Source organism: Dethiosulfatibacter aminovorans DSM 17477 (genome assembly GCF_900142005.1).
In the GTDB taxonomy this organism is placed as follows: Bacteria; Bacillota; Clostridia; order Tissierellales; family Dethiosulfatibacteraceae; genus Dethiosulfatibacter; species Dethiosulfatibacter aminovorans.
Genome location: NZ_FQZL01000033.1, coordinates 1 through 44,886, shown reverse-complemented (window position 1 = coordinate 44,886; position 44,886 = coordinate 1). Strand labels below are relative to the sequence as shown.

Here is a 44,886-nt window from a genome sequence, read left to right as displayed (position 1 = left end):
ATTCTCTCCGTTGTCTGGGTTGTTCCATTGTGGATTATCATGTCGGGAGTGTGTACCAGCGCATAACCTGCTCCCTTTATTACTGGAAAGTTCATAAAATCTCCTTGTTTTTTCAGTATAGTTTAATGCAATTCAACCAGGATTTGCATTCGTTTCTGTAATAATCCGAATGAGCGGAGGGAGCCGCTCATTCAGACTGCCTAGTATTAGTTTTGTTAAATGTTGTTTTATAAATATTTACAGAATTCGTCTCTTATAGCTGTCATCTCGGATATGATATCATCAGTATCAAGCACCATTTCCATCATTCCCACCTGGTCTTCATATACATCTGCATCCACTGCTTCCTTGAATTCAGGTTCTACTACATGGTATACCTTGAGTCCTAACTGGACCCCCGTCAATGGACCTGCGAAAGTCGGATCTCCTGCCGTTACGGTTTCTGCAGCAAGACCTGCTGCTTCACCTTCTGCTGCACCTACTACTACTACAAGGTTCTCAGCACCGTATTTTTCGGCAAAATCCTTAACTCTCTTCTGGTTCTCCAGATCCATTGCTCCTGCGGCAGTTCAGACGAAACACTCCGTGGAAGAAAATACCACTTCGCAGCCTGTTCCCTTAAGGCATTCTTCTATTGCCGGTCCGGGAATTCCGTCTCTGTCGCCGATAACAACAACTTTTTTGTCATTGAATAAGCTCATTCCTATTCCTCCTTGATTTTATTTGTGAAAGTTGAAATATGAATCGTTCCACAATCATGCCTAACAGCTCCCTACTCCCTCCTTCCATGAATCTTTAATTTATAATGTTGATTCAAGGTCGTCGAAGTCGAGACCTCGCTGTTATTCATAATTGCTTCACTACTATACGTATTATGATAAACTTTCATATATTAACACGAAACTTTTTAAGTTCATGTTAATACCATTAATCCAAAACCGTACGTCGTCTTAAATATTTGTTGCAATCATCTCCCTGATACCTTCCTTCGTCGCATCGTCCTTTGTAACTTCGGCAATTTTTTCTCCGCCCTTGTAGAGTGCTATTGTTGGAAGTCCAAGAACTCTTTGTGATATTGCAAGCCTTCTTGCCTTGCCTGTGTCAAGCTTAGTAAACTTGACCTTCCCGTCGAATTCACTTGCCAACTCCTCTACATCAGGCATCAACGCCTTGCATGGCTCGCATCCTTCGCTCCAGAAGTCTACAAGTGTATATCCTTGAGCTCCTAATACTTCTTCTTCAAATGTTTTCTTGTCTACTGCTAACATATTGATCTCCTTTTTACTTTAATGTTGTTTAATGCAATACGCAATAATGTGTCTTATAAAGATTCTATATAGCGTTCTGCCTGTACTGCAGCTATGGCTCCGTCTGCAGCTGCAGTTATTACCTGTCTTAAAGACTTGACCCTTATGTCTCCTGCCGCAAAGACTCCTTCAACATCTGTCTTCATGTTGTCGTCGGTCTTGATGTATCCGCCTTCGTCCATTGCAACCTTGCCCTTGAAGAGGCGGCTTGTAGGAGTGAAGCCTATGAAGGGGAATACTCCAAAGGTACCGTCATCCTCATGGGCATTATATTCAGACAGTTCGCCTGTCTTGGTGTTCTTGAAAACTATGGATTCAACCATTCCGTCTCCCTTGATTTCCTCAACTGTGGAGTCCCAGAGAAATTCAAGCTTGTCGTTTGCAAATGCCTTGTCCTGGATAGATTTTGCAGCCCTCAGCTGATCTCTTCTGTGAACCACTGTCACCTTTCTAGCGAACTTTGTAAGATACATGGCCTCTTCAACTGCCGAGTCTCCACCACCTATTACGAATACTTCAAAATCAGTGAAAAAGTCGGCATCACATGTTGCACAGTAAGACACTCCCTTTCCTGTCAGTTCTATTTCGCCAGGACATCCAATCTTTCTTGGATTTGCTCCTGTTGCCAGGATTACAGCCTTTGCCTTGTATTGACCATTCTGACATTTCACCGTCTTCACCTTGCCTTCAAGGTCAATGTCAAGTACGGCATCTTTTTTTCTTACAGCTCCGAATTCCTCGGCCTGCTTTGCCATCCTTGCTATTATGGATGGTCCTGTTGCATCTTCAATGGAGCCTGGATAGTTTGCCACCTCATCGGTTGTCACTATCTGTCCCCCTGTCTTGCCTTTTTCAAGGATAAGGGTATTGAGTTTTGCCCTCGAAGCATATAGTCCTGAAGACAGGCCCGCAGGGCCTGCTCCTATTATTATTACATCATATGTATTTTCCATGTTATTCTCCTGTGTTGCTTTTATATGCTTTGTCTTTATTTAATGTTGTTTTAATACAAAGCAAGTTTCGTTCTTATTCATTCTATTTTTCGTGTACAGTTGATGCATCTATACTCTTCAAATTTCATGAATAAACTCAACTTTGCTTTGTCTTAAAACTACTCGAAAACAGTTTGGCCGTCTATTTCTGTCTGGAGTGCCTTGAATGCTCTTCCTACCAGTTCCCGTCTTATTTCCTTGCTGTCTTCGTCTGACAATGCAGGGTTTCCGAGAGGATGAGGTATGCTGACTGCAGGTACTATCCTGTTTGCTCCTATTGTCAGTGAAATCGGTATAATTGTTGCCATATGAACTACAGGGATTCCTGCCCTTTCTATTTCCTTAACCATTGTTGCACCGCAACGTGTACAGGTACCTCAGGTGGATGTCAAGAGAACTGCGCCTATTCCGTCTTCTACAAGCTTCTTGCTGAATGACTCTCCGAATCCTTTTGCATTTCCTACAGAGGTTCCGGTTCCTGTTGTTGCTACATAGTAGTCTGCAAGTTCTCCAATTACGCCTTCCTTCTCATATTCGCGAAGAACATCAAGGGGTATGCACAGGTTTGGATCTTCAGTTATGAATGCCCTGTCATATCCGCCGTGGATAGTCATGAAATCCTTCTTGTCCATTGAATCCATTCCTGCAATACTGTATATTCCATATTTTGTAGCACTTGAAGACTCTATCCTGTCAGGATTTCCCTGAGGAACTAGTCCACCTGAAGTCACTACCGCAACCTTGACTTTTGAAAGATCCTTGATTGCCGGCATGGGATCCACCCTGTCGAATACAGGCATTGGATATTCAGTAGTAAATGCTTCCTTCTTCATCTTCTTGACCAGCATTTCAACGGCTCTTTTGGATCCTCTTTCCTCGTTGAAGTAGTTGACCCTTATTCCTCTTTCAATATATCCTTCTTCAACTGGTGAAAGGATTTCTTCCTTGTTCACCAGTTTCTTTGCAATGTTGGCTATTTTGCCCATTGCCTTTCTCATTCCTGCTGCAGAAATGGAAGTCTCGATTATATGAAGGTCCAGCTTGTACATGTCCACACCTGGATTCTCGGGATACATACCCGTAACAACCGGAATTTCAAGTTTCTCTTCTATTTCCTTTGCTATGCTTCCGCAGGCAGTTCCGTATCTTCCGGCATTAAAAGCAGGTCCTGCAACGAAAAGGTCTGGTTCATACCCTGATATCATATCAACAAGAGTTGCCTTGGCATCTTCCATATTTTCTCCAAAATAGGAATCTCCACAGATTGCAGTTGCAACTATCTCATACCCTTCTCCAAGTGCAGCTTCAAGAGCAAGTCCCGGACCCACTTTTCCTTCTCTTATTTCCGGTGGAACATCCGCCTTTTCTTCTCCGCCTATGTTTGCAAAGAAGTTGTTTATATAATGTACTACCTTGATTTTACTCATGTTATTCCTCCTTAATAGCCTCTTGCAGCCAGGGTGTTGTATCCGTTGGCAATAGTAGATGCAATTATTATTTGTATTTCCGCCTCGATGCTTCCGTCTTCCTTCAAGCTTCCTTCGTATCCGCCTATCATGGTCTCCACATAGTCAAGGGTTCCTATAACCTTGTCCATTGGAGGGAAGTATTCGATTACATTACCGTTTCCGCATGATACAAGGGCATCAGCTTCAGGCACGGTATCTGCAACAGACTGGGATTTTCCATCTCTTCCGGGGAACTCGTCAGTAATCATTACTACGTCGATTCCTTCCTGGGAAACCTTCTGTGTATTCATCATAATGTCCGTATCCGGATTTCCATATCCTTCCTCGGTTATTATTACTCCGTCAAGACAAAGGTGTCTGCAAAGCTTGGCAGTCATGTCAGAAGATCTTTCCTTGTCCATAAGCCATACATTCTCATTTGTAAGAATAACGCCTATGAAGTTGATATCCTTTCCATGTCTTTCGTAAAGGTCTTCTATTACAGGATTGTTGAAGTGGTGGAAGGTTGTAACCTTGTCGCAGGGTGCAACACAGTTTCCGCTTACAATGGCTCCGTCCATCATTTCAGTGGGATACATGAATGTTGGAACCATAACCTTTGCATCAACACCGTAATAGTAAGTATCGTGAAGCAGTCCCTGTGACTGGAGCATGTGCACATATCCAACCTTTGGAAGATCAGGATACTGCTGCACCTGTTCAAGGAGAGGCTTTGTCTCGTATGTCACTATTTCATCAGGCTCCACGTTTCTCCCTGCCTCTCCGATATATGCAGCAACCTTTAGTCCTGCAAGCCTTCCAGCCTCCTCATAGTCATGAGTCTCTATTCCTTCGTATCCTTCAATTACCACGCATACATTGTTTGTCTTCGAGAATGGAGTGTACTTTGCAGTAGGTCCGGACATGTCAATGAGCCCTTCCTGGAATCCTACAATCTTACCGCAGGTAATTACATTGGAACCTACCAGTGCATGGGTTCTTCCCTCGCCTACAGTCTTTACCTTGTTGATTATCCCCGGAAAAATCTGTCCCTTGCCTTCCACCTTCACCCTTGGCTCGATTACATCCTTGACAGGAGCAATTCTTACTGACTCGCCAGGTCTTGCGAGTTCAACTTCTGCTTTTATAAGCCTTTTGTCTTCAAGGACCATGGCACTGATTTCTTCCTTGTTCACATACAATGTCCCGTTTTCAACCTTGGTTTCAGAACCAAATTGAACATCGTTAATCATTATTTTTCCTAATTCCAGCTTCAAAATTCTACCTCCGTTTAATTAGTTTTAATATAATAAGAGTTCCTGCTCTTATTAAGCAATGCACCTTCAATAAAGGACAAGTCCAGAGTCTTGAAATCTCGAAGGCATTTCTCGGTCCAGTTGGGAAGCTTCCTGAATTTCATGAACTTCTCAGCCGAAGCAATGGCACTTTCAATCATTTCCAAGCTCTTGAAATCAATTGTTTCATCCTTGATCAAAAGAACGGACTTGTAAGGTGTCTGGTTGGGCTTAAGACTTCCTGCCATGGGATGAGTCAAAATCCTGTAATTCGAATGAACCCTGTTCCTTACAGAATTAAGTACATCCATGTATGAACAATCCTCATACATAAGTGTATAATTCCCGTCTTCACGACTCAGGAATCTGTCGTTGTTTGTAACAAGCACTATTTCTTCCGACTTAGACATCTGTACCTCCTGTATTCAATATTACTTTTGTCTCTTAAACTTATTCTTGTAATACTACTAAGCAAGTACTGTGCCAAAAATTTAACATAGTTTCATGGCTGTTGATTTCCCAATGTATTTTTTTTAACAAACTCTGAAAACGTTGTCTTTTCCGCGCCCGAACTCACTTTATATCTCCATTTTTCTGAAATTTTTTTCATAAATACTGAAATTTATTTCAGTTATTTATAGAAAAATGTTATAATGAAATCAACAACATAAGAATGTGGTATGCCGAATCGACCTTACGAGCAATTACAAAAACGCTTCGATACTCTCTTAATCTTGTGATACCAGGGTTTAAAGGAATTGCATTCTTTTAACTTTTTAATCCATAAAAATAAACTATAAAAAACAAAATACTATTGAATTAAACAATCTGGAGATTGATATGGGATATAAAGAGGATTTCTTCAAGAAATACATAATCAATTCAAAAAGCAAGACATATCAGAAAATGCTTAAGCTCTGCAACCAGGCAGCGAGGAGCAATGTAAATATAATGCTCGTAGGAGAGTCAGGTTCCGGAAAGGATGTCACCGCCAGGTATATCCATTATATGGGCCGCCGCAACGAAATGCCCCTGGTAACCATAAACTGTTCCTCCTATACTGAAACCCTTCTTGAAAGTGAACTTTTCGGTCATGTCAAGGGAGCCTTCACGGGAGCAACCAATACAAAAATGGGAAAGATAGAGAATGCCAACCACGGCACCCTTTTTCTTGACGAGATAGGGGACTTGTCACTACAGACACAGATAAAGCTCCTCAGGACACTTGAAACCAAAAGGATAGCAAGAGTAGGCAGCAATGAGGAAAAGGAAATAGACTTCAGGCTCATAACGGCTACTAATATAAACATTGATGATGCAGTCATTGACCACAGGCTCCGTGAAGACTTTGTCTACAGGATCAGCACCATCGTAATAAGGGTACCCTCCCTCAGGGAGAGGATGGATGATTTTGAAGACCTGCTTAATTTCATGCTCAAGAAGTCACAGGAGGAAAATGACATAATTATCAGTGAAATATCGCCTGAAGCCATGAAATTCCTCTACGAATATGACTATCCCGGCAACCTGAGGGAATTGAAAAACATTACGGACAGGATGGTTGTACTCTCGGAAGACGGAGTAATCACCGAACAGGGAATACCCATAGTCCACTCTATTGGAAGAAAAAACAAGTCAAACTGTGAAAAGAAAATAATGCCCCTGCGGGATTTCAGGGACGAAAAGGAAAAGGAATACCTCATATACGTTCTTGACCATTTCGACAACAATGTGCCTGACGCATCAAGGGCCCTCGAAATAAGCGAAAGGCAACTGTTCAACAAGGTAAAGAAATACGATCTGAGGGGAAATCACCATTGATTGTACTTAAACAATAAAAAATATACGTTGACAAGGACAATCTTTGTTTAACCTTCCTAAGCTATAAAAAAAAGACTGCCCAATGATATTTGATACATATCACTGTGCAGTCTTTTAGGTTTTTTGTTATCCTATGATGTTTTCTGCAGGTATCTTGTCTTCGTCAACGGCTATTGTCGCGCTCATTTCAAGGGCAAGTCCTCCGTAGATTTCGCTGCTTATTGTAGCAACCCTCGCAGGTGGATTGTTGGGAAAATACTCCCTGTATACCTTGTCAAATTCGGGGAACACGGTATTGTCGGCGAAATAGAATGACGTCGTCAGGACATCCTCCATAGTTGATCCAAGTTCCTCTGCAATGACCTTTATGTTGTTCAATATATTTCTTGTCTGCTCTTCAACTGTACCGGGAATTATGCTTCCGTCAAGGGCCTGACTCAACTGACCGCAGGTAGATGCCACTCCGTTGTAAACCACAGCCTGGGAATAGCTTGGCGTAGGTGCTACAACCTTCTTTGAGAAAAATATCTTCTTTTTCATCTGCTTCTCCTCATGTATTTATTCTATGATCATATTTGTTTTTTACCCAAAACCATTCTATCAGGTAACCTCAAAGCTATCAATAATTCAAGAACAGAATCTTTACTATTGGGACAATCCATCTTAAAGATTTCATATTTTCCCTAAATAATAACTAAACATGAAAACTATAAAGCAAGTATAGCAATTTGTGAGGTCTCGAATTGAAGCATGATAATCATCATTATCAAATAAAGATTATCGTGCTGAATTGAGTAGGGAACAAATTGCTATACTTGCTTTACCTTAATATGTTTTTTGTCAAAAAAGGAAACTAGTTCTTTCAGATTTCTCCAATAGAACTAGTTCCTATACATCTGCTTTCATGTTACTCCTTTCGGGTTTTGCCCCTAGGCAGATTTCGTAATGTTCCATCCCTAGAACAATTACTACAGCAATGCATGTATTCATTTATTCTTTGAAGGTACTTTTAGAGTTATTGATAAATCTCTTTCTCTTGATTATTTTCAAGGTACTTTCTTGAATTCCTTCAAGATTTCTTTTTATCTTCATCAAGATATTTAGATTTTCGTTAACTTTTATTTTGTACTTTCAATTTTTATGAATACTGCTCTTGTTGTACTATTATTATAGCATGAAAATCCAAATTTGTAAACGTTTGCACAGAGTGAGTCATGATGTTTTTTTGTTCTGTATTGAAGCTTCCTTGATTTATTAAAACGTCCTCAATCTATTCCCTATCATCAAGATAATATGTCTTTCCGTTCCTCTTGCCGCCTCTCTTCTTTGTTGATGTTATCGACCTGTAGAAATAGAGCTTTGACATCTGAAAATACGGTATCAGCACTAAAAATCCTATTCCCATGGTTAGGAGACACAGGATAGCCCATCCGATGAATGATAGACAAAACTTGAAAAACTCCCACTTGTGTCCGTTCATAAGATCCGATGATTTTCTCAAGGCCTCCATGGCTTCCATGTCAGGATTTTCAGCCAGCAGATAATATGACATTGAATATCTTATGGCTGCAATTATTCCCGGAACTATTAGAAGCAATGACCAGAGAATTATGAATATTGAGGAAAGCACATGATAGAGAAAGGTTCTCTTGAAGTCTTTGAAGCTGTCGAAAATCATATAGAAGTTAAGGTCCTTCTTCTTCTTTTCTATGGCCATGTAAAACCTTGCCACCCCAAGGGACAATGGACCTGTAACGAGGAGACTCAATAGATTTGCAGTGTTGAATCTTTCAATCTGTCCGCCGTGCTGGGTGATATCCACAAAATTCTGCTGCGTGTATGCATCTGTCAACAGCCATACTACAAAGGTCACTATTACAGCCTGCACCCAGTATTCCTTCAGTATCTTGAAAGCATGTCTCTTCAATTCGTCTGTATACATGTCCATCTCTCCTTTCAATATTTTCCCTTATGTCAGTAAAAATATTGCACGTATTAATTGCCTACTCTAAGTTTATCAATATAAATTCATTTGTGCAACAAACAATCATCACTTAGGAAAAAAATCACAGTCACGAATGACAATGATCCTCATTCTCTATAAATTCAAGTTGCCGTATTCCTCAAGCTGTGCCTTGTATTCCTCTGAAACTTCCATCTTAACGTCAAGATAATGTTCCCTCAGCTCCCTTACCACTGCCACATCATACTCGCATTCCTCAAGGTCGTTCTGCATATCGTAGAGGGTCTTGTACACCTGGTTGTCGGATCTGGTTTCAACACGACCCAGCTCATCGAGGATATCATCGATCTCGGCATCCCTTTCTGCTTCATCTTCTATGTCAATTGCCGCCTTGAGCATGGTGTAGTAGCTCTCACAAGTCTCCATGTACTCTGCTTCAAGGTCTTCAAGATACGATACATAGCCTCCTACAAGGATCTCCTCATCTGACTTTTCAACGGTTTCACTGCCGGTTCCATATTCGTCTACATCAGCTGACTCGTCGCCCCTATTTTCATATCCCGAGACATTGTTGTCATCAATACTGTTGTTGTTGTCGTCGGCATTGGTATCCAGATATTCTGTATCCTTCATTCCTTCATCATTGACTTTCTCAGTTTCTGCGACATCTTTTTCTTCCACATCATCTACGGCTTCCACATATTTCACACTGTCCTCATCACCGGCAGCCACTTCAATATCCGGAACAGGAAGAATTCCTTTTGACATGAGAAGAGCTGCAACAACAATTCCAACTGCTGCAACGGCGGCAAGCTTCATTATTAAAGACCTGTAGGCCATTCCACCCTTCTTCCCTGTAGTGTCTACGGGGTTTGCAGCCAGGTCCTCACCCTTTATTATCCTCTCCGGATTCTCCAAAAACATTCTCTCAGCAGTCATTCTGCCGTATTTTCTACTGACAGCATCAAAGGTCTTCCTTAGGCCGGGAGCCCTGTCAACCGTATTGTGGCAGTCGCTTGCAACAAGGTCCACAAGGTTTCTTTTCATAAGTTCTTCAACCACCCTTGAATACCTGCTGTCTTTGCTGAAGTTCTCGGCATTGCACTGTATGACTGCACCGTCAGCCTTAAGCTGCCTTATATCGTCATATTTTTCCCTCACGGAATGATACTGCTCAAGATGGGCAATTATCACCTTGTATCCCATAATCTTTAATTCGTGGACTGCCATGTCCATTTCATGGAATCTCACATTTCTTGAAAACTCTACAAGCACATATTTTGTATTGTTGATGGACCTTATGTCTATCTTGTCCATTTCAGACAGCATCTTTCTTGAAATATACACTTCCGCTGCCGGATATATTTCAAGGTCCGGATAATGTCCCTTCACAAGTTTTTTGAAATCGCAAAAAATCCCATCATAATCATCCTCTCCCGGAAAACCAAGGGGATGATTGAGATGAGATGTCATTGCAATATGTCTTATTCCATCAATATATGAAGCCTCTATCATTTCGAGGGCTTCTTCTGTATCTGCGGGACCGTCATCCACTCCCGGCAACATGTGACAATGGATATCAAACACTTTTTGCTTTACGCTCCTCGTAATAATAATAATATGACTGGTAGGACTTGGAGTCGTTTACAGGAATCCTGTTCAACACAACTCCAAGAAGATTTGTGCCACCTGATACAAGAGCATCCTTGGCTCTCCTTCCCAGATCTATATCTACCTTTCCATGTTCTATGATCATGATAGCCCCTTCGACATAACTGGACATTACAACTGCATCCGTAACCGGAATAACAGGTGGTGTATCAAAAAGTATATAGTCGTAGTTCTCCTTTAGCTTTTCAACCGTATTCTTCATCACATTGGAATGGAGAAGTTCCGAAGGATTGCTCGGTATTCTCCCGGAAGTCATTACATCGATTCCGAGATCATCAATCCTCTTTATATATTCCCCAATATCTCCACCATCCATGAGATACTCTGCAAGTCCAAACATGTTTGATGTTTCGAGGGCCTTATGGACTCTGGGCTTTCTCATATCACAGTCAATTATCATTACCTTCTTTCCGATTTGAGCCATGGCAACTGCCAGATTGATAAGCGTCAATGTCTTTCCTTCACCTGACGTAGCGCTGGTAATAAGTATCGACTTCATGTTGTTGTCAAGATTTGCAAACTCAATATTTGTCCTAAGGCTCCTGTATGCTTCAGATATGGGCGATTTAGGCCTTCTTTTTACAATCAATTCATATAAGCCCTTCATTTATTTCTCCTTTATATTGCCGAAGTCAATTATGCTTCCAATGACAGTAAGTCCAAGATATTTTTCAACATCATCAACAGTTTTTATTGTTCTGTCAAGCATTTCCAGAATGAATATTATGAATACACCGGCCATGATTCCAAGTATGAATGCTATTGCAGCATTGAGCACAAGCTTGACATTTATTGGATTCCCAAGAGGTATGGCCTCGTCGATTATCTCCACATTGTCTACCTTCAGTATCCTCATGACTTCCTTTATGAATACATCCGATATCGTATTTGCAATCACTGCAGCCGCTTCAGGATCCGTATCCTTTACGGATATCTTAAGTATTTCCGTAGATCCAACGGGACTCGATGTAATTCTTGACAAAAGTCCGTTGTATGTCATATCAAGGTCCAGCCTGTCTATTACGGATTCAAGCACTATCCTCGACTTCACAATTTCGCTGTATGTTACTACAAGCTTCTGGCTAAGATTGATGCTTCCAAGATCAAAACCCGATGCAATGTCTCCCAGGCCGCTGCTCTTTGAGCTGTTAACCATCAAGGTGGTTTTAGACTCGTACATTGGTGTTATTGCAAACATTGTGACAAGTATTGAAACCACAGTGGCAAATATGGTAGTCGCCACAATTATCCATTTTCTTTTTAGTACTATTTGTACCAGTTCCAGTAAATCCAATTCTTCTTCCATTGTTTCCTCCATAATTCTCATATATCCCCAATTTAGTATGTTTTATTATACTTCAAAATTCCTTTGCTATAAAGAAATCCTGCAGCGTATAGAGATAGTCTGCCGCTACACAGGTCCTTATTGCCAGTTCGATATCCTTCTGGGTCTGTTCCGAAAGTTCACGGTATCTGCCCTTTACATCTTCCATCTCCGATTCGTAGTCAAACTCATAATCGTCAAGGTAGCTTTCCATTGCATCCTTAATATCCGATACAATGTACCTGGAAGTTTCATCCAGTTTGCTTGTATATGAGTTTTCCCCTACAATCACCTTTTCAAGGCCGGCTATAGTTTTTTCCATTGAATATATCACATCTTCATCGGGCCGGTCAACATCGTCGCCGCCACTTGGAAAACCTCCTGAAGATGTCCCGCCGCCGGGCAAGTCATCTTTTTCATGCAATTCAGCTTCCTCTTCCTTCAAATGAAGTGTCTTCAGAAGCGCCACTGCAACGGATTCCCTTGTATCCGCCTTTTCCCCATGGAAAAAACCCTCTTCAAGGACCATTATTTTCCTCTGTAGGAGGGCATTGACTGCATCCTCCGCCCAAATGGCAATTTCATCCTCCGTTTCCGCAAACACTTCAGCCGGATACTCCAGTATGCTGTTGAGGACATAGGCAACCTCCTGTCTGCTGATTTCCTTTTCAGGCCTGAATGTACCGTCGGGATATCCCTGTATGTATCCGTTCATCACTGCAGTCCTGAGCTCCCCTTCAAACCACTCGTCTCCTGTTATATCGGAAAATTCAAGACTTTCCACTCCTCCTTCGAAGCCGAAAGTTCTGTTGACAAAGGTAAGGAATTCAGCCCTTGTTATGGTGCCCTCAGGTCTGAAGGTACCGTCGGGATATCCCTTGGTGAGTCCCCTGTCGTAAAACTCCCTTATGAGAACCGTATTGGGATCATTTTCATCCAAATCAGTAAACGCAAATACTGCCTGACCGAAAAACAAGCCAAGCAACAGGGATAAAAATACTATCTTCAAATAATATTTAAAATTCATTGTTCAAGCTCCGTCCTTATATACAGAATTTAAAGAGGGAACATGAATATCCCTCTTTAAAAATACCATCACATATTTATTGATTATCCAGTTATAATGTTTCGAAAGTAGAAATTTTCGTTGTGTCGTTGCCGTCATCCAATATGATGATCATCTCATACTGGGCTGCACTGTCCGCATCAATATCCGTCAGCGGATCCATGACTGCAGATATGAAATTTGCCTTGTCCGAACCCTGTTCAAATTTGTCAAGGCTTGTTCCGTCCTTTATTATCTCAAGACTCTTGAAATTATGTCCGTCATATTTTATTAATGAAAAGTCCACCCTTTCTGCAACTGTAATCATGTCGCTCTTCACAACATCCCCATCTGTCAAATTGTCTGCAATCACAGTAAGAAGTTCCTTGAACATTGCCTTCTTCTCTTCAGGAGTAAATTCATCCCCTGCCTTGCCCGGCAACGAGTTGAATATCGTACCGGAAAGGTCTTCATCCTCTGCATATTCAAAGAATGTCAATGCATCTATCAGAAGCATTCCATCATTGCCCAGAATAGCATCTTCAATGTCTTCATAATGATTGTCGAAGTTCAATACAAAGAAGTCCAAAAATTCCTTGGCTATTTCATATCCGTCGGCATCGCTTGAAACTTCCAGTGTCAAAATCTCATCCAAACCGGAACTGCTCGTAAAGGCGACTGTAACATTCACTGTTGAAGGTGAAACTGTTCCTCCGCCGCCAAAACCTCCACCGGTTAAAGGCTTCTCCACTTCGACTTCCGCTGCATCGTCTCCGGTTCCTACTGTAATTGAATCGGCAGTTCCGCTAACTTCTTCAGGTTCCACGTCAAAGGTTACATCCTCTGCGTTTACAACAGCTTCTTCAACAACACCTTCACCCTGAACATCAACGGTTCCATCTATTGTAAGCGTTTCAACTACACAACCTGCCTGCAGGTCAACTGCCGCACCTTCAGCTTCAGCTGAAACAGTTATTCCGCCTATACTGCCGCCTTCAACGATTAATCCTGCAACAGGACCTTCTACGTTAACCTGGTCAACATCTCCGTTAACCGTTATATTTACAGCTTCCTTCACTTCCAAGGTTCCAAGGACGCCCGAATCGTCAACAGTGACCTTCACATCAGCTGCAGCATTGTCTATTACAAGGCTTCCTACGGTACCGTCGGTAACAGTTATATTCTCTACCGGAGCATCCACCGTTATCCGGTCAAAGTCTCCGTCAAGGACAATATCCTCGCCTTCACCTACCGTCAGCACTTCAACTTCTCCGAAGCCGCTGCCTGTCAATTCATATTCCTCGAGAATTCCTCCGGACATCATGTCTACATTGTCGATTGAAGTATCGCCGATGGCAACAATTCTTATGTCTCCACCCATCTTCACAACCAGTACGCTTCCTATGTCCGAATTGTTTATCTTAATGGAATTTTCTCCTCCACCGAGAACTACCAGCTCTCCTTCCACAATCACATTGTCAAGTGTCACATCTCCATCGCCGACACCTTCGGTGATGTAAAGATTTCCCTTTACATCCACATCTGCAAGGACAACATCGGCTTCGTTTATTACAAGGTTGCCAGGATAGTTTCCAGTCATGGTCAGCGGATCCTCCACTATCTTTCCGGCAATATTGCTTACTAATGTAAGAGCCTCAGCCCTTGTAAGGTTTGCAAGGGGAGCAAGCTCGTTGTTTCCTCTTCCCTTCATATAATCGGATTCAACAAGAGCATTGACCGATGCTATGGCCCAGTCAGCTACATTTTCCCTGTCATTGAACACCGAATATGCATACTCATTGTCTGCCTTCAGCAAAAAGGCTCTTGAAAGCACAACTGCAGCCTCCTGCCTTGTTATCATATCCTGAGGCCTGAACAGGTTGTTGGCACCTTTTATGATGCCTGCCGTTGCAGCCTTGTTTACATTGTGATAAAACCAGTCGTCCGAAGTCACATCTGCAAACATGTCCGTATTTTCATCCACAAACCCAAACAGGTTGTTTATCATGGTTACAAATTCCGCCCTTGTTACTACATTGTCAGGCTTGAAGGAACCGTCGGAATATCCCTTTACAATACCGTTGCTGAACCATTCTTCAATAGTGTCCTGAGCCCAATGGCCTTCATAATCAAGTTCAACAGCCGATGCAAGGCTTAATTGAGACAGTACTAAAACAATTATTAAAGTTAAAACTGCTATTCTTTTCTTAAAGCTTCCCATAGTCTACCTCTCCCTTATAAGTGTGATGTAGTAAATTCAAATATTCCAGGGCATAAAACCCGTATATTCCGGCTTTAAAGCAACAAAAAATACCTGCGGGGCAGATATAACTGTAATGCTAACAATCCCTATTTATACACCCTGCAATCATTTTAACAAATAACATTTTATTAATCAAGTTAAAAAAGTACGTTAAATGCATATTTTACATTGATTTTTCATTTATTTTCCAACTCCTATCTCTTCTTGAACTTAAGAAGCTCCCCGTAGTTTACATATTTCTTGCAGGACTCCGCCGTCTGTTCAAGCTTCAGCCTGTCACCGTTTTTCAGCACAACATAATCGCAGCCGTCCTCCCTTGCAAAACCGTCGAAATAGTCCACATCGAACCATCCGTTGGCGCCGTCCCTCTTGCATCTTGGAGTCCTCGCCTTGTAGTGCACCATTACATGCTTGTCGGAAAAAATATAGGGCACCTTGTTCTTAATGTTCAGCATCCTTCCGTAAACCTTTCTGTTAGCCCTGAGATTGGTACAATAGTAGTCTGCCATCCTGTCCACACACCACTTCACATTCTTCATCTCCACAAACTGCCCGCCGTCCTTCATATGGATTTCGGTACAATCACCTACACCCTTCTCATACTTGGGCACAAGGGCTACAATATCATCATAATCTATTCTTTTTCTGTTCCTTCCGTCTTTCCTTTCTCTTTCCATTATGCTCCCCTTTTACATTATATTCACCAGCGGCTCACAAACATTACATCGAACTTATGTTCTGTTTTCAAGTTTCTTTTTCATTTTTTACACATTCACCGTGGACTTTTCCAAATTCCAAAAGGGATTTTTTAAATGAACTTTCAGTATTGTCAAGCGTTCTGCTTTTTACAAATTTTCTCACAGGGAGTATTCTTTCCCCACCGGAATAAACAGAAGAGAGCGCTCTCCAAAATGGAGAAAATCTTGACAACAGAAAACAAAAGAATGGAATACTCACAGGAGGAATTCAACTGCCAGCTAGAAAGGGTCCTTGAAGGAAGCATGCAAGCCATGGAGCAGATAATGGAAATGACGACTCCTTTGATCAAATCATCAATAAAGAAATATTTCCTGGGAAATATGCCCTATGAAGACCTCCTTCAGGAAGGCTACCTGGTAATTGCCGAGTGCCTCGACGACTATGACCCTGATAAGCAGGTGCCCTTCCTGGGCTACGCTAAGACGAGACTCAAATTCTACTACATGGACCTAGGAAGAAGGTCAAACAAGGATGAATGCGACTCCCTCAACAGGCAAATAAATGGAAAGGAAGGCGCAGTTGAAGTCATGGAGCTTGTAGAGGATGAATCATCGTCAGCAGAGGGCAATTTGCTTAAATGCGAGGAGTACCTCTTCCTCCTTAAGTCCCTTAAGATTCTCACGGCAAGGGAGTCACAGATAATTCGCCTGTACTATTTCCAAAATAAGACAATGAAGGAGATAGCCAGCGGACTTGAACTGTCCTACAGAACCGTGGTCAACATAAAGACCGGAGCAATTAAAAAGCTGAGGGGTTGTATTTGACCTCTCAGCTCCGTTGTTATAGCTATTTTGAATTTTTTGCTTACGCACTCTCAACTTTCATGCTTTTTATGTCGTTCCCCGACGGATTCTGATATATCCTGAGGCCGAATTCCGGCACCGTGGCGATAATGTGGTCGAATATGTCTGCCTGGATCCCTTCATAGTTTACCCAGGCGGTGTCGTTTACGAAGCAGTATATTTCCAGGGGAAGACCGTGCTCGCCTGCAGGAAGCTGCCTCACCATTAGTGTGAAGTCTTCTGAGTAAATGTTGGGATTCTTCCTCAGATAATCCTCCACATATTTCCTGAAAAGTCCTACATTGGTATGCTTTCCTTCGCACTGCACCTCGTCTATGAAGCCTTCACCAGCAAGCTTTTTCATTTCTTCTTCCGTTACAAATCCTATCGTTCCAAGGTCTATGTTGAGGGACCTCTTGATTCGCCTTCCTCCAGCCTGGGTCATTCCCTTCCAGTTCTTGAATGAATCCTCAAGGAACCTGTAGGCTGGGATGTTTGTATACGTCTTGTCCCAGTTTCTTACTGTTATCTTGGTAAGGGAGATGTCGGTCACCTCTCCGTCTGCACCGTACTTTGGCATCTCGAGCCAGTCCCCTATGCTGAGAAGTTCCCCTGCGGAAAGCTGAAGACCTGCAACAAATCCCAGGATGGAATCCCGAAAGATCAATAGGACTACGGCGGAAAGACCGCCTATACTTCCAAGAAGGACAGTTGCAACAGTGCTGCCTATGAATATGACGAAGATCACGCCTATACCCAGTACAGCCACCACTATCTTCACAATCTGCATTACTCCCTTGATGGGCCTTCCTTTGGCTATGTCAAACCTGTTGTAAATGGCAACGATGGCGTCAATTGACCTGAAAATTGATACCAGCACGATAGCCACTATGTAAGAAAAGGCAAGCTTCTTAACTATGTCGTGAAGGTCTCCAAAGGAGTTCGAAAAGACATACACCACAAGCCCCGGAGCTATATGGCCGAGACTGTGGAATACCCTCTTCTCGTAGAAGACCTCATCCAGTGTATTTTTGCTCTTGTCCACTATCCTCTTTACATTCCTTATTATTATTCCCTTTGTTATCCTGTCCACAAAAATACAGAGTATGAATACAATTAGAGCCGACGATGCATATGATATTGCCGATATTGCAGCCCGGCTCATAGCAGAACCCCATATCTCTTCCAGAAAATGATTTATCAGTTCATACATAATTATCCCTTATACTTTTTCAGTATTCTCCTTTCAGTTTGTTTTAAAAAATATCATTTCTCATAACAATATATTCCATTTTCTCATTATCTACAGTAAACATCAACTCTTTTTTCTTAAAGGGCAACAATCATTAGCATTGCAACCATATTTAATGCTGTATCATAAAAACTTATACCCATTACAGGTATTTCAGGTATATACTATTATCATGAGTTTAATAAAATTTTAACAAAGTGGAGGTATATGATGATTAATACAGATGTATTGGTAATTGGAGGAAGCGCAACAGGTCTGGTAGCAGGAATGACTGCAAAGTCCAACAACCCTGAAAAAAGCGTAACCGTTATAAGAAAGGAAGAAAAGGTTATGATCCCCTGCGGAATACCTTATATCTTCGGTTCGGTTGATTCAAGCGACAACAACATCCTTCCCGATGCGGGACTTATCGGACTTGGAGTTGACATAGTAATCGACGAAGTGCTTTCAGTTGACACTGAAGCAAAGACATGCAAGACAAAAAGTGGAGAAGAGTATTCGTACGGAAAACTTATAATGGGTACCGGATCAATGCCTGCAATACCGAAATGGCTTAAGGGCACAGAACTTGACAATGTATTCACAATTCCAAAGAATAAAGTGTATCTTGACGACTTCCACAAGAAACTGGAAAACTTTAATAATATAGTAGTCGTAGGAGCCGGCTTCATAGGTGTCGAGGTCTCAGACGAAATCAACAAAACAGGCAAAAATGTAACTTTGGTGGAAATACTGCCAAATGTCCTTGGTGCCACTTTCGATGCTGAATTTGCTTCAAAGGCAGAAGACATGCTTGTTGAGAGAGGCGTGAACGTAAAGACAAACTGTGGAATCCAGGAAATACTGGGAGATGGAAAGGTTGAATCTGTAAAATTTGCTGACGACACAACCATGGAAGCAGATGCAGTTATACTTTCACTTGGATACATGCCAAACACAACTCTTGCAAAGGAAATGGGACTTGCACTTAACGAGTTCGGATTCATCAAGGCCGACCAGTACAGAAGAACAAGCGTAAAGGACGTATTTGCTGCAGGAGACTGTGCTGAAAAGGTATGCTTCTCAACCGGAAAATTGAGCAAAATAATGCTTGCATCCACTGCTTGTACAGAAGCAAGAATAGCAGGACTAAACCTCTACGACCTTAACACATTCAGCACCTTCAAGGGAACAATAGGCGTATACTCAACATGCATAGGCGACACAGGATTCGGAGTTGCAGGACTCATAGAGCAGACTGCCGTTGCTGAAGGATTCAAGGTCGTAACAGGAGAATTCACTGGAATGAACCGTCACCCGGGCAAACTTGCAGGAGCACACAGCGAGACAGTCAAGCTTATAGTTTCCGAACAGTCAGGCTTAATCCTCGGTGGAGAGGTAATGAGCGGATCAAGCGCTGGAGAACTCACAAACGTTATGGGATTTGCAATCCAGAACAACATGACAATTAATGATCTTCTTGTAACTCAGATAGGTACTCAGCCAATGCTTACTGCATCACCTGCCGGATACCCTCTGATAAAAGCTGCAGAAGTGGTTGCCAAGAAGCTTAAGGCGAAAAAAGCACCTGCAATGGCGTAAACTTACAACAAATTAACATCAGCTTAATATGCTCTTAACCCTAAAGAAGTATATTATAGGTGCCAATGCTATTACTGAATAGTAATATATGAAGAAAGCGAGACATGGATTTCTCCTCCCTGGTCTCGCTTTTTACATGCAAATTTACAAAACCATAACAACGTCTTAATAATCACCAAATATAAATGAACTATAATTTCCCCAACAAGAACGACTATACATAAACAACCAGGAGAGACATATGCTGTGTTACACAATGGGAAAAGAACAGTTTAAAAGGGGTTTGTTTATGGACATTATGGACAACGGGGATATAAATACGGTCTTTCAACCGATAATATCATTAAGGGACGGTTCAGTATTCGGATACGAAGCTCTTAGCCGCGGCCCTGAGAAGACTTGCATGGAAAATCCTGGAAGTCTGTTTGAATATGCAGAAAAGAACGAATATCTTTGGGAGCTGGAGCTCCTTTGCAGATCCAAGGCAATAGAAGCTGCCAAAAGCATAGGCAAGGAACATAAGCTTTTTCTCAATGTAAATCCCAACATAATCAACGATTCAAAGTTCAAGAAAGGCTTTACAAGAAAATATCTACATTCCCATTCGATGAATCCGGAGAGGATAATCTTTGAAATCACCGAAAGGGAGGCAGTTCTCGATTCAGCAGATTTCATGACCACTGTAAGAAACTACAAGGACCAGGATTTCCAGATAGCCATAGATGATGCAGGTGCAGGCTTTTCGGGACTGAAGATGATATCCGACGTCAAACCCCACTACATCAAGCTCGACATGGATCTCATAAGAAACATAGACAAGGACGTTACGAAACAGTCACTTGTGAAAAGCATGTCCGAATATGCCACACTGTCAAACACAAAGCTCATAGCAGAAGGCATAGAGACCCGGGAAGAGCTTGAAAAACTCATAAGCATAGGAATACACTATGGACAGGGTTACTTCATACAGAAGCCCCTTCCTGAAATAAGGGATATACGACATGAAGTGACAAACTTAATAAGACTGATAAACTCAAGAAAAAATCATCTCATAACGAAGAGCATAACAAGGATCAACATCTGCCACCTGACAGAATACCCCAAGACACTGTCTCCAAACATAAAAGTTAAGGATGTCTATCAGATGCTTGAGGATGACGATTCAATACCTGGATTCTGCGTAACCGAGAATGGCAGGCCCGTAGGAGTACTAACAAAGAACCACTTCTACAGGTCAGTCAGCGGCCATCACGGCTACTCCCTGTTTTCAAACAAGCCCATAAGCACAATAATGCAGAAGGATTTCATATCCGTGGAATACAATACATCCATCGCCACAGTATCAAAAAAGGCAATGCAGAGGGACAAGGACAGCATATATGATTTCATAACAGTTGTAAGGGACGGTTATTATTCGGGAATAGTGACCGTCAAGGACCTTCTCCTGCAATCCATAGAAATAGAGGTGTCAAATGCCAAGCACCTCAACCCTCTTTCGGAACTTCCGGGCAATGTCCTCATTGAGAAACAGCTTGAAAAATGTATAAGCATGAGAACCGACGACTACATACTCTATTACGATATAGACAATTTCAAGGCATACAACGATGTATACGGATTCGAAAACGGCGACAGGGTGATAAAGCACCTCTCCACTCTCCTTAAGGACAGCCTGGCAAAGGAAGCCTTCATAGGACATATAGGCGGAGATGATTTCATTTCGATCCAGCGGCCTGAGAACATTGAAAAAATTTGCAACACAATAGTTGATAGATTCAACTCATCAATTAAGGAATTCTACAACCAGGACGACTTGGACAAGGGATTCATAATAACTAAAAACAGACATGGAATAGAAGAAAGCTTCCCCCTTCTCACCATTACAGTGACCGGACTGTCATCCAACTGCTTCAAAAGCATTTACGAACTTGCAGAAAAGGCAGGAAAGCTTAAGAAGGAATGCAAGCAGAATCCGGGCATCAACTATATTTTGCAGTAAATTAATGCAGCATTAATATACAGTTAATACCAAAGATATATATTAAGGGCACCAATACTATTAACAAATTTGCGCCAAAAAAAGCAAGGCTGGTATTCTCATCCCCGGTCTTGCTTTTTTATTACTCAACTTCGTTCCGCATACCGCCAGCTTCCTTGATTCTCCTGATGTCATAAATGTTCTATATCCTGTAATTGTACCTGTTAAGCTTTCTCTGTTTCCTCCATCTGTCAAGATCAAGAATCGGATAAAGCATGCCTGTCCTGTACAGAATATCCTTCAAAAATGCCTTGTATCCACCATTCGATGTATTCAAATACTGATTCATGACGATATCATCCTTTTCCAGGTCATGGTCAAACTCAAACTCACCCTCCTTGACCCACAACTCCTGCTTGCTGTAATACTCTCTTGTATCCATGTGCAGACCACTGCCGTCATAACCTGTATTAACAGTCAAGGTCTTTCTTGGAAAAACACTGTACAAATCATTTTTCAACATATACAAACTCATTCTTGCATCAAAGACCTTGATTCTGCCATCCATATCCTCACGCATTCCCGAAAGCATGTTTCTGTTAATGGAACGAACCTGCTTGAGAAGTGCCCTGTTTTTCATATCCTCCCTTGATACGGGATTGAAGATGTGACGCTCAGCCTCTTCCCATCTATCCAGCCATGTTGCCATTCCCCAGGGACATAGCGAAGGCTTCAGCAATGCATCCTTCCCGTACGTCTCTGGGGCAGGCCTTTTGCTATAGGCCGAAATCGAAAATACATCCTTCCTATCCTTATAGGTTTCCAGAGCCTTGTTCATGAATTCCAGGAATCTATCAGAAACCACTATATCGTCTTCCATGCATATCAGCACACCATGCTTTTTAACTACCATATCCTTGCCCTTGTTAATTGATAAGAAAGCACCGTGATTCTTATCTCTGAAAATGAGCCTCACTTCCTTGAATCCATCTATTTTCCCAGCATATTCACGCACTGCTTCAACCGCTTCCCTGTGGTCTTCACAGCTGTACAAGTCTGAAAATACATACAATATGCTGTCACGAGCTTCCTTGTTTCTCTTCAAGGCTTCAATGCAATTCATAAAATGCTTCAGTCTGTCATAAACAAAAACTGCTATCGGTGCATACTCCATGCCGTCCTCCCATATTTATTGGATCGTTATTCAAACCAATTTTTCAACCGTCCTATCTTTTTATAAAAAGCTTATAGAAAATATTGCTGATCAGGCAGATGAGACTCTTCACAAAGCCCAGCCCTTCTATTTCCCTGAACAAACTCCAGTTGTATTTTACAAGTGCAAGCTTGTTGCTTGATACTGAATCCGTCCTTACCCTGTATTTCATAAGATACTCTTCAAGACAGTGCCCGCAGTCGGTTCTTTTCAGAATTTCAAGCCACATTCCGTAATCCTGCCTTTTCCTAATAGGCGGCATGAATACCTTCCCAAGCATTTCCTGGTTGAACATGACTGTAGAACAGCCTATGAAATTGGCCCTGAGCATCTTCTTATAGTCAACTGATTCTGGGGATTCCACCTTCTGGTTCAAATCGTCCCCTTCCTCGTCAACCTTGACATAATTGGTATATGTAAAGGCAAAGCCATTCTTTTCCATGAACTCCGCCTGTCTTTCCAGCTTGTCTTCATGCCATATGTCATCGCTGTCAAGGAATGCGATATACTTTCCTCTAGCTGCTTCTATACCTTTGTTTCTCGATGCTGCGGCACCGTCATTGCTGACCGATTCGATAATAGAAAACCTGTCATCCGAATCGATATGCTGTCTGATGAAATCTACGGTTCCGTCAGTAGACATGTCGTCCACCAATATTGCCTCGTATTCATTATATGTTTGATCAAGTATGGATTGGACAGTATCAAATATGAACTTTTTACAGTTGTACATGGGGATTACGATACTTACTAGGGGATTGCCCATCATATAACTCCTTTACATCATTCTCTGATTGTTGACTGAAAGATTTTTTTATGCTATGAATCTTTTTACATACTTCTCATTTGGAAACAGATGTAGATATTTCATATGGACCTCTCCATTTCAACCAAAGGAATCAACCTTCCCTCAACAATCCTTTTTTCAGAATAAAGTTCACTTGTTCTTTCAGCACCCTTACAGAGGCGGGCATATACTTCAGGCACCTCTACCATTGCTCTGATTCCATTTGCAATTGCTTCAGGATCCTTGATGGGAACAATAAAGCCATTGTCCCCATGCACAACAAATTCAGGGAAAGCTTTCCAATCCGTCACAATAACAGGCAGCCCTGCAGCAAAAGCTTCAAACACTACTGCAGCATAGCCCTCACCCTCGTGATAACTCGGCAAAATCAGAAGATCATAGACAGAAATTATTCTGCATACATTATCAGGTTCGACAGTATCTATATAGTTTATACCCTTGACCAAAGATTTTGCTTCTTCAAATTTTATTGAATCCCTGTCATATATGGGACCATAAAAATCGCATGTAAATCCATCATAAAGCATAGCGGCTTCAATTATGTCGAATACACCCTTTTCTTCCTTTATCTGCCCTAGGTATATGCACTTAAAAGAATCAATACTGTTTTTTACACCTTTCCTTTTGAATATTATACTGTCCGGCACAAAATTTGGATACTGTATAACTTGACTATCCCTGAAACCATAATTCTCGACCACGTATTTTCTAAGTTCTTTCGATTGCACGAGAAAATAATCCATTTTTTTCAATATAGACAGCGCAAACTTCCTGTACACAGCCGGTAGCCTGTCCATTTCAATATGGAAAGACCCACCAAAAACACGCACTATAACTTTTTTGCCCAGGATCTTTTCTATGAGCACTACACCAAGCCCAACCGTATAAAGAAATCTTCTATTCGAATAAAAAATCAAGGTGTCATGTTTAAATAGTTTAGTCAAAACCTTTGTCAATATTTTCAGCCCATTGGTTATGTCTCTGAAATCCACCTTCCTTCCTGTAATTCTGACACCTCCCTTTCTGGAAGTATCTATGACTGTCCTTGAATAATCTTCAAAACCTTTACATTTAATTATTCTTGAAAATGAAACAGTATCTCCTCCAATTGGCGGAGGAAGAGGTCCCATGAACAATAACCTTTGATTGTCCTTCCTTCTCATGACAGTATTGTAGATTTTTCTGTGTTCATCAATATTTTCTTCAGTAGCAACAACCTTTTCCGCACGTACAATGAGTTTGTCAATGGATTTCCTGGCAATCTTTCCATATTCTGCATACACTCTATAGTCAGTATATACAATTGAAAAACTCCCCTTAAGCAATCCGATACTTAACAGAGTATTCAGAAATACCGCTGCTGATGATGTCTGCACATGTACAATATCCGGTTCAATTTCATTTATCATTTTTCTCAGCATGTTCATTATTTTCAGTGATTTCAATACTCCGTTTTTCGAAAGCACCATAGTTGTATTTCCTGCAAGCACATGATGATTTTTAAAATGACTTGTTTCACCTGGACTTATTAAGTGTATATCAAATTCAGCCTTAAGCTCTTCGATCAATATTTTCATAGGTATCTGGGCTCCTCCCGGCTTTTCCATAGGAGCATCTGACATAAAGAGCACTCTAATTTTTCTCATATAATATCCCTTATCTTCATATTATTAATGCATCACTCTGAAACTCTTTTCATTCCCTACTGCATCCATCTCAACAACATCCATAGTCTCAACATACCCGAATCTTGGACCTTCCTTGATCTTCTTCATGAAGTCATCAAGATCCTCCATTTTTCCTTCGGCCTCTATCTCAACGGACCCGTCGTACAGATTCCTGACCCATCCGGTTATATGGAATCTCTCCGCCCATTGTGTTGTAAAATACCTGAATCCGACACCCTGGACTCTCCCCTTTACAATCATATGGTATCTTTGCTTCATGCCGGCCTCCCCTTTCATCCACAATGTTTTTATATTTTCACTAATTAATCCACAATTCCCTGTAGTTGTGTTTATATATATTCTACTACCTTGCCTTTTTATCATCAAGTGTTTCTGCACGACACCAACGGCTATTGCAGTCAGCATCAATATCCGAAATCAAGTCAAAAAAAGAAGGGCATCCGCCCTTCCTTTTCATTCAAACTATTCGATTGTTGTGTAGTAATGCAGAGGCGCCGATGAGTTGCTTGAAAGCAGTGCAATAGTCTCCACCTTAGCATCATCAAATATGATTTTGCTGCCAGCTTCACCCAAGCTTTCATCCACGACTTTAGCATAATCAATGCTTGCCAAATCCACACCAGTATAGCTGCCTAGCGGAGTAAAGCCATGACCTTTAGCTTCAAGACATTTGACAGGCTCGTAATCCACGACTTTGGCATAGTCGACGCTAACCATATCCACACCAGTGTAGATACCCAGTGGTGTCAAGCCAAAACTATTCGTTTCAATCCATTCGACAGGCTCACAACCCTTGCTGCAGGCAATCGCTATTATTGCAATCACCGCTGCAGTCATGTAGTACTTTATTCTTTTCATTTTATAATCTCCTGTATTGTTAAAAAATTGACAATTACTGTCTTTAAGGTCAGTATAGCACCAAAAAATCCCAAGTCAATAGATATTTAAATGATTCAACATTTGCTCAAAAACTACCAATAAATTTACAATTTTCCCGGCTATGTATCATCTTTTCCATATAAAAATTACAACACTGCAAATAAAAAAGAGTTGCCTCCAAACAGATTTATCTGTCCGGTGACAACTCCAAGTATATTCAGTTTGATTGACCCTACAATATCTTTTTAATGAAGTCAGCAGCCCTTTTGTTTTTAGTATTCTCAAAAAGCTCCTGGGGAGTGCCGTCTTCCACTATCTTGCCGTCGGCCATGAATATGACCCTGTCGGAAATCTCCCTGGCGAAATTCATCTCGTGGGTTACAATGACAAGTGTCATTCCCTCATCTTTGAGACCTCTTATGACCTCCAGAACCTCAGTCACCATTTCAGGATCAAGGGCGCTTGTGGGCTCGTCGAAGAGTATCATCTTGGGGCTTCTTGCAAGGGACCTCGCTATTGCCACCCTCTGAGACTCTCCTCCCGACAGCTGCGACGGATAAGCATCCTTCCTGTGGTACAGGTTGACCCTTTCAAGAAGCTTAACAGCCACTTCCACTGCATTCTCCCTGGTCTTTCCCTCCACCAGCATCTGTGGCCTAACTATATTGTCAAGAGCCGAATAGTGGGGAAAAAGATTGAATGACTGGAAAACCATGTTCATGTCGTTTGTAAGCTCCCTCTGCTTCTTGTGGCTCACATATTTCCCCTTGATAACCAGCGGGTGTCCGTAGATTTCAATGTCTCCCGCAGTGATCTTCTCAAGATTCGCTATGCATCTGAGCAGTGTGGACTTTCCGCTTCCGCTGGGCCCGATTATGCTCACTATCTTTCCATTTTCAACTTCAAGGGAAATATCCTTCAGCACAGTATTGTCATCGAATTTTTTTATTAGATTGTTGATCTTAATGGCTAACATGGACACACCTCTAATTGAAATAGGAGAATCTTCTTTCGACTCTTCTGAATATTCTTACTACCACCAAAGTCATGAGCAGATAAAGGACTGCTGCAACCAGGTAGGGATCCGTTACGAACTCCCTGGAAGCTATGAGCTTCGTCTGTCTCAGGATATCCCCCAGTGCAATTGCTGCAACAAGGGCAGTATCCTTAACAAGGGTTATTGTCTCGTTGGTCACTGAAGGAAGCACCCGCTTCACTCCCTGGGGAAGTATTATGTGCATGAACGTCTTGGTCCTGCTCATGCCAAGGGTCTCGGCAGCCTCGTACTGGCCCTTGTCTATTGACTCTATTCCTCCCCTGAAAATTTCAGTGAAGTAGGCTGCGTAGTTGATTGTAAAGCCTATATAGGCAACGGTCATCCTCTGGAAGGCTATGCCGTAGACAGGAAGGCCGAAATTGATGAAATAAAGTTGTAACAGCAGGGGCGTTCCCCTGATAATCCAAGTATAAGTATCTATTATGCCGCAAATTAGTTTATTGCCGTTAGTTCTAAGGACAGCAAGGGTCATTCCGATGGGTATGGAAAGGACCAGCGTCACAAAATAAATCTTGAGGGTGATACCTGCACCCTCAAGAATAAACTTCAGCATTGAAGAATAGTAATCCATTATCTAGAAAATACGTCCTCACCGAACCACTTCTCGGATATTGCAGCACCCGATCCGTCCTGAGCCATTTCATCGAGAATCTCGTCGATCTTGTCTCTCAATGCATCTTCGCCTTTTCTGAATCCGATTCCTATCTGCTCGTCTCCGTAAGTGTCTTCAAGGACTCTGAAGATTCCAGGATTCTTTCCAATAGCATATCTTCCTGAAAGCTCGTCAACAACCATTGCATCTAGTATTCCTGACTGAACTCCCATGTACACCTCGTTGAATGAAGAGTACTGTACAACTTCCTCAAGAGTCGCTGCGAATTCAGCATCTGCCTCAACAGCTGCAGCTGCAGTACTTTCTATCTGTACACCTACCTGTGTTCCTTCAAGGTCAGCCTTTGTGTTTACAGGCGACTCATTAAGAACGATTATAACCTGTCTGTCGTTGAAGTAAGGCTTGGAGAAGTTGATGTTCTCCTTTCTCTCTTCAGTGATTGTAAGACCGTTCCATATCATGTCTATGTTTCCTGACTGAAGCTCAAGAACCTTTGAGTCCCACTCGATTGGTTGAAGCCTAAGCTCTACACCAAGTCTCTCGGCAACTTCCTTTGCAAGGTCGATATCGAATCCAACGATTTCGTTGTTCTCGTCCCTGAATCCCATAGGTGCAAAGGTATCGTCAAGACCAAGGATAATGTATCCCTTGTCAAGTACCGCCTGAAGCGAAGCATCCTCTTCAGCAGGTGTTTCAGCATCAGCAGGCGCTTCCGCGTCTTCCTTTGGCGTACATCCAACACCAATTGACAGCATCATAACTACTGCCAGCAATAAAGCTAATATTTTTTTCATTTTGTAATTCTCCTCCCTGATATTTTTGACTCGATAAGTATATCATATGAAAGTATTACAGTAAATAGTGATTTATTGCTAATTGGGTTGATAGACAGCATCAAAAAACATGTCCGCAGATTGACTGTTGACATGCTTGATTTGATTATTGTTGTGGTTTGGATGTTGCTTTCCAGTAGGCGCGGAAGAAGGCTATACATACTCCAAGCATTAACCCAAGGATTCCTCCAATTGCCGTGTTTAATAATTTCCTAGGACCAATAGGATATTCAGGAACTATTGCATACGAGACTATATATATTGAAGATTCACCTATTTTAGTAGATTCAGCAATCAATGACTCTTCATACTTCTTTAAGAAAGCATCATAAGTTTCCTGTGCAATACTTATTTTATTATCTATAAGGGTTTTTTCATAGTTCTTACCCGCTAGTTCCTGCTGAATATTTTCAAGTTCCATCTGATAATCACTTATTTTCAAACTTAACTGTTCAATTTCCTTTTCAAGCTCAGCTTTCTGGATTTTAAGATTTGAGGCATTAATTGTCAAACTTAAATAATTCTTGTTAATTTCTTCACTTTCCATTACTATTTCTGAGGTATCAATAATAGAAATATCATTTAATTCAGATACAACTTGATTGAGCAAGGAATCACTATCTAGAGTCTTTCTTACAGTAATTATTTTAGGTGTTTTACTTATCTCTTCTTCTGTTGCATAAATCCCAGCTATAACCTTGCTAAGCTCTACATTCTTCTGAACTACTTGTGTCTTATAGTTAGTGAGCATTGAAAGAACTGAATTCACTTCTCCCTTGAGCTCATCAACACCTCTTGGCTGTGACAAAAACTGCTTGAGTCCCAAAAGAGCATCGTCAAGTTTTGTCTTTTCAGCTTCAAGTTGTTTTTCTAAAAATTTTGATGAATTTGATGCTCTTTCTTTTGACATATCAGTTATAAAGTCAGTAAATTTATCTGCAAGTGTATTTGCAATTTCTGATGAAAGTTTTGGATTATCACTAGCAACTTTAATAGCAATAAGATTAGTATTACTTATGGTCTCAAGACTTACCATTTTTATCAAACGTGCTACATTAATATTTTCTTTCGATAATCCTAATTCATCAATAGTTTCTTGAAGCACTGCTGGGCTGTTCAACTGCTCTTTATACGTTTGTAACGTCATATTAGGGTATACTGAAATCGAATCCAATATCCCCTCCAAGTCATCTGTATTTGCATTAACACTTGATATTTTTTCAGTAGCATAGGATGCCATCAATACCGTTTCTGCTTCATATACAGGATCCATTATAATATAACCCATTATAGCTGCTACAAACATGAATGCCGTCGTTATTATAGTTATCATTTTCCAATTTTTAAATAATGTCTCTATCAATTCTCTTAAGCTAATTTCTTCACCCATTGCTCATCTCCCGTTTATAATAAATTTCATTCATTTAGATCATATAAAAAAGTTTAAAGTTTATATTTCTAATATTTACGCTTGTGAATACATATGATTATAATACTTCATGTAATCACCAGATATTATATTCTCAATCCATTCAGGATTATCCAAATACCACTGAATCGTTTCTTTCATACCTTGCTCAAATGTATACGCTGGCTCCCATCCAAGTTGAGTTGTAATCTTAGTATTATCAATGGCATATCTTCTATCATGTCCGGGACGGTCCTTAACATACTTAATAAGATTATCCGATTTTCCAAGAATATCTATTATTAGTTTCACAATTTCAATATTAGCTTTTTCATTATTACCACCAATGTTATAGACCTCTCCATCTTTACCGTTATGAAGCACTGTATCAATTGCAGAACAGTGATCAGATACATGTAGCCAATCCCTTATCTGCATCCCATCACCATAAACCGGCAAATCTTTTTCTTTTAAACAATTATTGATTATCAATGGAATCAACTTTTCTGGGAACTGATAAGGTCCATAATTATTGCTACAACGAGTAATATTTACAGGAAATCCAAATGTCTCATTGTATGCTCTTACCATCATATCCGCACTAGCCTTTGAAGCAGAATATGGGCTGTTTGGCATTAGAGGCATAGTCTCAACAAACATACCGGTTTCTTCAAGAGTACCATATACTTCATCTGTTGATACTTGAAGAAATTTAACTCCATCTTTATACTCCCTACAATATTTGTCTTTAGGCCTTACTTTCCAATATTTTTTGGCAACATCTAATAATATTTGAGTACCCACAATATTTGTTGTCAAAAATATTTCTGGCTCCTCTATACTTCTATCAACATGAGATTCTGCCGCAAAATTAACAACAGCCATTATATCATTAACCTCGAAAACCTCTTCAATCTTTTCTCGGTCTCTAATATCAATCTTCATAAATGAATAATTACTTCTACCTCTAATTTCTTCTAAATTTTCAAGGTTCCCAGCATATGTCAGTGCATCAACATTAATTATTTTATTATCTGGATACTTCTTAAGGATTAACCTTATGAAATTACTTCCTATAAAACCTGCTCCACCTGTTACTAATATTGTCTTCATCTACCGCTCCATAAATTTATTCATTAACCAAACTTAACAAGTAATTGCCATATTCTGTCTTTTCGAATTGCTTCCCAATTTCTACAAGTTGCTCAGCAGTTATCCACTTCTTAATATAAGCAATCTCTTCAAGACAAGCGACATATAACCCGGTTCTCTTTTGAACGGTTTTGACAAAGTCTGCAGCATCTGCCAGTCCATCATACGAACCTGTATCAAGCCATGCAAATCCTCTTCCAAGCAATTCAACTTTCAATTTATTCTCATTCAAATATACTTTATTCAAGTCAGTTATTTCCAACTCTCCCCTTGCTGACGGTTCAAGTCTCTTTGCTTTTTCTATTACATTATTGCTATAAAAATAAAGTCCTGGAATTGCATAATTCGATTTTGGATTTGTTGGCTTTTCTTCCAAAGATAGAACATCATAATTCTGATTAAATTCTACAACACCAAATTCATTCGGATTGTTGACATAGTACCCAAAAATTATTGCACCATCCTTAACTCTTGATGCTTCCTCTAATTTAGGGGTAAAACCCTGACCATAAAATACATTATCACCAAGAATCAAGCAGACATCATCATCACCAATAAAGTCTTCTCCCACAATAAATGCGTCAGCCAATCCTCTGGGTGTATCCTGTACTTTATACTCAATACTCAGTCCCAGTTTTGACCCATCTCCAAGTAATCTTTCAAACAAATTCACATATTCAAGATTAGTAATAATCAGTATTTCTCTTATATTGGCCAACATCAAAACCGATAAAGGATAATATATCATCGGTTTGTCATATATAGGCAGTAATTGTTTACTGATACCTTTAGTTATTGGATAAAGCCTTGTTCCATTTCCTCCAGCTAAAATAATCCCTTTCAAAATTCAACCTCCCTTGATGATCCAAACATTCTTATCTATGCTAACTTTTTATCTTTTACATAGCTATAATAAATATCTTTTATTTCTTTTCTATACACATAACACATTAAAGTTAGTACAATTAAACCAACCAAAATATTAAATATAAAACTCGGATTTACGATTGAAAAAACTGCATACAAACATACCAGCATTATCATTAAATAATACCTTTTTAATCCATATTTAATTCTATAAAAATGTAATGAAATCACTGTTCTCAGTGTAAAAAAAACAATATATGAAAAAGCAGTTGCTATTGAAGCTCCAATAGCTCCATATTTAGGTACAAGTATACCATTCCCAATCAAGTTTGTTAAACAGGATATTCCTGCAATTACTATATGCCAATTGGTTTTTTTTGCAAAATTAACACCTATAACTGTAGTTTCAGATACAGTGTACATTACAGGCATAAACACAAGAAATGGCATTATATTTGCCGCTGCTTTAAAATCTTTTCCCAAAAGAGAAATAATGAAATCCTTCCCCGAAATACAAGCTACCGCAATCAATAACATAAAAAATGATACAATATTAAACATTCTTTCATAAAATTGAGTATCATTAGGTTTTTTTTCATAATGTTCATAGCACACCGGGGTCCAAAAAGTTGTAAAAGCAGTCTGTATGACATTAATCAACGCAATTATTCTAAATGAAGCAGCATATAAACCTAATTCTGTGAAGGTACTCCATTCCCTCAATGCAATCTTATCAAATGATTGAAAAAGCCAAGATATTATTGTAGTAAACATTAAAGGATAGCTAAATTTAATTATATCTAATTTTTTATGTTTATATGCAAGTTGTTTTACATTATCAAAGTTCCAAAATGTTTTTTCCAACCTAATAATCAATATTGTTGAAATCACCAAAGCAATTAAATTACTGAATATAATAATTTCGTATTGGCCTCCAATGACAAGATAAAACAGGATTATTGCAATAAAAACTAGAACCTTATTAATTATCTTAGCATTTGAATACCGCTTACCTTTTTGTTGCATTCTAATGACTAACATTCCATATCTGTTGAAAACGTTAAAAATAGTACCAAAAACTAATGCCAACGCAATAGTAAAACTCTTTTCTCCAAATAGATATGTTGTTATTCTACTCCCAAATAACAAGATTATTATTGAGACAAATATCAATATAATCATTGGAATCTCAACACAATTAAATAATAGCTTTGGTCGTTTCTCCATATCTTCTTCATAGAAAAAACGTACAAATGCTTGATCCGTACCAAAAACAATAAATATCATCAAAACACTTATCGCTAGTGTATACATGGATGATTTCCCCAGATTCTCCGGTGAAATAATCCGAGTAATTAGCATAGAACTTCCTAAACCGATAAACAAAGAAATGAAACTACCGTACGAGAATTGTAGAAATTTGTTGAACAAGGAATCTTTCATTTATGAGTTCCTCTATAAAAATCAATTATTTTATCAACTATATACTCAGTCTTGTCCTTTTCTAACCCGTAATACAGAGGGAGCCTCAATAGTCTCTCGCTTTCTTTAGTAGTGTATATATCTTTATTATGAAAAGTTCCATAATTCAAACCTGCTTGTGAACTATGTAAAGGTATATAGTGAAACACTGCTGAAATCTCATTTTTCTTCAAATGCTTAATGATGTTACTTCTCTCTTCTAAATCTTTGCATTTGATATAGAACATATGAGCATTGTGTTCACAGTCTTTAGGTATGTGTGGAAGTTCGATTACTCCTTCCTCTTTAAGCTCTTTCAAACCCTGATAATACATATTCCATGTGTTCAAACGATTGTTATTTATACTTTCGGCTTCCTCCAACTGAGCATACAGGTACGCTGCATTCAGTTCACTTGGCAAGTATGAGCTACCCATATCTACCCATGAGTATTTATCTATCTGTCCTCTAAAAAATTTACTTCTATTTGTGCCTTTTTCACGAATTATTTCAGCTCTATCTATAAATTTCTCGTCTTGTATTATTATTGCTCCACCTTCACCCATTGTGTAATTTTTGGTTTCATGGAAACTATAACATCCAATGTCTCCCATTGTTCCTAATGCATTTCCTTTATATGTTGCCATTACTCCTTGAGCAGCATCTTCAATAACATAGAGATTGTGTTTTTTAGCAATTTCCATTATCTTATCCATTTCACAAGAAATACCTGCATAATGAACTGGAACTATAGCTTTAGTTTTTTCAGTTACTGCTTCTTCAATCAAACTCTCGTCTATATTCATTGTATCCGGTCTAATATCAACAAATACCAGTTTAGCTCCTCTCAATACAAAAGCATTTACAGTTGAAACAAATGTAAATGAAGGAACAATGATCTCATCTCCTGGTTTAATGTCAATCAGTATTGCTGCCATCTCCAAAGCATGCGTACATGAAGTTGTCATCAAACACTGTTTGGTCTTGAATTTTTCCTCAAACCATGCATTGCATTTTTTAGTGAAAGGTCCATCCCCGCAAAGCTTATTATTTTTTTCAATCACTTGTTTTATATATTCTATCTCTTTACCAACATGTGGGGGTTTATTAAAATTTATCATCATTATAACTCTCCAAGATATTATTTTAGTGGTCTAAGTAATTACTTTTTCCTAAATTACTACTTCACTAATCTGATTATACATAGTGTTTATATAGTAACAATACTTTTAAATACTCTGACATACGCATTAATCATATTATTAAACAGTTTATAAATTTCAAATCTTGAGATAAATAGATTGTTTCAATACCAGTTAATTGAGTTACTAAATTGTAAAATCAATCCTAATACCTATATTCCGTGTTCAATTCCACCTTTAAAATCGATTTACTCACTTATACAGTAGTAAATTTATTATATTATAATTATTTAGACACTCCTAGAACAAATAATAATCATTCTCTGTTATCATTCTTTCAAATCAATCATAAGCACCTAAAGAAATTTAGTCTATTCTTTTTCCTACCATAGTCTTACACCACTCATAATTTAAGTTCTTCTAAATACTGTCTTTCCAAATCTAACATATCTTTTTTTCTATCATTAATTGGTCTTGCTGGAATACCTGAATATATTTTCCAAGGTTTTGTATTCTTTGTGACCATAGACATAGCACCTACAGAACAACCTTCCTCTATCGTTACTCCTGGAAATATCATACTACCAGCGCCTATAATTACATGTTTATTAATAAAAATCGGTTTTTTTGTTTCTTTTTTATACTTATCAGGTATAGTTGGATTAGTTAATGTCAAGCCAGTATAATCATCTGATTGAGTAAACACATTAACACCATAAGCTAGACCTGAAAAATCTTCCATAACAATTCCTTTTTCACCACCAGCCATATTACAATAAACAGCTATATGAACATTTTTCCCAATTGTAATCTTTCCCGATAAAACACAAAAATCATCTATTCTTGAATTGTCACCAATTGAGATTAATTCATGATTATATATACTAGCCCGATTACTTATCTTTACATTTTTTCCAATATACTTAAATCCCAATTCTTCTAATTCTTTTCTTGTATAAAAAGCCATAATATTCCTCCCATAGGTTAAGACTTAAATATTGAATCTAAATCATCTATTAATTTTTCTTCCGAAAATATTTCTTTTATTTTTTTGATATTTTCACATATTATTTTTTTATCCATTTTCTCAAATAAATTATTGAGACTACTGTTTGTTTCGTATAATTTTATTCCATATTTAATATAAACACCCCAAGTAGTGATATCATCCCTTATATAAACTTTCTTCCCTAATCCTAGAAGTGTAGTAATGTTACCCATCGCCTGCTGCCTCTTATGATTAAATATTGCAATATCGGTCCTTCCTAAAATATCTAAATATTCCTCAAATGGCAAAAAATCTATAAAGGGTTCAAATTTATCATGAAATATTTCTTTCCCTGATTTGATAATTTCATCTCTGTATTTTGAATTACCATATGATAGAGGACAGAAAATTTTAATATTTTCATTTTTGTATCCACTTAATTTCTCAAATATTTCCAAATGATTATTGCTAGGATCTGCAGAGTTTCCAACTTGAATAAATGTTGTTTCCTCTTCCTTTTTAGGTTCAAGACTATATTCCTTATATAAATTGCTTGGATACATAAAAGAATAAAAATATTCACCTTTTACTCCATACCATTTTTTTGCTAATTCATAATCTCCATATATATGTGTAACTATGCCATGAATACGACTATAGACAAATTTTCTCAATGAGTGTTTTAAATATTCTTTAAAATTTCTTGACTTATTTTGATAAGTATATAAGTCCGCTCCCCAGACAACCCAGTAGGTTTTTCTAAGAAAACTCTTATGAATAAAAAGAAAATATATTAAATGAGTGTTAATTAAACTGTGAAATATTATCTTTTTACTTTCTTTCATATGTTTATTCAATAATCTTATACTGTCTTTCACATTGTCAATTACTACAACCTGCTCATTTTTCTCAATTTCATATTTGCTTGATTTGATAACAAGAAACTTATGTTCATCAGAATCAAAATTACGATTGATAAAATCAATATAATCGGGTATAAATTTTTCATTACTACATACATGCAAGTATCTCATTCGTTCACCAATAAAACCATATTATTCTATATTTCCTTTCTTTACAATAATATTAGATTTCACCATTTAAGATTTCACTTGCTATAGAAACTGAATTCAGCGATTCGCAAGGAGAATAATCTTTTGGATTCTCTATTATCCAATTTATTGTATCTTCGATTTCCTTTTTATTATTATCACAAATAATATATCGATTAAATGATTCTAAATATTCTTTCATCTCTTCCTTATTTTCTCCATCAAGTAAAACAAGTATTGGTTTATTTGTTGCTGCATAATGATATATCTTGCCAGGTATTTGCATTCCTGAACTATTCAACATACATACTAGCAAGTCAGAATTTCCTTCTAAATCATCTACATTTTTCCTTGGATATATACATACATTTTTGCATTCTTCTAAGACAATGTCTGAATCGCCTGCTATATTCAAATGGACAACTCCTTCCATTTTTTTACAAGCATTATACAAAGGATTAATATTCCTTACTCTACTCTTGTAGGCCCCGAAATACCCCACTGTATATGTTTCATTTAAGGTTTTTACATAATTCTTTTTTTTGATATATGGTATAGGAGCCCACATCATTTTTTTGCTAAGTTTCGGAAATTCATCAACTTGTTGCTTGTATGTAAAAGGCGAAACATAAACAATTCTATCTGCTGTTTTTAACAGATTAAATTCAATAATCCTTAGAATCCATTTAGGGTACATCGACTTATGTGTAATATCATTTGCTAAAGGATCTCCCCAATATTGTATCCATTTATTATATTTTATGCCTTTATCAATTAATCTTCTCATAGCTACATGAGATGATTTAGGGTCTGATGATGAAATTATAATATCGTATTCTTTTGTATCTAGAAGGTCTATATTTACATTCTTTGAAATATTATATGTATAATCGTATATTGATATTTTGTGGTAAATGGATCTTAACAACTTGATAAAAATCGATTTTAATGAACTTTTTTTCTTAGAACTTACAGTAATAGAATCATAAAGTTGATTATGATTTGCTCTAACAATATTCAAAGAATCAATTATACTAGTATTCTTATTAATTACATGACAATTGCTAATCGGAATCGTCATATAGTCAACTTCATGACCTAATCGAATTAAGCCATCTGCTACTGCTAAAGTTCTCAGAGTAGAAGAATTCAAACCTTCCACGGGTGACATTTTTATTAAAAGAATTCTCATATTTTCATCCTTTACTTAATTAATATATAAATTATTGCCGCAAAACAAATACTTAGTGCTGTAGCCATAAATATTAATTTCCGATCATTTTCATTCGTGCTAAAAAACTCCCTGAATATCAGTATCCACATAAAGGGATATAACATAATAAAATGTCTAAATGTGAAAGTGGTTACAACAATACCTAACATGAATGTAATAAAAAGAATAAATACCTTATCAATTCTCAATATGTTTTTTACTAAATATGGAAGTAGAAATATTTGCATTACTGTTCCAAATGACACTAATACATCAAAAAAAAGCTTAATATCCGTTAACATCTTTGGAGTTTTTATTATTGGTACTGGAATTGGCGAAACCAATCCATATGCGAATCTTACAACAAAACCAAACGGAAATAGAGGTATTTTAAAAATTTCATTTGATAATCCATCACTTAATTCTAATTTATGTATAGTATATCTTTCATTAAATGCCACAATCAGATCAAAAACATTAAATAAATCTGCAATTATCAATGCGACTAATAATAACAGCATATACATTCCAAAATTTCTTATATTAAGTCTGTGTTTCTTCAGAAAAATACTAACCAATATAATGGCAATAATAAACACTAAGCTCTGGTTTCTTATCCAATATGAAATATATGCTATTAATCCAGTAATAAAAAAGGTCTTTAATCCAGATACAAAACTAATGTTTTCTTTTTGCAATAGTCTATCCCAAATATAAAAGACTGAAAACAATAAAAATATTATTAAAGTATCTCTAAAAACATGTACACTGATATAAATAGCATTTGGAAATAATATCGAAACAATGAGAACAATCAAGTTTTTATGATCACTAAATCCATAATTTTCTTTAAAGTATGATGTTGTCAAAACCCCTAGTGCTATTAAAAAATTTATATTTAAAACTCGAAAAGCTATTGTGTGGTAACCACCAAAGCTCTCTACTACTCTCATAATCCAAGAAATAATCCATAAAAACCCTTTCGAATTATGATACCTTAATTTCGGATCCTGTGCATATTTATAGGGCATTAAATATCCCTCATCCATCACATAGGTTGACATCTCTTCAAATGCTAAATCATCTGAACCGCCGGAAAAATATGGGGCTCCATATTGATAATCGTACCCACAATACGCTACTAACATCATTATTATTGCTATTAAATAAATTATTGATAACACTATTTCAAATTTCAGATTAGTTTTATTAACAACATAGGTTACAAGAAGCATACCCATCATTCCTACAATTAGAATACTTATGGATTCAAATGTAAGTGTTAAAGTTATTAGTAATAGTATGTTTATTGTAAAATAAAAGAACATAATTCAACCTCTGTCAATTTACCTAGTAAAGCTTTTCAGTAAAAATATTACCTTAATACATTCTCAAGATATTTTTTTGCTACATTTGAATCGGAAAACTTCCTTGATGTCTTCAATGCATTTAATACTATTTCATTCTTTTCGTGTGAAGACATGTTCCTAATCATAGTAATAATACTAGCCAATTCATTCTTATTGCCCTGTTCACATAAAAAGCCATTGAAACCATGTACAATTATACCGTCCATCCCACCATTTTTTGAAGCTATTACAATACATCCCTGTGACATAGCCTCAATATAAACAAGACCAAATGTTTCGTTATCACTAATCATAACAAAAATTTCTGACTTGCAAAGCAATCCAATAACATCATTTCTTTTTTTATATCCAAGAAAACTTATTCTATCTGACAACTCATTTTTTTCACAAATCATTTGTAAGTTGTATTTTTCAGCACCATCTCCAACAACATTTAAAGAGAAACGATTATTTTCATACACACTACCGAGAGCCATAATCAATGAATCGATATTTTTCCTTTTTATTAGTCGACCTACATAAATATATGAGTTCTTAACCTTTTTACCTATTAAGTCAAAAAAATCATCTACATCATGAAAATATCTATCGCTAATACCCGAATAACAAATAAATGGCTCCACTGCATTTTGTGATAATTTCTTTACTTCACAAGCTATTGCATTAGAACGTGCTCCTAAAACATCAATATTCTTAATCATATTTGTTATCAAATCAGTATATCTTCTCTGGTTTATATACACTAGTGCATGAAAGACTAAACCCGTTCTTGCATTAAATATTTCTTTCAATTTCGAAATCAACTGAATCTGTGGATTTTCCCAATGCCCCAATATTAAATCTGGTTTGAATCTTTCATTATCCAACAATTTTTCAATTTTAATAAGTTGTTTTTGGATTTGCCTCTCTGAAAACATCTTCTTAGGTATTATTTTCAATAACGGTAATCTAAAACATTTTACGCCATTTATTGTTGAATTCAACTCTTTACTTTGGCTATAATTGGGAATTACAATTCCTAATTTTGAATTAATTTTCTTCAAAACGCTATCTGGCAGTAAATATAATATCTTGGGATATCGGCTTGAGTTATGAACAACCAAAACTTCATGCCCTTGCTTGACCCATTCTTCAGAAAAATATTGCACAACAGGTGTTACCCCTATATTTTTTTCATCATCTAATTGTGGATAAATTGAAGTTAGAACCAATATCTTCATAAAAGACCATACACCTCGCTTAAAGCTTATATTTATGTCCATTCTCAATATCTGTATGTTTGTTCCATTTTATGTTTGCTCTTCTATGTTATAACTTGTAAACATCATTAAACCCACATATATTCTTTGTATCTAAAATAAGCTTCCCTTTTATCTGTTCCATATTATTTTTTATGTGATCATGTGCTGTCATAATAACCAAAATCTCAATTTCATTTAGAAAATCTTCAAAATTCATAAATTGGTGGTCAACAATTCTTTCCTTAATAAATGGATCAAAAACCTTTACTCCAAAAGCCAAGTGTTCATCCATTCTCTCCAGGAGCTGAAGTGTGGGACTCTCTCTTATATCATCCACATTTTCCTTGTAGGAAAGTCCATAAATTCCAATTTTGGATATATCCGTAATTTTGTGTTCTCTCATGATATCTCTGATTCTACCAAGTACATGGCCAGGCATAGAATCATTAATCTTTCTAGCTGCAAGTATTAAATTAGTCAAATCAGGATAATCTCCAACTAAAAACCAAGGATCTACCGAAATACAGTGGCCACCTACCCCTGGTCCTGGCTGGAGTATATTAACTCTAGGATGTTTGTTCGCTGTATTGATAATTTCATAAACATCCATGTCGTCAGTTCTACAAATTTTAGCTAATTCATTAGCGAACGCAATGTTTATATCTCTGTATGTATTTTCAACAACTTTTGACATTTCTGCAGATCTAATATCAGTAATAACAATCTCAGCTTGGCAAAAGCTTGAATATAAATCTTTGACTTTATTTCCTACTTCAAAGCTATCAGCACCTATGGTTCTAGAATTATTCTCAAGTTCATATATCATATTGCCTGGTATTATTCGTTCAGGTGCATGTACAAGATGAATGTCTTTCCCTATCACTACACCTCTTTTTATGACTTCCGGACGAACATACTTGTCAATTGACCCCGGAGATATAGTTGATTCTATAATTATTATCGAGCCTTTTTCACAAACATCCAACACACTGTTTATAGCCGAAATCACATATTGGGGATCAAGCTTTTTATTTTCCTTTATATATGGTGTAGGTACTGCAATAATATATGTATCCGTTTTTTGATATGATGATGTAAACTTTATCCCATTTTCTGCTGCACAACTAAACAAATCTTCAAGTCCGTCTTCTTCAAATGTTAACCTTCCTTCTGCTAATGAATCCACAAGTTCATCATTATTGTCAGTACCAACCACTTCAATTCCGCTCTTTGCAAACATCAAAGCTGTAGGGAGTCCAATATATCCAAGTCCTATAATATTAATCATTTTAAGCCTTCCTTTTTTCGTTTTAGTATAAATTTATTTCATACATTACTTTGCATACTCCGTCCTCAATCTTACGAGAAACGCAAATCCTATTAACTCTATCTTTTCTCAAATAATACAAGCTACTAAAAGAGTCTTCGACTCTTATATTTCCCTTTATTTTCACTGATGCAATTTTTTTATTGTCAGCCAATAAAATAAATCCTTCCTCCGACAACTCAACTTCACAGGGTGAATGAAAAATAAAATCACAGGTTCCTGCCTTAGACAGTAATTTATCTTCAATCAAATAACCATTCTCTTTTTTTAATATCTTTCTTTCATGACTGTAGCCGTTCTTCGAATTCATTCTTCCATAAAAACTAGAGTCATTAAACTCAACATAATCTCTTTTAGTCCAGTCAGTCACCAAAAAAGCTCCATGCTTATTCATTTGATCAACTCCAAATATTTTAACAATATTGTGACCAATCGTAGAAGTAAGCTCTTTGCCCAATTCACTTGCATATGAATAGGTCCCAGAATCACATAGAAGATTCACACCTTTATGCCATACATCTATATGCAATTGATCCATATGGGCTGGTCTAGATTTATAATTTTGTAGACAAGTCATAAGGAATCCATCATCATGTCTTATAGTGTAATATCCTGATTCATTAAAAGATTCTGATTTTTTCTTTATATCTGCCATCGGTAAATCTATCTCATCCCCAAACCACAACAATTCTTCATCAAAAGGACCATTTTCATATAATCTCTTTTTTTCAATTAAAGCATAGGTCGTATTTAATACAGGTCTAAAATCCCTGTAGCCGCAAGTGGATAATGGGAATATCAACGCTCCATCATTTGACCCATAATTCGGTACATCACCATTGTCTGCTTGCACTTGATGAAGCAATAAAACACTATTCTTCAATCTATCAGTTTCAGTTATACTAATTCCAGTTTTTTTACTAATCTTATGCAGGCATTCCAGTATTTGAAGTGTAAATCTATGATAATTAAATGAATATTGTGTATAACCTCCGTCTTGCAAAAATTGATTGCTGATTTCAGAATTCATTAATTTATATGCTTTCTTTACCTTTTCTCTATCATCACTGCACCAGGCTCCAATTATCATTCCAAGTATTTCAGAAAAAGTATGATTGTTTTTTATACATTTATGTGCATAGAAAAAATTGGATAGCACTTTTTTATAGCTTCCATCTACTATCAATTTTACGTTCTGTGAATCTTCGTCAGTTATTAATCCATAATCATTAAATACTGAATATGCTATCAATACATTAATCATACGTAAAGTTGCTTCTTGACCACATTTGTAGTTGGATCCATAAGAATATGGATTATTCTTCAACCAATTCTCAATTTGATTAGAAAAAGCTATGTAGTACTTTTTATCTCTAGTAATCAAATACGCCCTGACAAAAAATAAAAAATGCGTTAATCTAGAGGCTTCCCAAATAACTTTTATATCCCCTACATTTGAATCAAAGTCAGGAATCTCATACCATTTTACATCCTTGCTGTTTCCCAGCCCAGTCAAAGGATTCAAATGCCAATTAATAGGATCCCCAAAATTTAAATCAACTGATGAAAAGCCTTTGATTATGCCCTCCATAGCCTTATCAGCTATGTCAATAATTTCTCCTTTTGCTTCTATATCAATTTTAGACAAATAATCACTTATTGTTTCCAAATTAAAATCAAATAAATCAATTCGTTTAATTTCAATATCCTTTTCAAACAATTTTTCTGTAAAAGGAAATTTTGTCATTATTTTTAGTTTTGCTGAATAAAGATTACGATTGATTGTCCACCCCAATCCGTACTCTGATAATACTGATCTAAGCACATTTATCATGACATTTGACTCTCCATTAATGATATCATCTTACTCGTTAGCACTTTGTAATCAAAATCTTCAGCTCCTAGCTTGGCATTTCCACTAATCTCATTATATCTTTCTTCAGACATTTCAAATATTCCTGTTACTGCATCTGCTAAAGCTTCAGGTGTATCTTTTTCCAATGCAATTCCACAATCATATTTATCAATAGGTGAATATCCCATCTTTACCGTTGAGATAATAGGTTTTCCTGATGCCATATACTCAAACAATTTATTTGAACTGTTCCCTCTAGACCAATTGTATTTACTCTGTGAGTAATTTAAAATATTTACTGATGATTTGCTTAAAACATAAGGAATATATTTTTTATCTACATACCCTTTTAATTTTACATTAGTAATTCCCTCATCTACAATGCGCTTTCTCAATATTTCCAGCTGATTACCCTCCCCAAAAATCAGGAACTGTACATTGTCATTGTCTTCTATTAATTTTGCAGCATCTAATATGTTCCCGACATTATTTATTGGGCGAATCGCACCTGTATATATAACTTTGAATTTAGCATTATTTAAATCTTCATCACAGATTGTTTCACTCCTTATCTGTTCAGAAAACGCTTCAATGTCCACTCCGTTGTTTATGTAGTAACATTTATCGTCAGAGATATCACCCCCACTGCTTTTAAGCCACATTCTTTCTCTTAAATAATCCGTATCACCTTCTTTAAGAAAAACCAATGCGTCCGAATTCTTGTATATCCAATGTTCACCTGCTATTAGCAACTGTCCTAAAATACTTTTCTCTTTTGTTTTACCAAATGCAAATATTGTCTCTGGCCATAAATCCCTAACTTCACATATGCATGGTACTTTAAACCTTTTTGCTATTTTTATACCGGCTACCAACGCAAGTGGATGAGGAGAAGAAGCATAAATAATATCAGGCTTCTCTACTAATTTACCCTAGAATATTCATAAAAACTACATAAAACCCAAAAAACTCAGTAAATTCAACATGTTACTCAAAAGGTGTCCTTCACCCGTTGGGTGAAGCAAATCTTCATCAAAAATTAAAGAAAAGAACCCGATTTTGTGGTAAAGTTTAAGTGCCTAAACAAAAACATATCACAAAAGGAGTTCTTTCTATGACAAGTTTACAGCATAGTGCATTAAATTTCAACAAAAGTCTTTCATACAATTTTGATGGAGGCAACCTTTCATCGGATTCAGGGCTTCTTCTGGTCCGTTCATTTATTGAAAAATTGGGAC

General features: G+C 37.8%; 40 protein-coding genes. 4 read left to right on the top strand and 36 right to left on the bottom strand.

The annotated features are described in order from the left end of the window. Positions 1-227 precede the first annotated feature (227 nt). From grdA to BUB05_RS15925, 6 genes are all read right to left on the bottom strand, one after another. Positions 228-701: a glycine/sarcosine/betaine reductase complex selenoprotein A gene (gene grdA, locus BUB05_RS15960; protein ID WP_094763017.1), complete on the bottom strand. Its 474-nt coding sequence runs from the start codon at positions 699-701 to the stop codon at positions 228-230. A 249-nt stretch (positions 702-950) separates the two neighbouring features. Further along, positions 951-1,268, bottom strand: coding sequence for a thioredoxin TrxA (gene trxA, locus BUB05_RS15950; RefSeq protein ID WP_073050611.1), 318 nt, complete (start codon positions 1,266-1,268; stop codon positions 951-953). 53 nt (positions 1,269-1,321) lie between these two features. Next, positions 1,322-2,260: a thioredoxin-disulfide reductase gene (gene trxB, locus BUB05_RS15945; protein ID WP_073050610.1), complete on the bottom strand. Its 939-nt coding sequence runs from the start codon at positions 2,258-2,260 to the stop codon at positions 1,322-1,324. Between the two features lie 158 nt (positions 2,261-2,418). Next, on the bottom strand, positions 2,419-3,726 hold the full coding sequence (gene grdF, locus BUB05_RS15935) for a sarcosine reductase complex component B subunit beta (RefSeq protein WP_094763016.1): 1,308 nt from the start codon (positions 3,724-3,726) through the stop codon (positions 2,419-2,421). An 11-nt stretch (positions 3,727-3,737) separates the two neighbouring features. After that, positions 3,738-5,024 carry a sarcosine reductase complex component B subunit alpha gene (grdG, locus tag BUB05_RS15930; RefSeq protein ID WP_073050607.1) on the bottom strand — a complete coding sequence of 429 codons (1,287 nt, stop codon included), beginning with the start codon at positions 5,022-5,024 and terminating at the stop codon, positions 3,738-3,740. 14 nt (positions 5,025-5,038) lie between these two features. Next, on the bottom strand, positions 5,039-5,452 hold the full coding sequence (locus tag BUB05_RS15925) for a GrdX family protein (RefSeq protein ID WP_094763015.1): 414 nt from the start codon (positions 5,450-5,452) through the stop codon (positions 5,039-5,041). A 430-nt stretch (positions 5,453-5,882) separates the two neighbouring features. Here BUB05_RS15925 and BUB05_RS15920 point away from each other — a divergent pair, with 430 nt between their 5' ends. Next, positions 5,883-6,863: a sigma 54-interacting transcriptional regulator gene (locus tag BUB05_RS15920; protein ID WP_073050606.1), complete on the top strand. Its 981-nt coding sequence runs from the start codon at positions 5,883-5,885 to the stop codon at positions 6,861-6,863. Between the two features lie 126 nt (positions 6,864-6,989). On the opposite strand, the gene BUB05_RS15915 is transcribed toward BUB05_RS15920, so the two are convergent. The 8 genes from BUB05_RS15915 to BUB05_RS15880 form a co-directional block, all read right to left on the bottom strand. Next, complete coding sequence (locus BUB05_RS15915) at positions 6,990-7,403, bottom strand: RidA family protein (protein ID WP_073050605.1); 414 nt, start codon at positions 7,401-7,403, stop codon at positions 6,990-6,992. Between the two features lie 730 nt (positions 7,404-8,133). Then, complete coding sequence (locus tag BUB05_RS15910) at positions 8,134-8,805, bottom strand: DUF975 family protein (protein ID WP_073050604.1); 672 nt, start codon at positions 8,803-8,805, stop codon at positions 8,134-8,136. Between the two features lie 156 nt (positions 8,806-8,961). Beyond that, positions 8,962-10,413 carry a tyrosine-protein phosphatase gene (locus BUB05_RS15905; RefSeq protein WP_139258042.1) on the bottom strand — a complete coding sequence of 484 codons (1,452 nt, stop codon included), beginning with the start codon at positions 10,411-10,413 and terminating at the stop codon, positions 8,962-8,964. Next, on the bottom strand, positions 10,406-11,104 hold the full coding sequence (locus BUB05_RS15900; protein ID WP_073050602.1) for a CpsD/CapB family tyrosine-protein kinase: 699 nt from the start codon (positions 11,102-11,104) through the stop codon (positions 10,406-10,408). Before BUB05_RS15900 ends, BUB05_RS15905 begins: the two co-directional genes overlap by 8 nt. Beyond that, positions 11,105-11,803: a YveK family protein gene (locus BUB05_RS15895; RefSeq protein WP_175548582.1), complete on the bottom strand. Its 699-nt coding sequence runs from the start codon at positions 11,801-11,803 to the stop codon at positions 11,105-11,107. Positions 11,804-11,855: 52 nt separating this feature from the next. Further along, positions 11,856-12,848: an S-layer homology domain-containing protein gene (locus BUB05_RS15890; RefSeq protein ID WP_073050600.1), complete on the bottom strand. Its 993-nt coding sequence runs from the start codon at positions 12,846-12,848 to the stop codon at positions 11,856-11,858. Between the two features lie 91 nt (positions 12,849-12,939). Then, on the bottom strand, positions 12,940-15,087 hold the full coding sequence (locus tag BUB05_RS15885) for an S-layer homology domain-containing protein (RefSeq protein ID WP_073050599.1): 2,148 nt from the start codon (positions 15,085-15,087) through the stop codon (positions 12,940-12,942). Positions 15,088-15,323: 236 nt separating this feature from the next. Next, a complete protein-coding gene (locus BUB05_RS15880; protein WP_073050598.1) occupies positions 15,324-15,806 on the bottom strand; it encodes a competence protein ComK in 483 nt (160 codons plus the stop codon). A gap of 246 nt (positions 15,807-16,052) precedes the next feature. On the opposite strand from BUB05_RS15880, the gene BUB05_RS15875 reads away from it, so the two are divergent. Further along, positions 16,053-16,652, top strand: a complete 600-nt coding sequence (locus BUB05_RS15875) for a sigma-70 family RNA polymerase sigma factor (RefSeq protein ID WP_073050597.1) — start codon at positions 16,053-16,055, stop codon at positions 16,650-16,652. A gap of 40 nt (positions 16,653-16,692) precedes the next feature. Here the strand turns inward: BUB05_RS15875 and BUB05_RS15870 are convergent, their stop codons facing one another. Next, on the bottom strand, positions 16,693-17,883 hold the full coding sequence (locus tag BUB05_RS15870) for a mechanosensitive ion channel family protein (protein WP_073050596.1): 1,191 nt from the start codon (positions 17,881-17,883) through the stop codon (positions 16,693-16,695). Positions 17,884-18,129: 246 nt separating this feature from the next. Here BUB05_RS15870 and BUB05_RS15865 point away from each other — a divergent pair, with 246 nt between their 5' ends. Then, positions 18,130-19,503: an FAD-dependent oxidoreductase gene (locus BUB05_RS15865; RefSeq protein WP_073050595.1), complete on the top strand. Its 1,374-nt coding sequence runs from the start codon at positions 18,130-18,132 to the stop codon at positions 19,501-19,503. 241 nt (positions 19,504-19,744) lie between these two features. Next, the gene (locus BUB05_RS15860; RefSeq protein WP_073050594.1) at positions 19,745-21,502 is read left to right on the top strand and encodes a GGDEF domain-containing protein; all 1,758 of its coding nucleotides are present in this window, start codon (positions 19,745-19,747) and stop codon (positions 21,500-21,502) included. Between the two features lie 181 nt (positions 21,503-21,683). On the opposite strand, the gene BUB05_RS15855 is transcribed toward BUB05_RS15860, so the two are convergent. The 21 genes from BUB05_RS15855 to BUB05_RS15755 all read right to left on the bottom strand — a co-directional run bounded on the left by BUB05_RS15855 (position 21,684) and on the right by BUB05_RS15755 (position 44,556). Continuing rightward, a complete protein-coding gene (locus BUB05_RS15855) occupies positions 21,684-22,655 on the bottom strand; it encodes a glycosyltransferase family 2 protein (protein WP_073050593.1) in 972 nt (323 codons plus the stop codon). Positions 22,656-22,707: 52 nt separating this feature from the next. Beyond that, complete coding sequence (locus BUB05_RS15850) at positions 22,708-23,463, bottom strand: glycosyltransferase family 2 protein (protein ID WP_094763010.1); 756 nt, start codon at positions 23,461-23,463, stop codon at positions 22,708-22,710. Positions 23,464-23,561: 98 nt separating this feature from the next. After that, the gene (locus tag BUB05_RS15845; protein ID WP_094763009.1) at positions 23,562-25,148 is read right to left on the bottom strand and encodes a glycosyltransferase; all 1,587 of its coding nucleotides are present in this window, start codon (positions 25,146-25,148) and stop codon (positions 23,562-23,564) included. A 24-nt stretch (positions 25,149-25,172) separates the two neighbouring features. Beyond that, positions 25,173-25,448, bottom strand: a complete 276-nt coding sequence (locus BUB05_RS15840; RefSeq protein ID WP_094763008.1) for an acylphosphatase — start codon at positions 25,446-25,448, stop codon at positions 25,173-25,175. A gap of 204 nt (positions 25,449-25,652) precedes the next feature. After that, positions 25,653-26,048 (bottom strand): hypothetical protein, encoded by a 396-nt coding sequence (locus BUB05_RS15835; RefSeq protein WP_073050590.1) that lies wholly within the window; start codon positions 26,046-26,048, stop codon positions 25,653-25,655. A gap of 253 nt (positions 26,049-26,301) precedes the next feature. After that, the gene (locus BUB05_RS15830; RefSeq protein ID WP_073050589.1) at positions 26,302-27,045 is read right to left on the bottom strand and encodes an amino acid ABC transporter ATP-binding protein; all 744 of its coding nucleotides are present in this window, start codon (positions 27,043-27,045) and stop codon (positions 26,302-26,304) included. A 10-nt stretch (positions 27,046-27,055) separates the two neighbouring features. After that, a complete protein-coding gene (locus BUB05_RS15825; protein ID WP_073050588.1) occupies positions 27,056-27,697 on the bottom strand; it encodes an amino acid ABC transporter permease in 642 nt (213 codons plus the stop codon). Then, positions 27,697-28,533, bottom strand: coding sequence for an amino acid ABC transporter substrate-binding protein (locus tag BUB05_RS15820; protein ID WP_073050587.1), 837 nt, complete (start codon positions 28,531-28,533; stop codon positions 27,697-27,699). Before BUB05_RS15820 ends, BUB05_RS15825 begins: the two co-directional genes overlap by 1 nt. 145 nt (positions 28,534-28,678) lie before the next feature. After that, positions 28,679-29,962 (bottom strand): GumC family protein, encoded by a 1,284-nt coding sequence (locus BUB05_RS15815; RefSeq protein ID WP_073050586.1) that lies wholly within the window; start codon positions 29,960-29,962, stop codon positions 28,679-28,681. Between the two features lie 75 nt (positions 29,963-30,037). Continuing rightward, positions 30,038-31,093: a dTDP-glucose 4,6-dehydratase gene (gene rfbB / locus BUB05_RS15810; protein ID WP_073050585.1), complete on the bottom strand. Its 1,056-nt coding sequence runs from the start codon at positions 31,091-31,093 to the stop codon at positions 30,038-30,040. A gap of 16 nt (positions 31,094-31,109) precedes the next feature. After that, complete coding sequence (rfbA, locus tag BUB05_RS15805) at positions 31,110-31,976, bottom strand: glucose-1-phosphate thymidylyltransferase RfbA (protein ID WP_073050584.1); 867 nt, start codon at positions 31,974-31,976, stop codon at positions 31,110-31,112. A 35-nt stretch (positions 31,977-32,011) separates the two neighbouring features. Continuing rightward, complete coding sequence (locus BUB05_RS15800; RefSeq protein ID WP_073050583.1) at positions 32,012-33,442, bottom strand: oligosaccharide flippase family protein; 1,431 nt, start codon at positions 33,440-33,442, stop codon at positions 32,012-32,014. Continuing rightward, positions 33,439-34,581, bottom strand: a complete 1,143-nt coding sequence (rffA, locus tag BUB05_RS15795) for a dTDP-4-amino-4,6-dideoxygalactose transaminase (RefSeq protein WP_073050614.1) — start codon at positions 34,579-34,581, stop codon at positions 33,439-33,441. The genes BUB05_RS15800 and rffA overlap by 4 nt, the downstream gene beginning before the upstream one ends. A 424-nt stretch (positions 34,582-35,005) precedes the next feature. Continuing rightward, positions 35,006-35,569 carry an acyltransferase gene (locus BUB05_RS15790; protein ID WP_073050582.1) on the bottom strand — a complete coding sequence of 188 codons (564 nt, stop codon included), beginning with the start codon at positions 35,567-35,569 and terminating at the stop codon, positions 35,006-35,008. A gap of 17 nt (positions 35,570-35,586) precedes the next feature. After that, a complete protein-coding gene (locus BUB05_RS15785; protein ID WP_073050581.1) occupies positions 35,587-36,624 on the bottom strand; it encodes a TDP-N-acetylfucosamine:lipid II N-acetylfucosaminyltransferase family protein in 1,038 nt (345 codons plus the stop codon). Positions 36,625-36,676: 52 nt separating this feature from the next. Further along, positions 36,677-37,834, bottom strand: coding sequence for a glycosyltransferase family protein (locus BUB05_RS15780; protein ID WP_073050580.1), 1,158 nt, complete (start codon positions 37,832-37,834; stop codon positions 36,677-36,679). A gap of 11 nt (positions 37,835-37,845) precedes the next feature. Beyond that, entirely contained in the window at positions 37,846-39,183 is a 1,338-nt protein-coding gene (locus BUB05_RS15775) for a hypothetical protein (RefSeq protein ID WP_073050579.1), read from the bottom strand. 47 nt (positions 39,184-39,230) lie between these two features. After that, positions 39,231-40,445, bottom strand: coding sequence for a glycosyltransferase family 4 protein (locus BUB05_RS15770; protein WP_073050578.1), 1,215 nt, complete (start codon positions 40,443-40,445; stop codon positions 39,231-39,233). An 88-nt stretch (positions 40,446-40,533) separates the two neighbouring features. Further along, on the bottom strand, positions 40,534-41,754 hold the full coding sequence (locus BUB05_RS15765) for a nucleotide sugar dehydrogenase (protein ID WP_073050577.1): 1,221 nt from the start codon (positions 41,752-41,754) through the stop codon (positions 40,534-40,536). A 22-nt stretch (positions 41,755-41,776) separates the two neighbouring features. After that, positions 41,777-43,627, bottom strand: coding sequence for an alginate lyase family protein (locus BUB05_RS15760; protein ID WP_073050576.1), 1,851 nt, complete (start codon positions 43,625-43,627; stop codon positions 41,777-41,779). Next, positions 43,624-44,556, bottom strand: coding sequence for a glycosyltransferase family 4 protein (locus BUB05_RS15755; protein ID WP_094763006.1), 933 nt, complete (start codon positions 44,554-44,556; stop codon positions 43,624-43,626). Before BUB05_RS15755 ends, BUB05_RS15760 begins: the two co-directional genes overlap by 4 nt. Between the last annotated feature and the right edge of the window lie 330 nt (positions 44,557-44,886).

Excerpts from the sequence above, each read along its gene's own strand:
- trxA (WP_073050611.1), bottom strand. The coding sequence starts at position 1,268 with ATGTTAGCAGTAGACAAGAAAACATTTGAAGAAGAAGTATTAGGAGCT.
- trxB (WP_073050610.1), bottom strand. The coding sequence starts at position 2,260 with ATGGAAAATACATATGATGTAATAATAATAGGAGCAGGCCCTGCGGGC.
- BUB05_RS15925 (WP_094763015.1), bottom strand. The coding sequence starts at position 5,452 with ATGTCTAAGTCGGAAGAAATAGTGCTTGTTACAAACAACGACAGATTC.
- BUB05_RS15920 (WP_073050606.1), top strand. The coding sequence starts at position 5,883 with ATGGGATATAAAGAGGATTTCTTCAAGAAATACATAATCAATTCAAAA.
- BUB05_RS15915 (WP_073050605.1), bottom strand. The coding sequence starts at position 7,403 with ATGAAAAAGAAGATATTTTTCTCAAAGAAGGTTGTAGCACCTACGCCA.
- BUB05_RS15910 (WP_073050604.1), bottom strand. The coding sequence starts at position 8,805 with ATGTATACAGACGAATTGAAGAGACATGCTTTCAAGATACTGAAGGAA.
- BUB05_RS15900 (WP_073050602.1), bottom strand. The coding sequence starts at position 11,104 with ATGAAGGGCTTATATGAATTGATTGTAAAAAGAAGGCCTAAATCGCCC.
- BUB05_RS15895 (WP_175548582.1), bottom strand. The coding sequence starts at position 11,803 with ATGGAAGAAGAATTGGATTTACTGGAACTGGTACAAATAGTACTAAAA.
- BUB05_RS15890 (WP_073050600.1), bottom strand. The coding sequence starts at position 12,848 with ATGAATTTTAAATATTATTTGAAGATAGTATTTTTATCCCTGTTGCTT.
- BUB05_RS15885 (WP_073050599.1), bottom strand. The coding sequence starts at position 15,087 with ATGGGAAGCTTTAAGAAAAGAATAGCAGTTTTAACTTTAATAATTGTT.
- BUB05_RS15880 (WP_073050598.1), bottom strand. The coding sequence starts at position 15,806 with ATGGAAAGAGAAAGGAAAGACGGAAGGAACAGAAAAAGAATAGATTAT.
- BUB05_RS15870 (WP_073050596.1), bottom strand. The coding sequence starts at position 17,883 with ATGTATGAACTGATAAATCATTTTCTGGAAGAGATATGGGGTTCTGCT.
- BUB05_RS15865 (WP_073050595.1), top strand. The coding sequence starts at position 18,130 with ATGATGATTAATACAGATGTATTGGTAATTGGAGGAAGCGCAACAGGT.
- BUB05_RS15860 (WP_073050594.1), top strand. The coding sequence starts at position 19,745 with ATGCTGTGTTACACAATGGGAAAAGAACAGTTTAAAAGGGGTTTGTTT.
- BUB05_RS15855 (WP_073050593.1), bottom strand. The coding sequence starts at position 22,655 with ATGGAGTATGCACCGATAGCAGTTTTTGTTTATGACAGACTGAAGCAT.
- BUB05_RS15850 (WP_094763010.1), bottom strand. The coding sequence starts at position 23,463 with ATGATGGGCAATCCCCTAGTAAGTATCGTAATCCCCATGTACAACTGT.
- BUB05_RS15845 (WP_094763009.1), bottom strand. The coding sequence starts at position 25,148 with ATGAGAAAAATTAGAGTGCTCTTTATGTCAGATGCTCCTATGGAAAAG.
- BUB05_RS15840 (WP_094763008.1), bottom strand. The coding sequence starts at position 25,448 with ATGAAGCAAAGATACCATATGATTGTAAAGGGGAGAGTCCAGGGTGTC.
- BUB05_RS15835 (WP_073050590.1), bottom strand. The coding sequence starts at position 26,048 with ATGAAAAGAATAAAGTACTACATGACTGCAGCGGTGATTGCAATAATA.
- BUB05_RS15830 (WP_073050589.1), bottom strand. The coding sequence starts at position 27,045 with ATGTTAGCCATTAAGATCAACAATCTAATAAAAAAATTCGATGACAAT.
- BUB05_RS15825 (WP_073050588.1), bottom strand. The coding sequence starts at position 27,697 with ATGGATTACTATTCTTCAATGCTGAAGTTTATTCTTGAGGGTGCAGGT.
- BUB05_RS15820 (WP_073050587.1), bottom strand. The coding sequence starts at position 28,533 with ATGAAAAAAATATTAGCTTTATTGCTGGCAGTAGTTATGATGCTGTCA.
- BUB05_RS15815 (WP_073050586.1), bottom strand. The coding sequence starts at position 29,962 with ATGGGTGAAGAAATTAGCTTAAGAGAATTGATAGAGACATTATTTAAA.
- rfbB (WP_073050585.1), bottom strand. The coding sequence starts at position 31,093 with ATGAAGACAATATTAGTAACAGGTGGAGCAGGTTTTATAGGAAGTAAT.
- BUB05_RS15800 (WP_073050583.1), bottom strand. The coding sequence starts at position 33,442 with ATGAAAGATTCCTTGTTCAACAAATTTCTACAATTCTCGTACGGTAGT.
- rffA (WP_073050614.1), bottom strand. The coding sequence starts at position 34,581 with ATGATAAATTTTAATAAACCCCCACATGTTGGTAAAGAGATAGAATAT.
- BUB05_RS15790 (WP_073050582.1), bottom strand. The coding sequence starts at position 35,569 with ATGGCTTTTTATACAAGAAAAGAATTAGAAGAATTGGGATTTAAGTAT.
- BUB05_RS15785 (WP_073050581.1), bottom strand. The coding sequence starts at position 36,624 with ATGAGATACTTGCATGTATGTAGTAATGAAAAATTTATACCCGATTAT.
- BUB05_RS15780 (WP_073050580.1), bottom strand. The coding sequence starts at position 37,834 with ATGAGAATTCTTTTAATAAAAATGTCACCCGTGGAAGGTTTGAATTCT.
- BUB05_RS15775 (WP_073050579.1), bottom strand. The coding sequence starts at position 39,183 with ATGTTCTTTTATTTTACAATAAACATACTATTACTAATAACTTTAACA.
- BUB05_RS15770 (WP_073050578.1), bottom strand. The coding sequence starts at position 40,445 with ATGAAGATATTGGTTCTAACTTCAATTTATCCACAATTAGATGATGAA.
- BUB05_RS15765 (WP_073050577.1), bottom strand. The coding sequence starts at position 41,754 with ATGATTAATATTATAGGACTTGGATATATTGGACTCCCTACAGCTTTG.
- BUB05_RS15760 (WP_073050576.1), bottom strand. The coding sequence starts at position 43,627 with ATGATAAATGTGCTTAGATCAGTATTATCAGAGTACGGATTGGGGTGG.